The following is a 57,671-nucleotide window of genomic DNA, read 5'->3' as shown; positions in this document are numbered from 1 at the left end:
TTAATGCATTTGGCTGTGGATTTTCAGAAGGTTTTGGTAATGATTTTGATATCACAAAGCTTCGTTATAACAAGATTATTATCATGGCGGATGCGGACGTAGACGGTGCTCATATCTCTACGCTTCTTTTGACGCTGTTTTACCGGTTCATGCCGGAACTTATATTTGAGGGGCATGTTTATGTGGCAATGCCACCGCTTTATAAGGCTATGCCGGATAAGGGAGAAGAAGAATATCTGTATGACGATGCGGCACTGGAAAAGTATCGTAAAACGCATAAAGGCAAGTTTACTCTGCAAAGATATAAAGGATTAGGTGAGATGGATGCCAAGCAATTGTGGGAGACAACGCTTGATCCGGAGCGTCGACTCCTCAAAAAGATTGAGATTGAGGATGCACGTATGGCGTCAGATGTAACGGCAATGCTGATGGGAACGGAAGTTCCGCCGAGAAAGAAATTTATCTATGACCATGCACTTGATGCAGAGCTGGATATCTAGGAGGTTAGGACAAGATGAGTGAAGAACAGTTAATTCGTACAGAGTATTCGGACCTAATGCAAAAATCCTATATCGATTATGCTATGAGTGTCATTGTGTCAAGAGCGCTTCCGGATGTCAGAGACGGTCTAAAACCAGTTCAAAGAAGAACGCTTTACGATATGCAAGAACTTGGGATTCGTTACGACAAGCCATATCGTAAATGTGCTCGTATCGTTGGTGATACCATGGGTAAATATCACCCGCATGGCGATTCTTCCATCTATGATGCGCTGGTTGTTATGGCGCAGGAGTTTAAAAGAGGACTGCCGCTCGTAGACGGACACGGAAACTTTGGTTCCATAGAAGGTGACGGAGCAGCGGCAATGCGATATACCGAAGCGCGTCTTGAAAAAGTAACGCAGGAAGTGTATCTGGCAGATTTGGATAAGGATGTTGTGGACTTTGTTCCGAACTTTGATGAGACAGAAAAGGAGCCGGAGGTACTTCCTGTCAAAGTGCCAAATCTGCTAATCAACGGAGCAGAAGGTATTGCCGTTGGTATGGCAACCAATATTCCACCGCATAACCTTGCAGAAGTTATTGACGGTGTGAAAGCCTATATGAAAAATCCGTCCATTACGACGGAAGAGATGATGAAGTTTATTCCGGGACCGGATTTTCCGACCGGTGGAATTGTTGTCAATAAAGACGAGTTGCAAAATATCTATGAGACCGGAAGCGGTAAAGTAAAGATTCGCGGTAAGGTCGAAGTGGAAAAGGGAAAGGGAGGCAAGCAGCTGCTTGTCATTACCGAGATTCCATATACCATGGTGGGAGCCAATATCGGTAAATTCTTAAATGATGTCGGTTCTCTTGTGGAAAATAAAAAGACAGCAGATATTGTTGATATCTCGAATCAGTCTTCCAAAGAAGGAATTCGAATTGTCATCGAGTTAAAGCGCGGCGCGGATGTGGAAAATCTCAAGAACATGCTTTATAAAAAGACGAGACTTGAAGATACCTTTGGTGTAAATATGCTTGCAGTGGCAGACGGTAAGCCTGAGACAATGGGGATTGTCAGTGTGATTCGGCATCATGTGAATTTCCAATATGAGCTGGCAACACGTAAGTATACGAATCTGCTTGCTAAAGAACGTGATAAACAAGAAATACAAGAAGGTCTTATGAAGGCCTGCAATATCATTGATCTGATTATCGAAATTATTCGCGGATCAAAGACCGTTAAGATGGCGAAAAAATGTCTGATGACGGGAGAAAGCGAAGGGATTGATTTTAAGAGCGCAAGTTCGAGAATGATGGCAGAACAGCTTTGCTTTACCGAAAGACAGGCACAGGCAATCTTAGAACTTCGTTTATCCAAACTCGTTGGTCTTGAGATTGAAGCACTGATTAAGGAACATGATCAGACCATTGAGAATATCAATACGTATTCCGATATTTTAGAGCATCGTACATCTATGGCGAAGGTGATCATGAAAGAACTCGATCACGTTAAAAAAGAATACGGCACCGACCGTAAGACAAGCATTGAAAATGCAGCAGAAATCGTCTTTGAAGAAAAGAAGATTGAAGAGATGGATGTCGTTATGTTGATGGATCGATTTGGTTATGTCAGAACGGTTGATCAGGCAACTTACGAGCGAAATAAGGATGCTGCAGATGCAGAAAATAAACATATTGTTTCATGTAAGAATACAGACAAGATTTGTCTGTTTACCAATACAGGTCAGCTACATTTAATAAAAGTGCTAGACCTTCCGTTCGGAAAGTTCCGTGAAAAAGGAACACCAATTGATAATGTGAGTAAGTACGATTCAGAAAGTGAGAACATAGTGTCTGTCTTCGCATTGGAAGAAGTCAAAAAACACAAAGTCGTATTTGTCACACAAAGCGGTATGTCCAAGGTTGTAGAAGGAGAGCAGTTTGATGTTTCGAAAAAACAGACTGCAGCGACAAAACTTGGTGCAGAGGATTCGCTTGTCATGGCACAGATTGTTTATGGCGGAGAAACGCTCGTTTACCATACTGCGAAAAATATGCTTCTTCGTATCATGCTTTTAGAACTACCGGAGATGAAAAAAACGGCAGTCGGCGTGCATGGTATTAAATTAAATAATGGCGATTATGTTAAGGATTGCCATCTGTTATATGAAGGAGACTCCCCGATGCTTGAAATCGGAGGAAAACAAGTAGCGTTAAATCGCCTTAAGATTTCCTCTCGTGCAACGAAGGGAACCAAGCACTAAATAGGGGAAAGTAAAGGAAAATATCTTGACAGAACCACATAGTTTTGATAGGATATTTCGTGGACTATTAACGAACCAAAAATGAAAAGATTAGGGAGGAAGTTCAAATGTCTGGATTAGTATGGTTAATACCAATTATTGGTATTATCGCGTTGCTGGTCGCACTTGCACTGGCAGCAGCCGTGAAGAAGCAGGACGAAGGAAACAATCGTATGAAAGAAATTGCCGCTGCTATTCACGAAGGTGCTCAGGCTTTCTTAACAGCTGAGTACAAAATTTTAATTGTATTTATTATTATCTTGTTTGTATTGATTGGTCTCTTTATCGGATGGCCGACTGCAATCTGTTATGTAGTAGGATCGATTTTCTCTATTCTTGCAGGTTATGCAGGTATGAACGTTGCTACTAGAGCAAACGTTAGAACTGCAAGAGCTGCTGAGAATGGCGGAATGAGCAAGGCTCTTCCAATCGCATTCCGCGGTGGTGCAGTTATGGGTCTTTGCGTGGTAGGTCTTGGACTTGCCGGTGTCAGCGTTATTTATTTCCTGACAGGTAATGTATCAATCTTAACAGGTTTCTCACTCGGTGCTTCATCTGTTGCTTTATTTGCACGTGTTGGTGGTGGTATTTATACAAAAGCTGCTGACGTTGGAGCTGACCTTGTAGGTAAGGTAGAAGCAGGTATCCCGGAAGACGATCCTCGTAACCCGGCTGTTATCGCAGATAACGTAGGAGATAACGTAGGTGACGTTGCAGGTATGGGTGCTGACTTATTCGAGTCATATGTTGGATCTATTATCTCTGCTGTAACACTTGGTGTTGCTGCAGCAACAGGAGTAACGGATGTCGTTGGCGGAACAGTAGCAGGAGCATTATTCCCATTACTTCTTGCTGGTATCGGTATTCTTGCATCTATCCTTGGTATCGCATTTGTACGTGGTAAGGATGGAGTAAATCCACAAAAGTCTCTTGACCTTGGTACTAATATTGCGAATATTATCGTTGTAGTATTTGCTATTATCTTATCAAAAGTAATTCTTGGTTCATTCTCTTACTGTGGAGCTATCATTGCCGGCTTAATTGTTGGTGTGTTAATCGGTAAGATTACAGGTGTTTATACATCGGATGAACACAAGCATGTTAAGAAGATTGCAGACCAGTCTGAAACAGGATCTGCTACCAATATTATTTCAGGTCTTGCTGTAGGTATGGAATCTACTGTTATTCCAATTATCTTAATTGCAATCGGAATCTTTGTATCATACAAGTTCTCCGGACTTTACGGAATCGCTCTTGCAGCTGTAGGTATGCTTGCAACAACAGGTTCTACGGTAGCTGTCGATGCTTATGGTCCAATCGCTGACAATGCCGGTGGTATTGCAGAAATGTCTGAACTTGATGAAGGTGTTCGTGAGATTACAGATAAGCTTGACTCAGTTGGTAACACAACAGCTGCTATCGGTAAGGGATTCGCTATCGGATCTGCTGCTTTAACAGCTCTTGCTTTGTTCGTATCTTACGCACAGGTTGTGGAACTTGATTTGATCAATATCCTTCAGCCAACCGTTGTAGTTGGTCTGTTTATCGGTGGTATGCTTCCATTCCTGTTCTCATCTATTACAATGCAGGCTGTATCAAAAGCTGCATACAAGATGATTGAGGAAGTTAGAAGACAGTTCCGTGAAGATAAGGGTATCTTAGAGGGAACAAGCAAACCGGATTACAAGACTTGTGTATCAATTTCTACACAGGCTGCATTAAAAGAAATGCTTCTTCCGGGTATTATTGCAATCGTTGTTCCAATCGTAATCGGAATCTTCCTTGGTACTGATGCACTTGGCGGACTTTTAGCTGGTGCTCTTGTAACCGGTGTACTTATGGCTATCTTCATGGCTAATGCCGGTGGTGCTTGGGATAATGCTAAGAAGTTTATTGAATCCGGAAATCATGGTGGAAAAGGTAGTGAGCCTCATAAGGCTGCTGTAGTTGGTGATACTGTAGGTGATCCATTTAAGGATACTTCAGGACCTTCTATTAACATCTTGATTAAACTGATGACAATCGTATCATTGGTATTTGCACCGGTATTCCTTCTTTGTGCACAAGGACAGGGTATCCTTTCTATGTTCTTCTAAGAATTACATAAGAAATCTAAGTATGGGCAGAGAATTTCGTTCTCTGCTCATTTTTTTGTGTTATAATCATCCTTATGATGAATTACGAAGAAACAATGAAACTGATAGAAGAAGTGGCGAAACTTGGAAGTGTTCCGGGACTTGAAAGTATCAAAGAGCTTATGAAACAGCTTGATAACATACAGGATACCTTTCCGGTGCTTCATGTTGCGGGAACAAATGGCAAAGGAAGTACCTGTCATTATATGGCATCAATACTTAAAGAAGCCGGTTATACGGTTGGCTGCTTTATGACACCGGACGTCTATTGCTACGAGGATAAATTTATTATTGACGGCGATCGAATTACAAAAGAAGAACTGGCAAGATATTATTCTGTTGTGGAAGATGCCTGCCAAAAGATGACAGAGAAGAACATGGTACACCCAACGTTGTTTGAAATGGAAGTTGCCGTTGCGTTCCTGGCGTTTACAGCGCATCGCGTCGATCTTGTGATCCTAGAGTGTGGTATGGGCGGTGCATTGGATGCAACCAATATCCTTACGAGTCCGCTGCAGTGTATCTTCACTCCAATAGGGATGGATCATATGGCTTTTCTAGGAGAGGATATCGAGTCGATTGCGCTGGCAAAATCAGGTATTATCAAAGAGAAAACAACGGTAATTACGGCACCACAAAAACCACCGGTGCTTGAAATCCTGCAAAAACAAACTTCCGATAAGGAAGGAGATTTTTGCATGGTTGCAAGAGAAGAAATTAGGAATGTTCATAATACAAGAGATGGTCTGGTATTTGATTATAAGGATTATAAGAAGCTTGAGATTCGTGCGCAGGCGCTGTATCAGATTGAGAATGCTTCAACAGCTATACTTGCATGTGAACAATTGGCAAAGCATCTTTCTATTACGCAGGAGCACATTCGGCACGGATTGCTGATAAAACCTCCGTTTGGAAGGTTTGAACAGATTGCCCAAAAGCCACAGGTGTACTTGGACGGAGCGCATAATGAACCGGCGGCCTTGCGGCTTTCAAAAACCGTAGAAAATAAATTTACAAATAAGAGTATTGTCTATATAATAGGAATGTTAAAAGACAAAGCGTGTGAGCGCGTGCTTGAGATTATGTCGCAACATACACAAACGGTTGTATGTATGCCGACGGTTGGGGAGAGAGGATTAAGTGCTTTAGAACTTAGCGAGTATGCGAAGGCGTATTACAAACACATTGAGGTTGCGCGGGATTGCGAGCAGGCGGTTGATAGGGCGCTGCAACTTAAACCGGAAGTGATTATTTGCTTTGGATCACTTTCGCAGCTGAAGAATATTAAGGATTGTTTTAGAAAAAGAATAGAAGAGTAAGATGAAAAATTACGCGGAATTGTTATTAAAAAACGAAAGTTATAGAAAGTATGTAAGCTGCTTGGCGGAATTGGAGAAGGAACGTAAGTTTTGCCATCATGATAAGAAGCACTTTATTGAAGTAGCATCTTTGGCAAGCTGGGCGGCTTCAATATGCCGGGTTCCTCATGAACCGCAGCTGATTATGCTGGCAGCATTGCTTCATGACATTGGAAGAGTTCATGGGAGTGAACACCATGCCAAGGCAAGTATAGGCATTGCAAAAGAACTTATGCTGCAGCTTCGTGTGCCGGAAGATTTGCAGATAAGAGTGGTAGATTTAATCGAAGCACATACAATCAAGGATGACAGGAGAAATGCAATCAAAACATATGATCAGCTAAGGGACGCTTTGAAAGAACTTGATGAAGTGGATCGGTTGGTATATATTTTTGCATGGGCAGACAACCGCGTTCGCCAATGCTTTGCATGTGATGCAGCAGGGGAGTGCTATTGGGATGATAGGCGTAAAAATATGGAACCGATTAATTATGAGGTGTTTAAGATATGATTATTGGAAGGCAGACATTTGAAACAACAAATCATACTTATATAATGGGAATTTTGAATGTGACGCCGGATTCATTTTCAGATGGCGGCGAACATAATACAGTTGAAAAAGCCATTGCGCATGTGCAGAGAATGATAGAAGAAGGTGCTTCCATCATTGATGTTGGAGGAGAGTCTACAAGACCGGGGTACACGAAGATTGGCGAAGCAGAAGAAATCTATCGTGTGGTACCGGTGATTGAAGCAATCAAAAGACGTTTTGATATTCCGGTTTCTATCGATACCTATAAAAGTCAGGTGGCAGCAGCAGCTTTACAGGCGGGAGCAAATCTGGTCAATGATATCTGGGGACTTCAATATGATGATAAGATGGCCAGGGTTATTGCCGATGCCGATGCAGCATGTTGTCTTATGCATAATCGAACAAATACGGATTATCAGGATTTTATGGAAGATGTGAAAGCTGATCTTGCAAAATCTGTTGAAATAGCGGTAGCAGCAGGAATTAACCGTGAGAAAATCATTCTTGATCCGGGGGTTGGGTTTGCAAAAAATGTAGATCAAAATCTTGAAGTGATTGCAAGGCTGCATGAATTAAAGGAGTTAGGATGTCCGATTTTGCTTGGAACATCTAGAAAGTCGGTAATCGGAAAGACTCTCAATCTTCCTACGAATGAGAGACTTGAAGGGACATTGGCAACCGGCATTTACGGTGTTATGGAAGATGCGATGTTTTTAAGAGTTCATGATGTAAAAGAACATGTAAGAGCCGTGAAGATGGTTAGAGCAATTATGAATCACAGAGGGTAGATATGGATCAGATTAAGATTAAGAACTTAGAGGTGTTTGGTCATCATGGACTATTGCCGGAGGAAAATACACTTGGGCAGAAGTTTTTGATTAATGCAACGTTATATATACAAGCCGGTATTGCAGGTCAAAGTGATAAAATGTCGGATTCGATTCATTATGGAGACGTATGTCAGTTTATTACAAAATTCATGCACGATCATACATTTAAGTTGATTGAAACCGTTGCAGAACAGCTTTCGCGGCAGCTTTTGCTTACGTATCCGAGAATGAAAAAGATACGATTAGAGGTTTTGAAACCGTGGGCGCCTATCGGATTGCCGTTAGAGTCGGTGTCGGTAGAAGTGGTTCGCGGCTGGAAGTGCGCATATTTATCGCTGGGATCGAATATGGGAGATCGACAAAAATATCTGGATAATGCAATAGCGGCATTGAAAGAGAATCCTTTTGTTAAGGTGAACAAGGTGGCAGGTTATATTAATACACCGCCTTATGGCAAGACAGATCAAAGCGATTTTCTAAATACGGCCGTTGAGATTGAGACATTGCTAAATCCGGAGCAACTACTAGAATTGATTCATGATATTGAGAAAAAAAATAAGAGAGTGCGAAAGGAACATTGGGGAGAACGCACGTTGGATATTGATATTTTGTTGTTTGAAGATACAATCAATAGGAGTTTGCAACTTACAATACCGCATGCGGATATGCATAATCGACACTTTGTATTAGAACCTATGTGTGAGATTGCTCCGCAAGTGATGCATCCGATTTTTCATCTGACGATGTATCAGTTATTAGAAAGACTTAACAAATTGTCATAGGGTATGCAATTGACAATTGAAGCAAAGAGGATTACACTAAGAAACGATCAGGGGAGCCGAAAGGCTGAGAAAGGCATATAATGCTTTGACCCTTATTACCTGATCCGGATCATACCGGCGTAGGGAGATTGTGCAGATTCAATAGATTTTACATAATCACAGACCTATGCTATTGCAGCATAGGTTTTTCTTTATTTAAGGAATATTTCAGTCATAAGACAGAACGCCGATTGAGACAACTATTACAGAAGAAAGGAGGAGTCGTTTATGAACGCAAGCGTGGCTATTCAGGTACTTCCGGAAGCTTCGTCGCAAGAGGAATTGATTCGCGTGGTAGATGAGGTGATTGCATACATCAAGTCGACCGGACTTAATTGCTCAGTAGGTCCTTTTGAGACGACCATTGAGGGAGATTATGATGAATTAATGGACATTGTAAAGGAATGTCAGAAAATCGCCGTAAAGGCTGGGGCACCATATGTTGCCTCATATGTTAAGATCGTATACAGACCTGAGGGAGAAGTACTTTCCATTGAAAAGAAGATTACAAAACATCACAAGTAAGTTCATACCGCTAACTGCAATTGCTATTATCATTATCGCCTGGCAGGCGGTGGCAATGTTAGAAATCGTTCCGCATTATATGTTGCCGAGTCCGGTATCGGTTGTGCAAGCATTCATTGAAGATTTTCCGCTGCTTATGGGACATGCCAAAACAACAGTAGTGGAGGCGTTAATTGGGCTGGCAATAGGTACTGCACTAGGATTTTTATGTGCTGTGCTGATGAATCATTTTAAAGGATTCTATAAAGCCTTTTATCCGATTGTTGTGATTACACAAACGATTCCGACTGTAGCAATTGCACCGCTTTTGATTTTGTGGCTGGGTTATGCTATGGCACCGAAAATAGTACTGGTTATTATCACTGCATTCTTCCCAATTACGATTGGATTGCTAGAGGGATTTGCCAGTGTTGATAGGGAAGCCGTTTCGCTGTTTCGGGCGATGGGAGCAAAGCCGATGCAGATCTTTCGCTATATGAAGATGCCGGCAACGCTTGGAGAATTTTTTTCTGGACTTCGAATTTCGGCGGCATATTCGATTGTAGGAGCGGTTGTTGCGGAATGGCTGGGGGGATATAACGGTCTTGGCGTTTATATGATGCGCGTTAAAAAATCATATTCCTATGACAAGATGTTTGCGGTTATTGTTCTGATATCCGCAATTAGTTTGTTACTTATGTGGGGACTTGGAAGAGTACAAAAAGTATTGATGCCATGGGAAAAAACAAAGAAACATGAGGAGTAGAATTGATGAAAAAGAAGATTATAGCAGCATTATTGACAGGAGTTATGACTGCATCACTTGCAGCGTGTGGAACGACATCGACACAGACATCATCAAGTGATACAAGTCAGGATAAAGAGTTGACAAAAATTACATTTGCATTGGACTGGACACCGAATACGAATCATACGGGGCTTTATGTAGCGGATGCACTGGGATATTTTGAGGATGCCGGTATTGAAGTTGAATTTGTTCAAACGTCAAGTGGATATGGTTCGGAACTGGTAGGTGTAGGACAAGCAGAATTTGGAATTGATTTTCAAGATACTATGGCATATACCTATGCTTCAGAAGATCCGATTCCTGTAACGGCGATTGCTGCAGTTATTCAGCATAATACAAGTGGAATTATTACCCGTGCGGACAGTAATGTTACATCGCCGAAAGGATTAGAAGGTCTTCACTATGCAACCTGGGAAGATCCAATGGAGCAGACTTTGCTAGAGTATTGTGTAGAACAAGACGGTGGAGTTTGGGACAATGTTATCTTAGATCCGGTAACCGTAGATGATGCAGTGGCAGGACTTCAGTCCAATATTGATGCTGTCTGGATTTATTATGCATGGGATGGTATTCGGGCAGAACTATCAGACCTTGATACGAACTTTTTCTTCCTGAAAGATTATTGTTCGGATATGGATGAATACACACCGGTAATTATTGGAAATGATGAATACATGCAGGAGAATCCGGAAGTTACGAAAGCATTTGTGGCAGCTGTTCGAAAAGGTTATGAATATGCAATTGACAATCCGGATGAGGCGGCCAAAATATTATGCGAGGAAGTTCCGGAATTGGATGAGGAGCTTGTAACGGCTTCACAGGAATGGCTGGCTGATCAGTATAGCAAAGACGCACCATATTGGGGCTATATTGATGAAGAACGTTGGGACGGAGTTTATGACTGGATGTATGAAAACAAACTTGTAGAAAATGAAATTGCAGACGGAACCGGATTTACAAATGATTATAATCCGGAGTAGAAGGATTAGGATATGAGTGATACAGTGTTAACTGCAAAGCAGATTACGCATAGTTATGAAAAAGAAAATATTATAGAAGATGTATCGGTACATCTAAAAAAAGAAGAGATAGTTAGTCTGCTTGGCGTTAGTGGTGTCGGGAAGACAACGCTTTTTCAGATCCTGTCCGGTCTTGTGCGCCCAGACAGTGGGCAGGTTTACTTGCATGAGCAAGAGATCACAGGACAGGCGGGACATGTCAGTTATATGTTACAAAAGGATCTTTTGATGCCGTATCACACTATGGAGGACAACGTGGCAATGCCTTTAATCATACAAGGCATGAAAAAATCAGAGGCAAGAAAGAAAGCTTCTTCGTATTTTGCAGAATTTGGCATTGAAGGAACGCAGCGACAATACCCTTCTCAATTGTCCGGAGGTATGCGGCAAAGGGCAGCACTTCTTCGGACGTACCTGTTTGGAAAAGAGGTGGCGCTTTTGGATGAGCCATTTTCTGCCTTGGATGCGATTACAAAAAGTGAGATGCACAGATGGTATCTTGAGGTAATGCATCGGATTCGATTGTCAACTATTTTTGTAACCCATGATATCGAAGAAGCACTTTTTTTGTCGGATCGTATTTGGATTATGGCAGGGCATCCCGGTCGAATCGTAAAAGAGATCGTACTTCCAAAGAAAAAAGAAGATTTTTTGCTGACCAATGATAGTATTGAGATAAGACGAGAAATCTTAAGTGTGTTATAATTGTAGGAAAAAACGGAAGTGAGATAAGAATGAACGGGAAGATTCGAACGACTTTGCTTGGCGTGATACAAGTACTGATTTATATAATTCTTAACGGTATTATTTATCAAATATTGGCACTGATGTTTCAAAATACATCAGTGCCTTATAATTTATTGGCGATAATTTCACATCTTATTTGCCTGCCTTTGTTGCTGCGATGGAGAAGACTAGAACGGATGAAAATAATGATTGCACCGCGAAAACAAGCAACAGGTGGAGTTGTGGTGCTGGCACTTGTGATAGCGCCGCTACTTAATAATTTGATTTATCTAAGTAACATAATGAAGACTTCAGGTAATTATCAGAATGTGAATGAGAGCTTTGGGGAAGGGGCAGCAATCTGGCTGTTTTTGTATACTGTAATTATGACACCCATTGCAGAAGAATTATTATATCGCGGGATTTTGTACGAGAAGATAAAAGAATGCTACAGACCTGTGTGGGGGATTTTGATTAGTGCGATTGTGTTTGGGATCGTTCATGCGAATATACCACAATTTTTTTATGCAACAGGTGTCGGAGTTATATTGGCGCTGGTATATCGGCAGGGCGGATTGCGATGGTGTATTATGACACACGCAGCGGTGAATTTACTTGCATTAGTACGACGCTTTGATTGGATTGCATCCTGGGAAGGAGAGCGCGAACATATTCTTTATGAAAGCGCAATATTGGCGATAGCGGGAATTGTGATAGTGCTTTTGATGATACGAAAGATTCAAAAAATCAAGTATTGAAAAAAGATATTTCTTTGTTAAAATATATCTTGAATTTGTAAAAAAGAGGTATCGTTTTGTTATGAATAAAAAAGAAGTACTGGAAATCAGAAAGCAGTTTACACCGGCTAATTGTGCAATAGACAGAATATGTGGCTGTTATGTGGACTATGAAAAGAACAAGATCATGACATCAAAGGATGCATTTCTTAGTCTGCCGGAGGAAGAAGAGCATAAGTATTTTGATATATTCAAAAAAACGCTGGGCGGTACTGTTGGTAAGAATCTGACAACAATGGAATTCCTACTGGAACAAGAGCAGCCGGGTGGTAGTCAGGAGTTTTTACTTAGACTTCGTGACAGTAAGCTGCAAGATGACCAACTGTTAGAAGATTTTTATAATAAAATGATTGATGAATATTTTTATGAAGAAAATTATTATATTGTATTGATTCATGGAAATTATGATGTGCCGGGGAAGACGAGTGACGGGTTAGAGATGGAGGATGCGTCGGACAGTGTTTATGAATTTATTTTGTGTTCAATTTGTCCGGTAACGATGTCTAAGGCTGGATTGTCTTATGACTCGATGACCAATTCCATGGCAGAGCGAGTACGTGACTGGGTGGTTCAGCCGCCAATTAACGGGATGTTGTTTCCGGCATTTGAAGATCGCACGGCAGATATTCATAAGGTGTTATATTTTGCAAAGAATCCAGAAATCATGCAGGAGAATTTTATCTCGCAGATTTTAGGAAGCGTGCCAAGTCTTACACCGGGGGGCCAAAAGGATTCTTTTCATGAAGTTCTTACAATGACCCTTGAACAAAACGGAGATTTTGATACAATAAAGATGATTCACGAGAATATCTCAGAACTTGTTGAGGAAAGCAAGGATGAGGATGAACTTGTGATGCTGGGAAAAGAGCAGGTGTCACAGCTGTTATCGAACAGTGGAGTGGGACATGATGATCTTGAGTTCTTTGAAGAATTATATGACGAGAAGGTTGGAGAACGCGAAGAGCTGGTACTCAATAATATTGCAGAAACTAAGAAATTTCAGATTGAGACACCGGACGTTGTAATTAAAGTAGATCCGGAGCGGGCAATGATGATTGAAACAATGGATATTGATGGTCGTCATTGTATTGTGATTCCGGCAGAAGGAAATGTCGAAGTGAATGGGGTTAGTGTCAGTCTGCGGAAGGATAAAGGAGATAGTGAATAAGTATGAGTCATCTTACCTTGTCGCATAATATGATGGGATGTCGGTTTGACAACTGGATTAAGTTATTAAAAGAGAATAATGTCAGCAAGGAAAAGAAAGGGCAGGCGATGTTTATCACATTCGTATCGGCCATGTTGGCGATCCCTGCCGGACTGGAACGACTGCTGTTTGATGGGAGAATCCGAAGGACCAAGATTACAAAGGATCCTTTATATGTAATTGGTCACTGGAGAACCGGAACAACCTTTTTGCAGAATTTACTTAGCAAGGATAAGCAGTTTGGATGGTTTGATCCGATGAAGACGGTATCTTTTAATAATTGCATCTTATTAAAGGATGTTTTGCCTAAAGTTGAGAAAATCCTTTTAAAAGATGCAAGACCGATGGACAATCTTGATTATACAATTGATTTGCCTATGGAAGAGGTGTTTGCACAGGCGACAATTTCGACACAGGCGATTTCTCATATGCTTGTATTTCCCGATAAAGGAAAAGGCGTGAAATATATCGAGACGGCTTTTATTGATGAGCAAGATGAAAAAAAGCAAAAAGAATGGACGAAAGCTTATGATTATATTCTTAAGAAAGCGACATATCTTGAGCATGGAAAGCAATTAATGCTTAAGAGTCCGGAGAATACTTGCCGGATTCGAAAGCTTAAGAAGTGCTATCCGGGAGCAAAATTTATTAATATTTATCGCAATCCTTATGTGGTAGCAAGATCGACAAAGAATATGTTTTTAAAAGAAATGAATCTTCTTAGTCTTTCAGAGCCTCCATCCGAAGAATTTATTGAGGATACGATTGTAGAACTTATGGCTAGAATTTATCGCAAAGCTTTTCGGGATCTTTCCATGATGAATGAAGCAGATTATATTGAAATTCGATATGAGGATTTTGTAAAGAATCCGATGCCATATATGCGTAAGATTTATGAGCATCTGGGCCTTGGCGGATTTGATGACGCGAAAGACAGTTTCCAGAAATATTTGGATGATATGCAGGATTATAAGACGAATCAATATGAGTTTTCTTCGGAACTCATTCGCAAAGTCAATGAAAAGCTTGGGTTTTATTTTGAAAGATATGGATATCAGATGTTAGAACCGAATAAAGTGAATCAGGCATGATATAAAAGGTACTGCATAAACAGTACCTTTTTACTGTTTGTTGGATTTTGGATAGACAAATGTTTATCTATGCTCTAATATAAGTAGGTAGCAAAAAAAGCGTTTACAGGAGGACAAAAAAATGAAAAAGTTAATCAGTTCATTACTGATTGCAGGATTATCGGTAGCCATGCTGGCTGGATGCTCAAGCAGTGGTGCAGATTCGGATGCAACGTCGACAGCAGAAGGAACAACGCAGGTATCTGCAGCTGATATTAAGATTGGTGTAATCTATATCGGCGATGAGAACGAGGGATATACGGAGTCTCATATGAAGGGAATAGACCAGATGATGGAAGATCTTGGAATTTCAGAAGATCAGGTTATCGAAAAGACGACTATTCCGGAAAGTGAAGAATGCTATGATGCAGCTGTTGATCTTGCAGAACAGGGATGCGATATTATTTTCGGAACAAGCTTTGGACATGAGGACTATATTAAGCAGGCTGCAGAGGAATTTCCGGAGATTCAGTTCTGTCATGCAACAGGATATCAGGCAGCATCTTCAGGACTTTCTAACATGCACAATTACTTTGATAATATTTATGAAGCACGCTATGTAAGTGGTGTAGTTGCTGGTCTTAAATTAAATGAAATGATTGAAGCAGGCGAAGTGACAGAAGATGCTTGCAAGATTGGTTATGTTGGTGCATATCCATATGCAGAGGTGGTATCAGGATATACAGCGTTCTATCTTGGTGTTAAGAGCGTATGCGATAGCGCAACAATGGAAGTACAGTATACAAACAGCTGGGCAGATATCTCTAAGGAAAAAGAGACTGCAGATGCATTGATTGCAGATGGCTGTGTGTTAATATCTCAGCATGCAGATACAACCGGAGCACCTTCAGCATGTGAGGAAAAGGGCGTTCCTTGTGTTGGTTACAATGTTGATATGACATCAGTAGCAGCAACAACAGCACTGACATCATCGACGAATAACTGGGCAGTATATTATGATTATGCAGTTAGTTGCGTGTTAAATGGTGAAGCCATTGCAACTGATTGGTCAGAAGGATTTGCTTCAGATGCAGTAGCTCTTACAACACTTGGAGATGCTTGCGCAGAAAGAACACAGGATAAAGTAGATGAAGTAATTGCAGCAATCAAAGATGGAAGTCTTAAGGTATTTGATACATCAACATTTACAATTGGTGGTAAGTCAATTGAAGATTTGATTGCAGAAGGTGGAGATTATGCTTCCTATGAGCAGTATGTATCGGATGGAGTATTCCAGGAATCAACAGTTATTTCGGCACCGGCATTTGATCTAAGAATTGATGGCATTACAGAATTAACGACAGAATAATTTGCCGCAATAGGTAAAATACACGGTAGGGCGGGGCTTTGTTATACAAAGCTCCCGCTTTTTGCAGTTTTGCTTTATTTCAGAGTTTTTGCATTTTCATGGAAAAATTGTGAAAGGGAACAAAGCAGTTTAAGGAGGAACAAAGTGGAAGTGAAAAATGCCATTGAACTAAAAAATATAACCAAACGTTTTGGCGATGTGGTTGCAAATGACAATATTAATCTTTCTGTTAGAGAAGGCGAAATCTTAGCAATATTAGGAGAAAATGGAAGCGGAAAGACTACGCTTATGAATATGCTGTCCGGTATTTATTTTCCGGATGAGGGAAATATATTCGTAGATGGAAAAGAAGTTGTGATTCGCTCACCAAAGGATTCTTTTGATCTGGGAATCGGAATGATTCATCAACATTTTAAATTGGTGGATGTATTGACGGCCGGTGAAAATATTGTTCTTGGTCATAAGTGGAAAAGAGGCGTTAAGAGAGAGGATATCTATAAAGACGCCGAAGAACTTACAAATAAGTATGGATTTGAACTTGATCTGACACAAAAGATATATGACATGTCAGTTTCACAAAAGCAGACGGTTGAAATTGTTAAAGTGTTATATCGAGGAGCCAATGTACTGATTCTTGATGAGCCTACAGCTGTTTTGACACCACAGGAGACGGAAAAACTCTTTCAAGTTTTGCGTAATATGAAAAAGAGTGGGAAGTCAATTATCATTATTACGCATAAACTAAATGAGGTTCTTGAGATATCAGATCGAGTAACGATTCTTAGAAAAGGTAAATATATTGATACGATTGATACAAAAGATGCAGACACTTCAAAGCTCACGGAAATGATGGTGGGTGAGAAAGTAACACTTGATATTAATCGGAAGGATCCGGTAAATACGCAGAAGCGAATTGTTGTAGAAGATCTTGTCTGTAAAAATCTTGAGGGAAGAAATATTCTAGAACATATTTCTTTTACAGCCAATAGCGGGGAGATTCTTGGAATAGCCGGTATCTCCGGTAACGGTCAAAAAGAATTGTTAGAATCCATCGTTGGATTGCATACGATATCATCCGGAAGAATTTTGTATTATCCGCCATCCGGTGAAGAAATACAGATTTCGGGGATGAAGACAGCGAAAATCAGAGAATTAGGAATCAATATGGCATTTGTTCCGGAAGATCGTCTTGGTATGGGATTGGTAGCCGGAATGGACATGGTAGATAATATGATGATTCGCGGTTATAAAGACGGCGGTTTCTTTTTTGCGGATCGAAAGTCGCCGCGTAAGTTAGCAGAGCGAGTGGTAGATCGTTTGAACGTTGTAACTCCGGGAGTGGATTATCCGGTTGGAAGATTGTCCGGAGGAAATGTTCAAAAGGTTTTGGTTGGACGAGAAATTGCTTCTGATCCAATCGTTATGATGGTAGCATATCCGGTTAGAGGATTGGATATCAATTCTTCGTATACAATCTATAATCTTTTATGCGAAGAAAAAGAAAAAGGAACTGCTGTTATGTGTGTCGGTGAAGATTTGGATGTGCTGATGGATTTGTGTGATCGCATCATGGTTTTATGTGACGGAAAAATTAGCGGTATTGTAGATGCGAGAAAGACGACAAAAGAAGAAATCGGTCTGCTTATGATCGGAGGAAAGGAGGCAAGTAAATCATGAAAACATCGTATGCTTTAAATGATAAAGGCGTGTTCCGTCTGGCTAAGCGCGAAGATATGCCGAGGAAAAAAGCCTGGATGATTCGTGTGCTTGCCGTTGTATTTGCACTAATTGTATGCGCACTTGTGATTGTAGTAATAACAAAACAAAATCCGCTTCAGGTCTATGTTGGGCTTGTGGATGGAGCAGTTGGAAATGTTCGTCGTACCTGGCAGACGATTCGAGAGACGATGATTTTGTTAATTGTCGCAGTCGGATTGACGCCGGCATTTAAGATGCGTTTTTGGAATATCGGAGCAGAAGGTCAGATCTTGGTTGGCGGATGTGCATGTGCTGCTGTTATGATTTATTGCAGCGATAAGATGGCTGGTTGGCTTTTGATGATTGTTATGGTGATCGTTAGCTGCGGCGCAGGAATGATATGGGGATTAATTCCGGCATTTTTCAAGGCTAGACTTAATACGAATGAAACACTGTTTACATTGATGCTGAACTATGTCGCCACGCAGATTGTTACGTTTTGCATCGTATATTGGGAAAATCCGGTTGGATCTAATACGGTTGGAATTATCAATTCCGCGACTAAGAAAGGATGGCTTCCTCAGATTGGTACAAGTCAGGCCTATGTATTAATCGTAGTGATTGTCCTGGCACTTACGGCATTTATGTCCATCTATATGTCTAAGAGTAAGCAAGGATATGAAATAGCGGTTGTAGGTGCGAGTCAAAATACGGCACGTTATGCCGGTATTTCCGTGCGTAAAGTTATCCTTAGAACTATGGCAATTTCCGGAGCAATCTGTGGACTTGCGGGATTTTTAATGGTTAGCGGTTCTTCGCATACGATATCGACGGAGACAGCGGGCGGCCGAGGATTTACAGCAATTATTATTGCGTGGATGGCGCATTTTAATGCAGTATCTATGATTATAGTGTCACTTTTGATTGCGTTTTTACAACAAGGAGCAATTCAGATTGCATCCCAGTTTGGTCTGAATGATAATGCATCGGATGTTATCACCGGTATTTTGCTGTTTTTCTTAATTGGTAGTGAATTCTTTATTCAATATAAAATTGAATTTCATAGTGCGAAAAAGGAGGTAAAATAGTATGGGTATCATAGTTGTATTTATTCAAAAAGCTATTGGTCAGGGAATACCGATGCTATTTGGTGCTACCGGTGAGATTATGACGGAAAAGAGCGGTAACTTGAATCTTGGAATTCCGGGTATTATGTACATGGGTGGCGTTGCCGGTCTTATGGGCGCTTTTCATTATGAAAATGCAATAACTAATCCAAACGGATTTATAGGACTTATTATCGCATTGCTTTGCGGATTTGGATGCGCGGCATTAGGAGCATTTATATACAGTTTTCTTACCATTTCACTTCGAGCTAATCAGAATGTAGTTGGTCTTGCGCTTACTACTTTTGGTGTGGGATTTGGCAATTTCTTTGGAGGTTCTATGTCAAAGCTGGCAGGTGGTGTTGGACAGATTTCAGTTGCAACCACTGCAAAGGCCTTTCAGCAGAGTATACCGAAACTTTCAGAGATTCCGGTAATCGGACCGATTTTATTTTCTTATGGTTTTTTGACCTATGTTGCAGTGATACTTGCAATTTGTTTAACGCTTTTGCTTAAGAAGACAAGAGTTGGACTTAATCTTAGAGCAGTAGGTGAGAACCCGGCAACAGCAGATGCTGCCGGCATCAGTGTTACAAAGTATAAATACGTAACAACTGTTTTAGGAGGTGGAATTGCAGGATTAGGCGGAGTTTATTTCGTCATGGAATATCTAGGAGGAACCTGGACAAATAACGGATTTGGTGATAGAGGCTGGCTGGCAGTTGCACTTGTAATCTTTGCATTGTGGAATCCGGCTCATGCGATTTGGGGTTCATTCTTGTTTGGAGCATTATATATTTTATATTTATACATTCCGGGATTGGATCGTGCATCACAGGAAATCTTTAAGATGCTTCCATACGTGGTAACGATTATTGTATTAGTAATTACGAGTATTCGTAACAAGAGAGAGAATCAACCACCGGAAAGTCTTGGCCTTCCATATTATAGAGAAGAACGATAAAATCTTTAAAAGCATCGACATTAAAGTCGGTGCTTTTTTATGTTTTGTTAGAAAAACTCGCAAAATAGGATAAAAGTAATAGACAATTATGGGAGTTAAGTGTTATACTCACATTAGTGTTAGGAAAAATGTACGAGTTTTAAGTGTTTGATATTAAGGAGGAAAGCATTTTGCAGATTACAATCGGAAAATCTCAAAAAAAGGCAGCGAAAGAAGCTGTTGCTGAAGCTACGACGAAGATCAGTGCTCCGGCAGGTATTTATTTTCAATCATCTTATGAAAGTCTCGAAGAGATATCCGGCCTTTTAGCCGAAAAGTATCCGGATGTTCCACTTATTGGAACAAGTGCGACGTCTTATGTTGGAAAGGTTGTGTCAGATCAGATTCTGGTTGTAGTTGCATTTGGACAGGGAGCGCAGGTTAAGAGCGGCGTGCTTAGGTTTTTGTCAACTTCTCCTTTGTATGATATTGATGATTTAGATCAGGCATTAACGAGTCTTTCGGCAACTGCAGATAATACAGTGTGTCTTGAATATTGCACAAATGATGAGGAACAGCTCGTTTCATCGATGAATGTTGCCCTTGAGAAAAGAGGGATAACGCTTGCAGGTGGAACTGTTTTTGGTGTTCCAAATGGAAAGACTGCTTATGTCTGTGTGGACGGAGCAATTTATGAAGATGCATGTGCCTGGCTTGTTGTAAAGAATACTTCCGGTAAGATTCGAACTTATTCAGAAAATATCTATGGAATTCCGGTAGATGCCAAGAGACATGTTGCAACAGAAGTAAATACATCTAATAGAGAGTTGATTTCACTGGATCATCAAGCAGCGACTTCGGTTTATGAGCAAGAGACCGGCGTTGGTGGAAATGCAATCGTTGATAATGCATTACAAAATCCGCTTGGCCGAATCGTGGGAGATGATACTTATATTATTTCACCATACGAACTTGGCAAGAATGGAAGTATCATTTCATACAAACGGGTAAATGAAAATGATACGATTGCCATCTTGGAATTGCTTGATTATGATCAGATTAATGAACAGACCAGAGAGAAAATAGCTTCGGATGGTAAGGTGTCATTTGTATTTACGATTAATTGCATTTATCGACATATTTTGTTTGGTAATGAAAAATACATGGATCGATTCCTTTCCAATATGGAAGATTTAGGACCACATGTCGGTGTAGTTGGAGGCGGTGAACAATATAAGCTCCAGCATGTAAATCAGACTATGGTTGTAGTTGTGTTCGAATAGGAAAGGAGAACGAAGTCATGGGATTTTTTAACAGAAATAAACAAGAAGTTAAGATCGAACAAAAGGCGGAGCCGCAAGTTGTAAAAGCGACGATTAAGAAAAAGCCATTAAGAACGAAAGAAGAACAACTTGAACCAATTAAAGCAATTGGCGATTTTGCATTAATACAAAAGCGAAAATTACAAGATGAAGAGTATGTAACAATCAGTGGAATTGATACCATACACGATTCGTTTGGATTGGTGCAGGAAAGATATGAAAATATCATTGAAAGTGTTGAGAATTTTCAGATGGAATTTCAATCCATCAATACGGTGACGGAACATTTTGAAAATATTATCGATGAACTTATGACGGCGGCAGATGGCTCAAGTGAGGGAATGCAAAAGGTCGATGCCAGCTCTGATTCGGTTCTTGAAACAATCGAAGAGATGCAAAAAGTATTTGATGAATTCCAAAAGAGTTTTGATGATATTAAGCAAAAGGTGGAATTGATTAATGGATTTGCCACACAGACCAATCTGTTGGCGCTCAATGCATCCATCGAAGCTGCCAGAGCGGGAGAAGCAGGAAAAGGCTTTGCTGTGGTTGCTACAGAGGTAAATAAGCTGGCACAGGAAATCAAAGATGTAGTCAGTGATATTGATGAGAGTATGGATGAGCTTGGCGATAATAACAATCGCTTGTTTGATTCACTTGAGGATACCAAGAAAGCCATTGATGCATCACATGAAAGTATCAATGAGACAGAAGAAGTGATTAATTCTATTCGAAGCGTGGCGGATCGGGTACGCGAGGAAAGTGAACAAATGTCGGTTGTGATTCAAAATTGTGATAATGAAATCATATCGGTGGCACAGGATATTGAAGGATCGCAGGAATATTTTAGTGATGTGGCAGAAAATGTGAATGATCTAAAGAATAAAATTACCAAGAAGGGGTACATGTTTGAGGATATGACAAATGTTCTTGAGCAGATTAGACCTTTAGTCGACAGAATTGTAGAAACAAAGTAACCTGTTATAGGTAGATGACCGGAAGTATCAAATGATATTTCCGGTCTTTTTTGCTGTCAAGACAAAGCTGAGCTACATGTTGCCATGTAGCTCAGGGGGGATGAGATTATGAAAAAATTAACTGCTCAGAACAAACTTTTAGGGGCGTTTGTCTGAGAGTATCAAATGAGTTTCCCTCATCTGATGAATATAGTATATAATTGAATTGTGATTACTTCATGTGAGAAATGTGAACGTTATGTGAAGATATTATGGAAGGAGTATGGAATGCGTTATCCGAAATTTTTAGAAGAACATGGAACAATCGGATTTGTTGCACCTGCATTTGGCTGCAATATAGAACCTTATAAAAGTGGTTTTGAACATTCTATTGAAAAATGGAAAGAGATGGGGCATAGCGTTTGGCTTGGCCCAAATGTTTACGAAGGAAGTGGAATTGGAATTAGTAATACACCAAAAGCGTGTGCAGATGAGCTTATGATGGCATTTTGTGACGATCAAAGTGATGTGCTGATTTCATGCGGAGGCGGTGAGCTGATGTGTGAGATTTTGTCGCATATGGATTTTGAACGAATCAAGAATGCGGAGCCTAAGTGGTATATGGGCTATTCTGACAATACGAATTTTACTTTTTTGCTGACGACATTATGTAATGTGGCATCTATATATGGGCCATGCGCTGCAACATTTGGCATGGAGCCTTGGCATCGTGCGTTATATGATGCGTATGGAGTGCTGCGAGGAACCAATCTTACCGTTCATGGATATGATAAATGGGAGATGGAATCGCTTAAGTCTGAGGACAATCCGCTTGCACCGTATAATTGTACCAATGATAAGCATTTGATTTATGGTCAAAAAGAAGACCGGGTTCATATGGAAGGGCGAATGATAGGCGGGTGCCTCGATTGTTTGTCCAATCTGGTGGGGACCGGATATGATCAAGTGAAGCTATTTAACTCTTTATATGGAGAGGATGGAATTATCTGGTTTTTAGAATGCTGTGATCTTAATGTGATGTCCATCAGGCGTGCGTTATGGCAGTTGGATGAAGCCGGATGGTTTCGCGGTGCCAGCGGTTTTATAATTGGAAGGCCGATGCTGTATGATCAGCCGATGTTTGGCTTGGACCAATATGAGGCAGTAAAAGGGATTCTTGGCAAATATAATGTACCGATCGTGATGGATTGTGATTTTGGGCATCTGCCTCCATCCATGCCGCTGATTTGCGGAAGCTATGCAGTCATTGATGCTATAGGAGATGAAATTACGGTGGATATGAAAATAATCTAGTAAGGAAGGACAGGAGGAAAATAGATGACAAGAAGAGAACTAGAAATAACGGATCTAAATGAGATTGCAACGATTCTTAGTAAATGTAAGGTGTTGCATTTAGGGTTGGTAGATGATGGGATTCCTTATATAGTGCCAATGAATTTTGGATATACATTTGAAGAGGGGAAACTAGAGTTGTATCTGCACAGTGCTGTTAAGGGATATAAACTCGATGTGATAGAGAAAAATCCGGTATGCTGCTTTGAAATGGAATGTGATGTGGTACCATTTGAGGGTAAAGTGGCTTGTCAGTATGGGATGTCTTATTATTCACTGATGGGACGAGGAAAGGCGAAGATTGTTAATGACTCGCAGGAAAAGATTGCAATGATGAGTACATTTATGAAGTCGCAGACAGGGATGGATTTTGAATTCAATGAAAAGCTTGTTTCGATTGTAACCATGATTAAGATTGAGGTATCGGAATACACTGCAAAACACAGACCGATTCCGGAAGGACTTAGATAAAAGTAAAAGCAATGAGGCGATTGCTTCATTGCTTTTATAAGCTGCCAACGGGAATCGAACCCGTGAGTAAAAGCCTTAAAAACCCTTTGTTTTAGCGGAAAGGAGCGACTTGACCAATTTTAATTTAATCAGATATTTAATCAGTAGACCGAATAGGTCTTTTTTTTATGCAAAAAAATAAAGGCACATTTAGCAATTGCACCCGTGCAAGCATCGAGCCTTTTGTCTAAATCTACCTTTTCTAATACCTATTATATATACATAAACAATTATTGTCAAACATTTTGTAAAAAATGCAGAATTTTTTATTTTTTTTGATAAAAAAGTGCAGATTTTGCCAAAACCTTGCCCATAGATAAAGTGAAGGGAATTTTTAAGGTACTTATAGATTGATAAAAAATAATAAATCTTAAAAAAGGAGGAATTGTCTATGAGAAAGACAAATATGCTACTGAAAGAAGTTTTTGGTGCTCGCACATGGGGCACGCCCGAGTTGTCAGATGAAACAATCGAGGACCTGCTAAAAAGGGCTTCAGAATTGTGCTCATTTCTAAATCCTAGTGAAGAACTAGAAATGGCAATTCTTAGATTGTTCCTAGATAACAAGAAAGAGGAGTTTGGATTAAATTATAAAGTCCACAGACTTTCTCGAATTTATTTTGCCGTCTCGAACCTCATTCCAAGAGGTACTGAGGTGGTAATTGATAGATGCGTAATGAACGAAGCTCTCGTTACATTTTACGCATTATGTGATGAACTGTCACCGAAGACAGTATTACATCGCTATTACTTAGAGTGTCTTGAAACAGACGTCTCTAAGATTGCAGACGAGTTTCCTGCCCTTTTGGTGCAGAATCAACTTCGTCTGATTTTGAGAGAAGTTTCTCTCTTATTATCACTGTAAACAAAATTTTTTGTAGAAAGGAGTGATGTATATATGTCAAATTGGCAATATGTAGGAGATGTTAACCCACTTGAAGGTGGGTTGTTTTATAAAAAAGAGGACGATTTCGATATGATAATTGTTCTTCCAATTTGCGGAGAGGAAGATACATATCTCACCGCACACCTTTTTGCGTTCAAGGATGATGTAGATGACTTTGTTCGTAAAAAGATTAAAGAAAAATGGGGATTTGCCCCAAAGGTCGATGTTTCTTTTGAAAAGAACATAGGCTTTATCCTGCACGATATGGTGTGGGAGATGGGGGTGGAGAATTTTTCTCCGCACTATCCAAACGGAAATCTGTGGGATTGCTACGGTCCAATTAGGTTTTCCAATGAGGCAGATACGAAAAAATTCTGTCTTGATTATATCGGAAAGGAGGAACTGTATGAGATTCTACGAGATGGACAAGAAGACCATTATGGTTGTGCTTAACCCATATGAAACGGGGAGCACAAACCTTTCCGTGTTGATTTATTTTAATCAGCGTGATGATGCCGAATTTATTTCCGCTCATTACGTTGATGCCAAAAGCAAAATGCAAGCCTTTGGCAAAGAAGCAGAAGAAGAATTTAATTGTTTCTTCCCCGGCTGTTTTAAAATGGCTGTAGATGGATGGAAATCCCGAAAAGCCTCCAAGAAAAAAAGTACTTATAGTACAAAGAAAGGAGGGGTTGTATGACAGCCATTTGGAACAGCCTCGTTTCCCTTGCAAGTAGCATTAGTGATGTGATTTCGCCAAAATTACTTGCAGGTGGGAGCGGAGCATTTATTCTTTTGATATTGCTTATGGCGTTTTTGCCTGATATTAGAAGGATTTTGAGTAAACTGCTATTCGCTTTGGTGGCATTTTTTGTCATCAAAGCATTGATTGGTGGAGGAATGCTTGATAGCATCACTTCCGCTATTTCATAAGGAGGATTTGCAAAAATGGCAAACAAAAAATTAGCCCCAATGGAGCAGAAAATTATAGATAGATTCACAGATTTGTTCCTATGGGGGCGTATGCTTGGTTCGTCCAATGCAAGTGACGAAGCATGGGATAAATATGTCGCCATGATTGAGGAGTTTGCAGACGGTATGGTAGACGGCAAGAAGGTGCACAGCGTGTATCAAACAGCCGTAAAAAAAATGGCACTTGCCTGTGCAGAAATGGCAGACAGTGCAGAAAAAATGACTTTGAAAAAGGGGGCATAAGCCCTCTTTTTTTTGTGTACTTATATATCGTGGAATTATTTTTCCTTTCTGTTATTAGCCCTGCAAAGCATTTTTTTTGCTTTGTGGGGCTTTTTTTATTTCGTCAATGCATTGATGTACTTATCTAAAGAAAGGAGGAAAGCCCTATGAAAAAGAGAATTTTAGTTTTGGCTTTAATCGGAATTGTAGGAACTATGGCGGTTACTCCTGCTTTTGCAGACACCACTTATGACTTGTATCAGACAAATGCAGAAGCAGCGACTATTTCATCTGATGAAGCAATCATTGTGTCAAGTGATGAAACGCTAACAGAAGAAACCATCATGGAACAAGTCACGATTGAAACCGTTGGAAATGCAGAGGTGAAAGAAAGCGGAGTTGTAGGCGGTGAAGAAGCCTTAAATTCATGGCTTTCAAGCATGAGTAAGAACGGCGAGGCAACCATTATGGTGTATGCCACAACGACAGAGGGCATTACAACCTATGGATTTGTTCGTTTGCTACTTGTTGACACTTCTCCAATTGTTTCCTTAGACGCATCATCTGTTCGTTCTATTAGCGAAAAATATCTAAGCACTTTGGGAGATGATTCGCTTTGGTTAACAGATGAGGAGTATAGCAATGTTTTAGACTCCGCTCTTGCCAAAATGGAGCAAGTTGAAAGTAGCGAAACAGAGGAATCTGTTGAGTACAATGGACAGACTTATACCAAAATCGTTGCAGGAAGTGGCACGACTTCTTATGTCGAAACCTACAGTCTTGATGCAGATGATGTCGCCTTAATTCAAAGCGAACTTAAAAATCGTTCATCAGACAGTTATGAAGACGTAGCTTCTCGTTACACATCTGTTTTGTCAATCGCGCGAAATTAATGTCTACAAAAAATCCCAAAAACCATATTAACAAGTGGGTGCAAATTTCAAACGAAAGGAGATGAAAAAAATGAAGGTTATTTTTGGCGAATACGGAACAGCAATCACTCTAAGCATTATTGGGCTTATGTTCTTGGTATTTTTCGCTGTCATGGTTCGTTATTTAGCACTTTAAGGAAGGAGAAAGATTAAAAATGCAATGGACTCAAAAGCAACTCGAAACACTTTATATCGAGAAAAACTACTCAATGGAGTTAGTTGCAAAGGTTACAGGAATCCCGATTGCTCCGCTTTCAAGGTATTTTGCGGCAAAGAAGATTCCACAAAAAAAGATGAAATTTAACGGCGGGCGTTTCCCAGCTACAGAAGTTAGGCAAGTAAGTTCCCCAATTAAGAATATTCAAAAAAAAACGCAGAAGACGAGTTTTTTGCATCACTGCTTTAGGAGGGGAATCATGGAACAATTAACATTTGATTTTTTTAAGCACCAAAACGAAGAAACCTACTTTAGACTCAAAAACACTTTGCAAGATGAATACAACGTAAATAAACTGCATTGGGAAGTCAGGCGAAGTATTTTAAAGAACATGAAGAAAGTTTCTACGGAAAGAATCGAAAAATTAGTAGAGATTATTTACGATAAACGCTCTACAAAAGAGGAAGTTGATGATGCAAAAGTTGAACTTTTTTGTGCATTTTTTCCGCTTTACGAAACGACCGCAAAAAAACTTGGACTTTTTGACGAATCTCTTATTTATGGAGATTTCTTTTCAGAGTGTTATATCTATTCTTTTGAACACGCTCTTGAAAAATTCACAAGAAAAAAGGGAGCTTTCCCATCTTATTTAAAGATAACCGTGTCAAGAACAGCTCCAAAACTCGTGCGAAAGTTAAAAAGTGAAGACCTTGCACATTCCGCACAGGTCGAGAGAATTATCAATGTTTATCACAATATGTGTGACGAAGATAATTTATTTGCAAATTATCCGATTGAACTGCAAGCCATGCAATTAAGAGAACGCTTGAATATTAAGGTAAAGCCGTCACTTAAAATTTGCAGAGAAGTCGTAGAAGGAGAACTTAGACAGTCTTTTGTTTTTCTTGATGCACCAAATCAAGACAATACAGGCACAAATCAAGACATTCTTTCATCTAATGCAAGTTTGCAAGTTGCATCAGCGGAAGATGAGTGTCTTGGAAGTGAAGAGGCGGAATTAAAACAGCTCCAAGAAGAAATTCTTTCTTTGCTGTCAACAACGCAAACTAAGAAAGTCATTAACGTAATTTTTAGGATGCTGAAAAACGGAACACTTCCAAGCACAAAACAAGCAACCATGAATAGGGTGCAAAATAGACTTAATTACACAGACGAACAGATTGATGATTCTTGGCATGAAATGCAGACAACATACATTCTTTTGAAATGCACAGGAGAAGTAAACGGATGGTAATTTTGTTTGATGTACTTATATAAGAGAAAAGGAGGGATAAAATGCATAAATTAAAAATGGTTAAAGATAGACTTGTGAGCAAGGCATCTGTCACCTACTACTCCATCACAGGAGCAATGATAGGTGCTATGCACGGAAATACGTATTTTGCCGAGGAAGACCTTGAAGAAACTGTTTCAACAATCTCAGATAACATTCAGAGCTTTATCCGAGGAATTTCAACTGCATCAGCAGGTGTCGCAGCAGCAATTTGCATTTTCTTAATTTTCTTTAGCAAAAACGAAAGAACTGTAGATAGTTCTATTTCTTGGCTTAAGAGAATTATCGTTGCATATGTTGCAATCTTAGCATTGTCTATCATCATTGGCTGGATTTCAGGCTCAATGCTTGACGGAACAGGCATTGACGTTCCTGACTAAAAAGGATATAGGCGGACAAAACAATCCGCCTTTTTCTTTTTTCACTTTTTTAATACCTATTAGGAAGGAGAAACAAGTGAAATCACTACTAATTGCAGAAAAACCGTCTTTAATGAGACAGATTAAAGAGGTTTATACAAAACATAGAAATGAAATAAAAGATGAAATTATTTTTAGTGCCTTACATGGTCATATTCTAAGACTTGTAGAGCCACGAGAGATGACAGAGGATAATTTGTGGGATATTCATAATCTTCCGTTCAACCCAAAAGATTATGGTGGATGGAATTATCGTGTAGAGGATGTAAAGACTTATCGAAATATAAAGGAACTTATGAGCGGAGTCGATTACATTATCCATGCAGGAGATGCGGATAGAGAAGGGGAACTTCTTGTAAGAGAAGTCCTTGTTTATGCCAAAAACAAACTTCCTGTTAAGCGTTATTGGCTTAATTCCACCACGGATAAAGATATTTTAAATGCACTTTTAAATTTGAGAGATGATAGTGAAGATTTCTTTGAAAACTTGTATCACGAAGCCCTTATCAGACAAAGGCTTGACTATTTGTTTGGTATGAACGCAACAAATGCGATTACAAATCGGGCAGGTATGCTTGTCAAATCAGGTCGAGTAAAAAGTGCCATTGTCGCAATGGTTGTAAATCGGGAAAACGAAATCAATAATTTCGTTCCATCAAAGCACTATACCGTAAACGCCTTGCTAGATGATTTTGATGCAAGTAATTTGGCTGAATTTCAGACAAAAGAAAAGGCAGAGGATTTTGCAAAATCACTTGATAAAGTGATGGTCGTTACAGATTTTGAGAAAAAGGAAAAGAAAGTTTATCCACCAAAATTGTTTAAACTGTCTACCTTGCAAGCATTTATGGCAAAAGACGGAATCGAAGCGTCTATGACACTTGCCATTTTGCAAGAACTTTATGAAAAAGGCTATGTAACTTACCCAAGAACAGGCTGTGAATACCTTAGTGAATCCGAGGATTTGTCTGTAATTTTAAAAACAGCAAAAGAAGGAGTTATGACAGATGTTCCAACTCAGGTTGATATGCCTAAAGGAGTAAAGAAGTTTATCAATCAAAAAGAAGTCGATAAGGAAGGGCATACGGCACTTATCGTAACTTCTAAAAGACCGACAAGCCTTAGCGGAAATCACTTAAAGGTTTATGAAACAATCAAACGTAGATGCCTTATGATGTTTATGCCACCTGCTATTTTTGAAGAAACGATTGTCACTTTAGAGGTAAATGACGAAGAATTTACAGCCAAAGGGCTTACCGCAAAAGATAAGGGATATTTTAATTTTGACATTATGAACTTTCCAAAAGAAGTGCATATCCCATCTCTTATTATTGGACAAGAGTTAAATGTAATGGAATATAAACCTATCCCGCACGAGGCAAAAAAGCCGACAAGATTTACGGACGCCACAATGATTATGGCTCTTGAAAATCCGAGTAAATACTTAAATGATATTTCGCTTAAAAGCAAGGAGCTTTCTGTGGGAACACCTGCAACAAGAGCAGGAATTTTATCACAGCTTACCAAAAAAGACAAAAACGGAAATGTCTTTTTGACAAGAGAAAAAAATCGTAAGGTTTACCAATTTGCTCCAACGAAATACGCAATGGATATTGTGGCAAAATTCGGTCATTTAGGGCTTTTTAAGGTTGATATGACAGGCGAATGGGAAAATATGCTAGGGGATATTAGAAGTGGCAAATTAGACGCAAATGAAGCCCTTTTAAAAGGCGAAAAGGACGTTCAGGAAATGATTGAGGAAATCAAGAAAATCCCAAAATCAGGCATGGGAAAGGTTATTTGCGAGTGCCCGTTTTGTGGTGGTGACATTTTAGAAGGAAAGAAAGCCTATTTTTGCTCAAATTGGAAAGAAAAAGGTTGCTCGATTGGTATTTTTAAGGAATTTTGGGGAAAGCCAATTACGAAAGCGGAAGTAAAAGACCTTCTTACAAAAGGGTTTATCGTAAAGAGTTTTGAGTCGAAAAAAGGAAATCCCTATAAAAAAGCCCTTGATTACAACAAAAACGAAAGAAAAGTAACAGCTAGAGATGGCTTTATCTAAAAGGAGATTAAAGAATGATTAAGATTGCAGTAGATACAGGAAACAAACAGATGAAAACAAAACACGAAGTATTCCCTGCGGGAGTGGTGAAACTTGAATCCGCTCCCTCCACAATTCCGCAAAATGAATACATCAAATTTGAGGATTATTGGTATGCAATTTCCATGAAGCGAATGGAATACTTAGAAGACAAATCGAAAAGCGAAAGATATTTTATCTTAACCCTAATTGCCATTGCAAAGGAACTGCAAAGAATGAATCGGTATAATGGAGAAATTCGTCTCTTAGTCGGGCTTCCGCCTGCTCATATGTATGATGATACCTTAAAAAGAGCCTTTCAGAGGTATTTTAGAAGAGATGATATTGAATTTACCTATATGGGTAGGATGTTTCATATTTCTATCAAATCCGTATCTGTTTTTGCACAGTGCTATTCTGCAATGATGACAAAATTTGCACAGTTTCGAGGTTATCCAAGGGTCGTTGGAGTTGATATTGGAGGATTTACCTCTGATTACATGACGCTCAGAAAAGGAAAGATTGACATTGAAGATACGGACTCTATGGAGTTTGGAACTATTCATTTTTATCGCATGACACAAAAGGCGGTTTCAAAAAGAACGCATAGTCTTATTTCGGAAGATGAAATTGATGCTATTTTGTTAGGAGATGCAAGGTTTTACGAAAAAGCCATTGTGGAAACCGTAAGAGAATGTGCAGATGCTTATGTTGATAGGCTGATTGGAATGTTTAGAGAGTTTGGGATTGATTTAAAAACAGCCTATGTCGTGTTTATGGGCGGTGGAAGTCTACTTCTCAAAAAAGCTCTTGCTAAAAAAGTCGGAAAACACACTTTTATTGAAGATATGAAGGCAAACGCAATCGGCTATGAATTTTTGTCAGGATTAAAGAAAGAAGGGTAAATTATGGCAAAGAAAAGAAAAACGCAATTTACAATTCAGTTTACAGAAGGGAATGTTCTTCATGAAGCGGTCGCAAGCTATTTAAACTCTGTTGGTCGAGTAAAGGCTTACATTATTGCAGAAGCAATCAGTCAGTATGTTGGAGAGAAAAAGCTGTACGACCTTTATGAAAAAACGAAGAAGGAAGAAGTAAAAACCCAAGAGGAGGTAAAAAAGGAAGAAGTAAAAGAAGATAAGTCAAAAGAGATTGAAAATAATTTAGAAGAGGACTTTGCAGAAGAAGATTTTGCAGAAGACATTTTAGCATCACTTGACGCCTTTGGCGAGTAAGGAGAAAATTATGAAGTTAAAGAAGTGGCTTTATAACCATGTGACAATTTTTAGAAAAGATGCAAACAGAATTTTATTTAATGAGGAAAGCGAAGATAAAGTTACCTTAAAAATAAAAGAAAAGTTCCAAAAAGAGAAACAATTTATAAAAGAATCTGAATATAACGGTAGTGAAATGCCAATAAAGATGAAAAAGCAATTAGATATATTTATCCACGTTCTTCTTATTTTGAGTATTATTGCTATGGCAATTCATTTTGTGTTTGTTGGCAAGGTTTCAGGAATTTCAATGTCACCAACTTTTGAGGATAACCAAATTGTTTTAACTACGGCATACACCTCTCTTTCCTATGGAGATATTGTGGTTTATCAAGATGTAAATAATGATTTTAAATCATCAAGAGTTATAAAAAGAGTCATTGCTTTGGAAGGTGATACGATTTATTGCGAAGATGGAGTTGTTTATGTAAATGGCAAGGCAATAGAGGAAGACTATATTGTTGGCACGACCTCTGATTTTGATGAAGTTACCATAGAAGATGGAGAAGTCTTTTTAATGGGAGATAATCGGGAAAATTCTGTTGATAGTCGAAGTGTAGGCACTCTAAAGACTGCATATATTACAAAGAAGGTGGTGATGTAATGGTTTTTTATGTTTTTTGTATTTTCGCTTTGCTTTATGTTTTTCAAAAAGATAAGTTTTCTAAAACCGCTCTTTTTGCCCTTAGTATTACCTATGCAATGATGGCAGCTTGCATAATGGTTTTTGTGTATAAACTTGTCACGAATTTTGAGTTTGCCCCTCTTTCATTTACGGCAAATCTAGCAATTACGCTCCCAATTTTAATCACTTGCATCATTTGGAAGAAGAAGGCAAACGCCGATAGCCCTTTCAACGAAAAAAAATATGAAAATGGCAAAGTCAAGATAAAATTAAACTAATAAGATGCGTCAAAAGATGAATCCATTTCAAAAGAAGGCAAAGTAAATGCCTTCTTTTTTTATGTACTTATAAATTGATAAAAAATAGAAGCCTTAAAAATGGAAGGAGTGATGTTATGGCTTCATTATTCACTATCGTCAAGGAGATTGAAGAAACGCTGAGTAAGTGTTTCGATGCTGAAACAGGCGAAATCCTAGACGAAAATGCATTGTCGAGATTAGATGAACTCGACCTTGTAAAAGATGAGAAGGTAGAAAATTGCCTTCTTTACATCAAAAACTTGCTTGCCGAGGCAAAAGCGGTTGGTGAGCAGAAAAAGATTTATGCACAGCGAGAGAAGGCACTGTGCAATAAAGCAGATTCGATGACAAGATACGTCACAAATCTGCTTGACGGAGAAAAATTTTCTTCCGACAAGGTAACACTTAGTTACCGCAAGTCGCAGTCTGTAAAGATTGTGGATGAGGAGAAGATTCCTTCAGAATTCCTGAAAATGTCTTTTTCTGTTGATAAGACAGAGGTAAAAAAGGCATTGAAAGAAGGAAAAGACGTGGATGGGGCAGTCTTAGAGACAAACCTCAATCCGCAGATTAAATAATAAGGAGGATTCGCAAAAATGGCAAGAGAATTAAAATTCCGTCCGTTAAAAGCGGACGAAGTAGAAACGAGAGTCGCAATGGTAAAAGACAATGGCGTTATGCTGTTGCTTTACAAGAACGCAAGAGTAGATATGTTACTTCTTGATGAGGTTGTCGGTCCGCTTAATTGGACACGCTCTCACGAGTTAATTGATGGACACCTCTTTTGCAAGGTCGGCGTTCGCTTAGACGAGTCATCGGACTTCGTGTATAAGTCTGATGTTGGAGTGGAGTCTAATACCGAAGCCACTAAAGGAGAAGCAAGCGACTCATTTAAGAGAGCCTGCTCCAATTGGGGTATCGGTAGGGAACTTTACTCGGCTCCGTTCATTTGGATTTCCGCAAAAGATGCGGGAGTTTCAAATGGAAAGTGCTACACGCAGTTTAGCGTAGCAGATATGAAGGTAGTAAAGGGCAAGATTACTGCTCTTTCCATCCGAAATGAGAAGACAAAGAAGATTGTCTATACATTCGGAACACCTTCCACAAAGGCAAAAGCAGAGCCTGAGCAAAAAAAGGAAACAAAAGCTGAAAAACCAAAAGCAGAAGTTTCCAAAAAGACAGGCGAGCAGGTTCTCCCCGAAGCGGTTCGCAAGATGCATCTTTGCATCAAAGCAGAACTTGACCGCACGGGGCTGACTTTAGAAAGCATCAAGTATTCGGGTTCACTTGAATCCATTGATGCACAGAACGGGGCTAAGATTTATACCTATCTGAAATCTCAGCCGTCTAAATAGTAGTTAAAGGGGGAACGTGAAAGCGTTCTCTCTTTTTGTAAGCAAATATTTTTTAGCCCAAAAGGGGCAGAAAGGAGTTCTCATGAAGAACGTAAATAAAATCATTTCCTTAGCAACTTCCAATAAAATCACTCCAAATGTAGGTGTTGATTTTACTTCCAATAAGATATACGCATCAAACGGAGCGTTATATCTTGAAGCTATTTGCCCGTTCGATATGAAGGGCAAGGGTGAAACTTTTCTCCCTGCAAAGGCGATGGGAGCAGTCGCAAAGATGAGGAATGTAAAGTCTTTCTCGCTTACCAAAACAGGCGTATCTGTAAAAGGCGACTTAGGTACGACTAAGTTAAACTTGACAGACAAGCCCGTGCCGAAAAGAGCAGTAGGTGAGGAAGTCGCAAAAATGCCTTTTGAGGCATTACAGACTGTCCTAAAAGGGGCAGTTGATACGACAGAGGAAGGTTCGGTATCCTCTACTGCTTTGACAAGCGGAGTATTCGTGTCTGTTAAAGATGGCTTATTAAAGGCTATTTCGACAGACGGGAAGAGAATGAGTCGAGTGCAAATGAAAAACGAGGAATTAAAAGACTGTGATGTTCTTACATTCCCTGTAGCTTTTGCACAACTGCTCACTTCCCTTAATGGAATTGGAGAAGCGGTGCTCTCTAGGACAAAAGAGGGAGTACTTTGCGTCACTTGCGAAAATGTTATGGCAAGTTGTGCAAAGCAGGACATTGAGGCAAAGGCACTTAAAAACGTCATTTCGTCAATGGACTCCCTTGTGGATAAGGCGAATATCCGTCTTTCCATTGATGGAGAGGAGCTTTTAGAAGCCGTTCAGTCCGTCATGAACTTTGACGGAAAGATGGTTATTTTGTCTGAAAAAGACAAGATGTTAAAGGTTTCTTCCGATTCTCAATTGTCTGAGATTGACTTAAATGTTAATATCTCGACAAGAAAGGGAGATAAAGAAGTACCAAAGGTCGCATATTCCGCAGAGTATCTTGCAAGGACACTGAAAAATGTTCTTGCTTTGCAGGAAGGCGGCGATGTAATACTTCGTCTTTCTGAGTATTACAAAAATTCTTTTGTTGCCAATTTTGAAACGGTAACAGGGGGAGATGTAAAAGGAGAGTACCTAGTACTCCCAATTAACACCAAGTAATTTTTTCAAGACCTGTCAGTATTTTTGCTGATAGGTCTTTTTTTTATTCCCCGAAAAATACATTGGTGTACTTATATATAGAAAGGCAAATACGCCAAAAAAATAAAAAAAAGAAGGAGGATAAAAATATGGGCTGGCTAATGGGTAAGTTAGTTACATGGCTTTTGCAAACGCTAGTAGAGCTTTTTGGTTTCTTTTTTGACATCATGGACAGTCAACTCGGATTTGATAACGAGGCGTTTATAAATGCTCTATCCGCATATAGTACATCAGGAGATGAGATGGATATATATACTTTATTGCTCGATGATGTTTTTAAACCGCTTGGAGTTGCTCTAATTACAGCAAGTTTAGGCTATCATTTATACATCAGTATGTTCTCGAAAAACGACAATGAAGTAGATAAACCGTTTGAACTTTTGGTGAGGGCAGGCATTGGATTTGCATTAATTTTCTTAATTCAAGACATTCTAGAATATGTCACAAATTTTGGAGATGATTTATTAACGGCAATATCAGATAAACTCTTCTCCACAGTGAGCACAACAGGATTAGGTACAGGAAGTGGAAATGCATCGGAGTCATTTAGTATCGTGGACCTCTCCAAATCAGATGATATTACAACAACATGGTCAGAACTTGCAAATGGTATTACACTAGCAATTTCGGGAGTGGCAGTGTCGATTATCATGATAGCAATTTTCCTTGTTATGGCAATTAGAATGTTTAAATTGTTTTATGCATATGCGGTTCGATATGTGCAATATCATGCTCTCGTATGGTTTTCACCAATCGCCATGAGTGCTTTTGCATCTGTTAGAACAAAGGATATAACAAAACAGTACTTACGAGCTATTTTGTCAGGAGCATTTTCGCTATTTTTAACTACTATATACGTCAAGATATTCTTGATTGCACTTGGAAACGCAATGGTGTTTGAAACGACGGATAATCCGTATATATCTTATGCCGTTAAAGTATTTATTGCGTGTGCAATTTATGAGGGCGGAAAAGAAATAGACGAATTTTTATCAAAAATTGGTCTGACAAATACCGTAAACAGACTTGATAATGGCATTGGTGTTGGAGCAGGACTTTCTATGATGGCATCAGGCGTTAAGAAACTGACAGGAAAGAGCGTAGAAGGACAAAATGGCTATATTGGAAGAGCGGTGCAAGGAGCAAAATTAACAGGAAAAGCGATGAAAGCAGGAAAAGAAGCAATAAAAACGGGTATTTCAAAATTGAAAAGTGGAAAACCTGAAGGTCGAGGCGAAAAATTTGCAGGAAAGAGCCTTAAAAATGATGGAAAAGGCACAGAAACGCAAATGGGCAAGATGGAAAAAGCCAATATGCTTAAAGATGCAAATGCAAATGCGAAAAACGGCGTTGGCGTAAACGCTCACCCAAGCAAAAACAAATCGCAAATGGCTGAAAATATGCGAAATCTTGCAAATGCGGCACAAGTTGGAGGACAGAAAAAAGGAAGTCCACTAAATGGAGTTACAGGACTATCTCCTATTGGAACAACATTAAATGATGATGGACAAGAGGTAATGGCTTTTGTTGGAGAAGATGCGAATGGTTACCCTGAACTCTTTGAAGCAACAAAAGTCGGAGCTGATTATCAGGCTCAAGAAGGTGAATATGTTCAGTCCATGACTACATCAAATGTAGACGGAACAGAATCGACTACAAATTATTGTTTTAAAAAGGCAGGCAAAGAAGTAAGAAACGCAAGATATTCAGATGGATATGGCGGAACTTATAGTGCAAAAGATATGAAATTTAATGAATCAGGATATGCATATCCTCCGAACTCAAAATACAATTCAAAGGATATGAAATAACAAAGAGGGGGGAGGAAATTTTTCTTCCCCTTGTTTTTTTTGGAGGTGGTAAAGTGTCAGAACAAAAAAACGACAACAAGGCAAAAGACCTTGCAAAGGGAGCGATGAAAAAAGGGGCAAAGCACTTAATGAAAAAAGCCGTCAAAGCAGCAGGAGCGAAGGTAGGGGGAGTCGCTTTGCTTTCTAACCCTGTAGGATGGGTAATTTTAGCCGTTATCGTTGCCATTTTAATCGTGATATTTGTCGCAATGGGAATCAATGTCGTAATGTACGAACTAGGTTTTGATAGTGCAACAGATTTTCAAAATGAACTAGATTCCGCAACAGAAGAAAAGGTCATCACGTATATTGATACAATTTTAGATAATGAAGAAAATTTAAGCGAAATGAAAGACGCCGTCGGGCATTATCAAAGGGCAGGAGGACTCGTGTCAGATGCGTACCTCGGAGATGAAGAATCTTACAAAAACGTAGGCTTTTTAAGCAGTGTTTATGGGGATATTTCCTCTGAATATAATGATTATATGCAGGAGATTTATGAAGAATATGGGATTTACACAATTGAAGAAACCAATGATACAGGCGGTACGACAACGAAAAACATTTCAGGATTTAAAATAGACGATACTGAAATAGATACTCTTTGGGAAAAACAAGAAGATGAGCATTACTTAGCCTCTACTTATTTTTCCCCAATTGTGTTATCTGAATGTACGAGTAGTCAGTATGCAAGTATTGCAGATGGTGATGTTGATTCACTAATTGCCGTGCTTGATGAGTATTATGAAAGCAATTCTATTGCGGATTATTCAAGAAAACTTACAAAGAAGAAAAATTCTTCTAAAACATCGACGGAGACGATTAAACGCCCGTATTATGCATACGTCGGTACGGGTAGTGACTTAGAACTGTTTGGAGATGTATCAGAAGACGAAGCCATTACAAAAGATACGAAAATATATGTAGACCAAATTGATTCAGAATACACTATTTTGCTACAAGGAAGTTCTTCATGGGAATTAAGATATGAAACGGTTACTGCTACAAATGAAGAAGCGGATTATTGCTTAAAATATACCTTAAATTTAGCGGATACTACATTAACTTCAAATGAAGACGAAGCCGAATACGCTTATGTGCTAGATGAAGACACAATGGGGGCGTTAGAAGACTTAGTTGATTCTATTGAAGATGGCTCTATTTTCGGAACACTAGGAAACGGCATTAAAGCAGGATTTTTCTATTTGAGAAGTAAAATAAAAGATGCTTTAAATTGGGATAAGATAGAGAGCATTTTGAGTAAAGCCAATATTTCTCTTACAAGTTCATCTTCTTCTCTTATATCAGGAGATGGAGGAGTTGGTTCAGCAACAGGAGAAGATGCGGCGGCATGGGCTTTAAAGGCTTATAAAAACAATTGGCAATACTCAAATAGCAAAAGAATGAGTAAAGGATATGTAGACTGTTCTTCTCTTTGTGCAAGAGCCTATGCTGCCGCAGGTCTTGATGCGTTAATGAGTGGCAGTAGTGCAATGGTGGCATCTACGCAAGCTGAGTATTGTCTTAAAAACGGCACAATTATTGCAAAAGGACGGTCAGCGTGTAAAAAACTAAAAGCAAGTTCACTAAGCGTTGGAGATTTGATTTTTTATGAAAGAGCGGGAGCGGGAGCAGATAGAATGGTTAGCGAGCTTGGAGTAAAAATCGGTCACGTTGCTATGTATATCGGTGATGGGAAAATTATAGAAGCGAAAAGCCCAAGTCTTGGTATTCAAGTAGGCGAGCTTGACCTTACCACAGATAGTGCCTATCTCGTTGCTAGACCATATCAAAGCGGAGATTATTCTTCTTTGAAAAGCGGGAAAAGTCAATATAAAGAATTGTATGAAATTCTTACTTCCAAAAACGGGCTTGGCTTGTCAAGTGCGGGAGCGTGTGGTGTTTTAGGAAATCTTTATGCAGAAACTACTACACTTAATGCTACGTCGGGTTCTGAAAGTACTCATTTTGGTCTTTGCCAATGGGGTGGAGTCCGAATGTCTAACTTAAAAAAATACTGTAAGAAAAAGGGTTATGATTACAAATCTCTGGAAGGTCAAGTTCATTTCATGGAATATGAAATGAAGAAAAATTACCCTTCTCTTGTGAAGTATTTAAAAAAGACAACAAATGCCACAAAAGCGGCACAAGAATTTTGTGCGGTATTTGAAAGACCGACAAAAAACTCAGGCTCGTCAGCGGATTATTACAAAGGTAAATATTATCAAAACCTGTCAGGTAGAGTAGCATGGGCGAAAAAATTTTATGAGAAATGGGGTAAATAAATTGAAAAAAGCAGTAATTTTAGGGCTTTTGGCAACAGTTTTTGTTGCCATGCCCGTATATGCAGATGAAACAAATATTGAAATCACTTATGACGTAGACAGTATTTTAGGTGGACAGACCGTTTCTTTATATCTTGTAAATGAAACAACCGCCGAAATCGAGGAAGTTGAAGCCAATTTAAAAGACGGCAGGAGTGAATCTTTTTGCCTGCCCGAAGGAAGTTATTCTTTTGGCGGTGTTTGGCAAGGCGATACTCAGCTTATAAATTACAAATTTGAAATGGACGATTTTGTGATAGAGGACGGAAAGGTGGCAAAAGTTTCATTTGATGGAAGTTCTCATCAAATCACATTGCAGTCCGTAAATATCCCTATCACGATAGAGGGAAGTAGTAATGTGAGCACCCTTCAAATTGAACTTGAAGGAAAATCTGACACTTATTATTCCGCAGAGGATAACTATTTGATTCCTTATTATTACATTCGGGAGCTTTCGTCTTATCCACTTAGCATTAATATAAATGCAGGAAAATATCATATTACAGATGTAAAAGCCTATGACGCTGATTTAAACCCGATTGAGGTTTATTATGACGAAAGTGATTTTTATGCAACAAGAACGAAAAGCAATGATGCAATTAAGCTGTATACCGAAAATCCACCAAGCGATTATGTAAAAGCAAAAACAAATGCTTATTTGTTAGAAACCGATAGAACCATCTCTCTTACATTAGACGAGTGTAAATCAGGCATTACTTTTGAAGAGTATTTGGAAGAGGAAGACTTTTCGGACGAAGAAGGTGAGGTCGCCTATGATGACAACGGAGATGTTGTAGGAGATGAGGCAGATGTAAAGGAGACTACAAGCAATTACAAAAAGCCGATTATCATTTTAATTGTGTGCGTAGGACTTGCCATTTTATTTGCACTTAGAAAGAAAATTTACAATGCCTATATCCGCTATCAGATAGGAAAAAGGTAAAAATAGCACTTTGTGTACTTATATATAGAAAGGAGGGAATAACTTATGAAAAACTGCATAATTCCATCAAATTTTGCACAAGAAGGAACGATTGGTGGCTTTTTAAAAGTACGAAATGTTATAGAAAGCGGAGTCATTGGAATTTTTATGGCAATCTTAATTTTTAAAGTATTGCCACTTCCCGCACAAGGGAAGATTTATATGGGAATTTTAATTTTACTTCCACTTGTAGTCCTTGCCCTTATCGGAATAAATGGATTATCCTTATCTTCCTTTATCATTGATGTGATTTCATCAAAGCAGGCAGGACGAGTTTTTAAAGCCCCAACACCAAAAGATAGAATTTACCGAGAGCAAGTATTGCAGCGTAAAAAATATCAAAAAATAAAACAATTCAAAAAAAATGAAAGGAAACGAAAGAGCATTGAGCAGAAAGACAGAAAGAGAAGCGAGAAAGGAAATCGCAAAAAGACGAAAAGAGATTCCTAAAGCCCCTGAGAGAGTCGAGGAAAAATCAAATGATATTGCGGATATGACACCCTTAGAGCGAATTTCCGCAATTAAAGAACAAAGGGCAATGCAAAAAGAGCAAGAAATAGAGATTGATGTTACGCAAAAAGACCATGATATTTTCATTCAATCTCCACTTCCGACAACGCTTGCGGTTGATTTAATTCCCATTGAGAAAATTGAAAGAGGAATTGTATATACAGAAGACAACCGCAGAGTAAAGATTTTAGAAATTTTACCAATTAACTTCTTGCTTAAAAGTGATGAAGAACAAGAAAGCGTTGTAGAAGATTTTGCAAAATGGTTAAAGATTGCTCCGTCAGGGATTCAAATTAAGTCTTTGTCAAAAAGAGCAGACGTTTCTTCGTATATCGACAAAATGCGTAAAGAGATTGCGAATGAAAAAGACGAAAAATGCAAAGAGCTGATGATTGACCAATTAAATTTAATTACGCAAGTGTCCGCAACAGAATCGGTTTCAAGACGATTTTTCATTGTTTTGGAAAAAAAGATTGCAATGGGACAGATGATTTCTGATGAAGAAATTGAAAACGAACTTAATATTGCGGCGAATCGAGCTAAAACTTATCTTGCATCTTGCGGAAACAAAATGGTTACACTTGGGCTTACCACGCAAGAAACGGCAAAGATTTACTTTGACATTTTAAACCGAACAAAAAATGCAGAAGTAGATTTTGAACAGCAGTATCAAGACGTGCATTATTTTTATGAATGCACCTATGGAGAAGAGTCTTTAAACCATATTCCTGTTACGGAGTTTATTTCTCCGAGTGAGATTGACCTTACCCACCGAGATTACACAAGAATAGACGATACTTATTATTCTTTTGTTTATATAAAACAGAATCATATTCCAAATTATATGCCAAAAGGCTGGCTTTCGATACTGACAAATGCAGGTGTTGGTATTGATGTGGACTTATTTTTGAAAAAGGAAGATAAAAGAAAAAGTTTAGACAGAATTGGACGGCACATGAGATGGAATATGTCAAAAATGAATGACATTAGTGCATCAAATTCCGCATATGATGATACCCTTGATACTCTTGATGCAGGAAATTATTTGAAACAAGGGCTTTCAGGCGGTGGACAGGATTTGTATTATTTTGCAATCTTGTTGACAATTACATCTAATAACCTTAGTACACTTAGAGCGAAGAAAAGAGAATTTCTTGATTACCTCCGCTCTATTGAGATTGATTGTGGAAATACGGATTATGAACAAAAAAGAGCACTTACAAGTTATATTCCACTCGGACAGATGGATAAGAAGATTTTTGCAAGAGCAAAGAGAAATGTATTAACCTCTGACCTTGCTTGTTTTTATCCATTTACCAACTATGAAATGTTTGATGAAGATGGAATTTTCCTCGGTATTAACGAGATGAATAATTCCATTTGTGCGACAGATATTTTTGATTCAAAAAATTACATGAATGCGAATATTTCTATTTTGGGTACGTCAGGAGCAGGAAAGACGTATTTGTTACAGCTTTTGGCTCAAAGATTCCGTAAAAAAGGTATTCAGACATTTATTATTGCACCTGATAAAGGACACGAATTTGCAAGAGCGTGTCAAGCAATCGGCGGGGAGTTTGCGCAGATTTCTCCTGCGTCAGAACATTGTATTAACGTGCTTGACATCCGAAAGCCAAATGATACCGCCTCAAAAGCTCTTGATGGAGATTACTATGAATCGTCTCTTTTGTCAGACAAGATTAATGGCACAATTGAAACTTTCTTTTCCCTTTTAATTCCTGATATGGACGGTCTTGAAGAAGAACTTTTAGACGAAGCTATTTTAAGAGCGTATGAAAGAAAAGGAATTACAATGGACAATACCTCACTTTATAAGGAAGACGGCTCAATGAAAGAGATGCCGATTTTAAGTGATGTGTACGAAGAACTTTTAAAAGACGATAGGACTTACCGTCTTGCTATGATTTTAAAGAAACTTGTAAACGGTTCAGCAAAGAGTTTTAACGGACAGACAAATGTAGACTTAAATAATCTTTACACTGTTATTGATATTTCAAAATTAACAGGAAAGATGCTTACTATTGGAATGTTTGTCGCACTTGATGCGGTACGGGGGATTTCAAAGGAAGATAGAACAAAGAAAAAGGCTATTATTTTGGACGAGGCATGGGAACTTATCGGAGCGAAGTCGAATAAAAAAGCGGCAGAATATACGCTTGAAATTTTCAAAATTATTCGTGGCTATGGCGGTAGTGCTATTTGTGCAACGCAAAATCTTACCGACTTCTTCTCACTTGATGGCGGTGCGTTTGGTGAGGGTATTATTAACAACTCCAAAACAAAAATTTTATTAAAACTTGAAAATCGAGATGCGAAAGCGGTGCAGGAGCTTCTTGATTTATCAGATGAAGAATACAAAAAGATTATTAAATTTGAACGAGGACACGGACTTTTGGCAACAAATGGAAACAATGTTCCTATCCACTTCTTAGGAAGTCCGAAAGAAAATGACCTTATTACAACAGACAGAAAACAATTAGAACAATTGGCAAAGGAGAAAGAATATGGCAATGCAACAGGAAATTAAAACAATTAGCGATGGTGCGGCTAAGAAGTATGAATTTGGTCGAAAAATCTTAACAATGGTACAGAAAAATAAGATTATGCACATTAGACAGCTTGCAGAATGTGTAGAAGAGGACATTTCGACAGTCAAAAAGGAAGTTAAAGAATTTGTCTTTGATGAACGGCTGTTTTACGCAGTCGAAGGTGGCGAGGAAAATCAGGACATTATCGTGTCGTGTGAGGAGTTGAAAGAGAAGTTCCATGAATTAGATGGACATTATAAAGCCTTTTGGATTTATCTTGATTTTAAAGCAAAAGCAAATCATGTGGATTTTCTTACTTATGATGGCTTAAATTACAGCAACCTTTTCTGTGCAGCGTTATCGGTGAACGGAGAGTTTATTGAAATTTTATATGTTCCAAAGACGAAAGAGACAGACCTTAGCGTTCTTCATAATATGGAGCGGTATTTAACAGAAGAAGACAGAGAAAATTTACATCGAATTATTGTTATTGACGAAGAAAGTCAGATTGAAAAGATGAAACGCTTTGAAGTGATTGGAGTTGATTCCTATGTACTTGTGGAAAGCGGTGGAGCAACAAAATATATTCAGGCATAAGAAACGCAATTATCCCACCACCTATTAAGGTGGGGGGTCTTACTTACGGTGTGTAAAAAAATCTACCAAGGATTACGATATAATTTTTGGTTTCTGTCAATATGAGTCCACAATGAGCTAATGTTGTTTTGTCTACAATAATTTGCTACTTCTGTGCCGAAATAAAATTCTGTTTTATCGAAGTTGTGTGCTGTGTTACCGTCTTTTACATGGTTATTCCAACCTTTAAAGTATATTTTTTCAGACTCTTCAACTTTTCGGCATTTAGTATACTGCCTCATTGTTTCATAAGTTATTTTTATTCCACTTGAAACCCGCGGGATATGAGAAGAAAGGAGGCTTAGGAGAGTGTTAGAAGTAAAGCCATCTCCACAATACGAAAGGTTCAATACACGACAAAATTCGTTATAAATGTCGTCTGTTATTTCTGCAATATAAGAACCACTTTTACTTTGATATATAGTTACGACAAAGCCATAATTTAACGCATGAACCCCAACAAGCAATTCATATCTATTATTACTAAAACTAAAAATGCAATCCAATGTTTGTTGAGAATAATTAAAGGCAAAATGTTCTTTATAGATTCCTTTATTTGACATGTCGGGAATTAAAGTATCAAGATGTGGAAATGTTAGTTTACTCATAATTTTTCTCCTATTATTTTTATTTATGAATGATTTTTTTAGAATTGCACGAGAGGGAAACCTTGTGCAAATAACAACAACAAAGGGGGATGTTTTTACAGGAACTTTACTGCCTATGTATTTTGTAATTCAAGATAATAATGAAATAAGTGTTGAATTTTACTTAAGCCAACACGAATCTCATAAAGGACTTCCATTTGGAACGGTCGGTCTTACTGTTCGAGATGTAAAAAGTATTATCCCTTGTTAATAATTCTTTACAATTAAATATAACATAAGTGCTTAGAAAATGACCATACTTCGTATGGGGTGTGGTCGTTTCTCTTTGCATTTATTAATTCACTCATTTTAAAGGCATCATAAGATGTCTTTTTTTATGTACTTATATTGCAACAAGAAGAAATAGAAAAAAATAAAAGTTTTTCGCCCTTAAAACAGGGCAGAAAGGAGAATTTGTATGGGTAATGCAAATCTTGAAATGGATATGAGCGTTATTAACTACGCTCAAAATGTAGCTAGAGTTTTTTGCCGTCAGAACAAAGTTTTGTCGGCAGATTTTGAGGACTACGAGCAAGAATCTTACCTTGCTCTAGTCAAAGCATCTAAAGGCTTCAACCCTGAAAAAGGTGATTGGAAGTCTTATGTTGCGACTTGTGTGAGAAACCACCTTGTTGCAATTAACAAAAAGAAGTGTACGGAAAGCGGAAGTACCGTGCACTATGATGCAAGCGAAGAAGCCCTCGCCTATGTCGAGGCAAATGCCTTAGCATTTGGCGGGGGGGCAAGTGAAATTTCTAATGATTTTTCCGAAACGGAGTTGTTAGAAACACTTAAGGGAACTTTCTCAAAGGCAAGAAGAAAGCTTCCAAAAGAAGCTGTCAATGCTCTTGCGGAGTACTTTGAAAAAGGGATTATTCCTTTTAAAGACGACGAGAGCAAGGCGGCAGGCTACAAGCGTTTAGAGAGAGCACTTCGCTCTCTTAAGTTCTTCTATGAAGAAGAGCAGAAAGCGTTTGAAGCATTATAGAAATTGCGGAGGGGTTTTCTCCTCCGCTCTTTTCATAGGAGTACTTATTTAAAAGAAAGGAGAGGTCCTCATGAATTTAAAAAGAAAAAAAGAGACTATAAAAAAATTCGAGCAAACAGAGGAGCTGAAACGAAACTACGCTTCGGTTTGCGAAGAAAGAAATATTTTAAGGGAGAAACTTTTTGCTCTTGAAAAGGAGCATAAAAACGCCCTTATGGAAATAGCACGGCTGAATCGTGCACTTCAAAGAAAGGAGGGGTAAGAGTATGAGTTTTACCCAAAACGAGATTTACGGAGCATTTGAAATCGCAAAGGAGAATGGAATGAAAATCCTTAGCGAAAATAATGACTCCATCAGCATTTCTTGCCCCGAATGTCAGACGGAGAAACGGGGTAAATGCAACGTGAATCGAAACGGTCTTTGTCATTGTTTTCGTTGTAATTACAGCGGAAACATTGTAACGCTTGTTTCTGATTTTGCAAATATTTCTACCAAAGAGGCTTATCGGAAAATCATGAGAGCCTCTGAGGGAGAAATAAAGCCCTTGGTATTTTCAAAACCCGCATTTAAAAGTGCGGTAAAAGAGTCAAGTCCATACATTGATAAGGCTCTTAGAAAATACCTAGATAAACTCACTCTTAAGAGTGAGCATAAAGCGGATTTGCTCCGTAGAGGTTTGAATGAGGAGCAAATAAAGGTGTTTAAATCTGTTCCGACAAAGGAAGAATTTGATGCCTTAAAACTTCCGCTTTGGGAGTTTATTGGTGTTCCACCTTTTTTTGAAGAAGATGGCAGACTAGCACTTGGAGCAATCCATGATGGCTATTATTGCCCTGCTTTTGATGAAGAAGGAAGAATTGTCGGGATGCAGATAAAAATCATTAACGGCAAATACATTTGGGCTTCGTCTAAAGGAAAACCAAATGGAACACCGAGCGGTGCACCAATGACTGTTCTTGGAAAGGGCAAGGAGCTTATCGTTACAGAAGGTATTTTAAAAGCCTATGTAACTTATGCTCTTTTAACGGATGAGGAGCGAAAGCGGTTCACAATTGCAGGAATTGCAGGCGTAACTAACCTTGCTCCATTATCAAGACACCTTGCACATCATTCTTATGATGCATGCTTTGAGGCTCTTGATATGGACAAATTGGGGAATGATGTTGTTCCCAAAAAGGAAACAGTAGCTAAGGCAACAGATATCTTTTATGATGTCTTTTCAAGACTTGGCTATAAATTCGTTCCGCTTAAATGGAACGGAGCAAAAGGGATTGACGACCTTTTGTGTATAAAAAGGAGGAAATAATGACAAAACAAATAGATTCCACCTTTTATGGGTGGAAGTTTTCTTCTGAGGTATATCAAATTGCCACAGAAGTAACGAATAATAATTTTTTCACAGCGAAGGGGCAAAATATCCCTTCGCAACTTTCCACGCTTTGCGGAGATTGGAAAGAAGACGCTCACTACGGAAAATATTTTGAAGTAGCGAGTGCTAAAATCCGTCTTCCGCAAGGAGCAGATGAGGTTCGGGCGTTTTTAATGAACATGAAACTCCCGAACATGAAAGACAAGAGAATCAGCGAATTTGTTCGCAAGTTTCCTTGTCTTTCCGCAATGGAAGACGTGAAAAAGATTGCCTCGATAAGGGGAATTACCCTTGACAAGGCAGAGGGTATCAAAAACGCTTATCTTAACAAGATGGAACGCTATAAGTTTCATAATGCGTTTTCTTGTTATTTTGAATTATCAAAAAAGCAGGAGAAAGAAGCGTTTAAGAGATTCTCAGGAAACGTGGAATCTCTTAGCAAGAACCCATACTTGTTATTGTGGGCGGATTCCATTAACTTCCGTCAGATAGATGAAAAAGTCAAAAAAACTTCTATTTGGCAGGAAGATAGTCCTATTCGCATTACGGCTGGACTTCATCAAGCCTTTAAAAATGCGGAAAGGCAGGGGCAGGTTTGTTTGCAAAAGCAGACTTCGCTTAAAAAGTCCTATGACATTCTTTTTGGGAGTCATAAAAAGAGCTTAAATATGCAAAAACTCGATACCTTGAAAAACAAGGTGCGAGAAAGCCTCTTAGAAGAAGAAATTGCCGAATACAACGGCTTTTTCTATCGAAAAGATTTGTATGAGGCAGAGAAGAAATCGGCAATTAAAATTGCTGCCCTGCTTCGAAGACAAAAGACTTTTTGTAATGTTAAAGAGTCTATTAGAGAGGCTGAAAAAGAGAAGAAAATTTCTCTTGCCCCGTCACAAAAAGAAGCGATAAAAAAGGGCATAGAAAATAACTTCTCGATTATTACAGGAGGTCCGGGAACAGGAAAAACCACTACACTAAATACACTCTTGTGTGCGTATTTAAAGGTTTTTACGCAAACCAAAATTTGTCTTTGTGCTCCAACAGGGCGAGCATCAAGACGAATGACCGAGAATACCAAAATGGATGCGAGAACGATTCATTCACTTCTTGGTATTCATTCCGACTACGAAGAACCGCAAAATAAAATTGATGCGGATTTGGTGGTTGTGGATGAAGCGTCTATGTGTTCGCAGATGTTATTTGCCTCTTTAATGAGTGCAATTTCTGTAAACACTACCGTGATTTTGGTCGGAGACAAAAATCAGCTCCCTAGTGTTTCCGCAGGAAATGTTTTAGAAGAACTGATTTTATCAGGCACAGTTCCTACAACCACCTTGACTGTCACTTTCAGACAAAAGGAAGGCTCTGCCATTATCTCTAATGCCTCAAAGATTTTGGAGTATAAGGGAAAAGGCGAGCTTCGTCTTGATGAGGCGTCAGACTTTGCCATTCGCTTTGTCGAAAGTGAAGAAGAAGGAATGAGCGTGCTGTTTGAGGAACTTTCAAAATCGAAGGTTTCCTTTGACAATAGACAAGTCCTTACACCAATGAAAAAGGTTCAGCTTGGTACGCAAAACCTGAACGGAAGGCTGCAAAATGCGTTCAACCCGTCAAAGGCGGGAAAGCCTGAAATTCGTTATGGAAAAAGCACTTTTCGTCTTGGAGATAGAGTTATTTATCTTAATAACGATAAAGACGTTTCCAACGGAGATATGGGTGTCATTACACAGATAAATGATGCACAAGGCTTTATTTTCGTAAAGTTTTCAACAAAGATTTTGCGAAAATTTGAAAGACATGAGCTGGACGCTCTAACCCTTGCCTATGCGATGACTGTCCATAAATCGCAAGGAAGTGAGTTTTCAGAGGTCTACATTCCGTGGACAAAGGAATTTAAGGGAATGAGACTAAAAAGGCTTTTGTATACGGCAGTAACAAGAGCTACCAAAAAAGTAGTGCTGATTTGCGATAAGGAATCCTTGTCATACATTGGTACGCCGAGTGCAGAAATCGTAAGATTTTCAAATCTTGGGAAACTTTTAAAAGAGGCTACTAGGTAGTCTCTTTTTTTAATTGTCCTTTGTGTACTTATATCAAAAGGAGGTTTTATGTACAAATTAACGTTAAAAGGCAGAACTTATGCAAAAAAAGAGGAAATTCATCGGCGTGGTTTCAAATGGGATGGCAAAAATTGGAAAAAGGAAACTGCTGATTTAGATGAAGTCTATGCAATGCGAGGTTTTGCAAAAAAACTTCACCTTCGACTTGAAATTGAAGAACCAAAGTTTGATAGAGGAACGCATTACAGGCAAGATTATTTTGATGCTCACCCGCCCGATGTAAAAAATCGGTACTTTTGTATTTATTGTGGAAGGCTTTTAAAAAAAGAAAAAGTAGAAGTTGACCACATTATTCCTGTTTATCGGGCAAGAAAGAGCAAAAGGGTGCAAAGACGATTAAAACGAAAGGGTTTTGATGGGGTAAATGATGTTAGAAATCTTGGGGCATCATGCAAAAGATGCAATCGCACAAAATCCGCTAACATGGGGCTTTGGGTTGTTCGAGGATATTTAGGACAGCATTATAAATTTCAAGTAACAAGATGGATTGTAAGACTGATTTTAACCATCATTATGATTTGTTCATTTTGTCGATTTTTTATGTAAAAAACGCTATGTAACAGAAAGGAGGATATTTTATGTTTGCTCATTTACATTCACATACTGAATATTCGATTGCAGATGCTTGCAACCGAATTGATGATTACATTAAGCGAGTAAAGCAGCTCGGACAAACAGCGTGTGCGATAACTGACCACGGTGTTATGTACGGAGTTATTGATTTTTATAAAAAAGCAAGAGAGCAAGGCATTAAACCCATTATTGGGTGCGAGGTATATATTGCCCCGACTTCACGTTTTGAAGGGGCTGTAAAAGAATACCTTGATGGAAGTGAAAAACCAAAGAATACTAGGTATTATCACTTGATTTTGCTTGCTAAAAATATGACAGGTTATGAGAACCTGATTTATCTTTGTTCTTATGGATATAAAGAAGGATTTAATTACCGTCCTAGAATTGATAAGGAGCTTTTGGAAGAACATTCCAAAGGTCTGATTTGCTTGTCCGCTTGTATTGGCGGTGAAATTCCAATGCTAATTCGTCAAAGCAGAATCCAAGAAGCAAAGGAAGTGGCTCTTTGGTATCAGGACATCTTTAAGGATGACTTTTACCTTGAAGTACAAGACCACGGACTTGATGAGGAGCTTTTGGTAAACAAAGTATTAAAAGAAATTTCAAAAGAAACAAATATCCCGCTTGTTGCTACAAATGATGTGCATTACACCTTAAAAGAAGATGTGCTAACACATGATATTTTAATTGGAAATGCAAGAAAACAAAATTTTTTGGAAACAGGCGAACACGCTTACGGAACAAACGAGTTTTATGTCAAATCAGAAGAAGAAATGAAAGAATTATTTGATGACGACATTGTAGAAAGAACGCAAGAAATTGCAGATAAATGCAATCTTACGTTTACTTTCCACGAAACCAAGATGCCAAAGTTTGATGTGCCAAGTGGATATACCGTTAGAAGTTATTTGGAAAAGATTTGCGAGGAAGGTCTTTCTAAGTTTAGATTTGAAGATTTAAAAAGAGCTAAAAAGCAACTTCGTTATGAAATTGATGTTATTGAGAACATGGGGTATTTAGAATACTTCCTTATTGTTTGGGATTTTATCAATTGGTCAAGAAAAAATGGGGTATCTGTTGGACTTGGTAGAGGAAGTGCGGCAGGAAGTGTCGTTTCTTATTGCATGGATATTACGGATGTAAACCCATTTGACTACAATTTGATTTTTGAAAGATTCTTAAACCCTGACAGAAAAACAATGCCCGATATTGACATTGATTTTGCAATGGAAAACAGATACAAAACCATTGAATATGTCAAGGAAAAATACGGAGAAGATAATGTTGTACAGATTGTAACTTTTGGACAGCTTAAAGCGAAACAATCCATTAAAGATACTGCAAGAAACCTTGGAGTCAGCTTTGCTCTTGCGAATTTAATCTGTTCATGGATTCCAAAAGATGCAAAAAATCTTAAAAAGGCAATCGAAGAATCCCCTCAGCTTTCAAAAGCCTATGAGGAAAGAAGTGATATTAAGCAGATTTTAGACTATGCAATGTTAATTGAAGGACTTCCGAGACAAACGGGGGTTCATGCGGCGGGAGTTGTTATTTGCGACAAACCTGTTCATGAATATATGCCACTTGCATTTAATGCCGATAAAACGGGATATGTAACGCAATATACCATGACAACGGTAGAAGAACTTGGATTTTTGAAGATGGATTTCTTAGGACTTCGTACATTAACCGCAATTGACTACGCTCTTTATGACATTGAGCGAAATTATAACAAAAAAATCAACTTAAAAGAGATTGATTATGCGGACGAAAATGTCTTTCGAATGATACGAACAGGAAAAACGACAGGCATTTTTCAGCTTGAAAGCGAAGGGATGCAAAAATGCATGAAAGATTCCATTAAACCGACTTGCATTGATGATTTGATTGCAGGAATCGCACTTTTTCGCCCCGGTCCTATGGATTTTATTCCAACCTATGCAAAAAACAAGCAAAACCCAAAAGAGATTACTTATATTTGCGATAAGTTAGAGCCAATTTTAAAATCCACCTATGGCGTTATTGTGTATCAGGAACAAGTTATGCAGATTGTACGTGACCTTGCAGGATATTCGATGGGGCGAAGTGATTCTGTCCGCAAAATGATGTCAAAAAAGAAAGAGGAGGAGCTGAAAAAAGAAAGAGAAGTCTTTTTAAATGGACTGATTGAATTTCAGATGGATAACAAAGGGAATTTTGTCATTGATAAAAACGGGGATAAAATTGTGAAAAACAAAATTGACGGTTGTATCAAACGAGGAATCTCAAAAGAGATTGCCAATCAGATTTTTGACGATATGATTGATTTTGCGAAATATGCATTTAATAAATCTCATGCGGCGGCATATGCGATTTTAGCTTATCAGACCGCATATTTGAAATACTATTATCCAAATGAATATATGTCAGCCCTTATGACAAGCGTAATTGACAATAACGACAAAAAGAAGGTTTATTTAAACGAAACAAAAAGACTTGGAATTACCTTGTTTTCCCCTAGACTCGACAAAGCAAAGGACAGATTTTATCCAACAAAAAGCGGAATTTATTATGCACTTGGTGGAGTCAGCGATATATCTCGTGATAAAGCAAAGATGATTGAAAAATTGCCGACAGGCGAAACACCCGCCTTTATTATTAAATGGTTATTTGGCAATCGTTTTTCGCTTGCACAAATACAATCTCTCGCAAAGGCAGGGGCTTTTGATTATCTTGGAGTGTCAAGAAGCGGTGTATATGAATACGCTGCGTACCATAGTGAACACAAGAAAAAGAAAAATTACAACATTGCTCAAATGACCTTGTTTGACGGAGAAGAAGAAAAAATGACTCCACTTGGCAAAAAAGAGTGGATACTTTCTAAAAAAATTGAACAAGAAGAAGATGCTCTTGGGCTTTGTCTTTCAGGAAGTTTGATTGATGAATACGCCTTTTTGAAAAACACTATGAGGACGGCTCACAGCGGTAATTTCTTATCAAAAAAAGGCTATCAGATTATTGTAGGAACGGTAGTTACCAAAAAGGAAATTATCACAAAAAAGGGGCAAGCAATGGCATTTCTTGACTTAAAAGATGATTTTGGAACATTTTCTGTTACCGTTTTCCCTAATTTATATGACAATGTAGCTACTTGTTTTAGTAAAAACCGTGCTCTTATCATTCGAGGGAAAGCGGATAAAGACAGAGGATGCGTGATTGCAGATGAAATTTATCCAATTACGGATATTCCGTGTGATGTGTATATTGAAGGAAGTGATTTAACAAAAGACGAAAAAAGAGCGATTAAAGAAGCCCGAAAAGAAGGAAAGAAGGGAGCAGGTCATGGTGGACTTTTCTTTTATGACGCAAAAATGAAAAAGAGTTATCCCATTGAACGAAGCGGGCTTTATGCAAAAACGACAATTTTAACTGATTTAGAAAAGGTTTTTGGAGAATCGAAGATTCATATAACTGTGAATCCTAGATTTAAGAAAAACCATCGAAATTTATTTATGAAAGGATAGAAAAAAAGCATGAAGAAAAGAGAGACAGTATTTAACAAGAGAGTAAAGAATTTTTTAGCCCTGACACGGCTTACAAGAGCAGTAGATGATATTCCAATTCCATCTCCTGACGAGGCGAAAAGCATTGTAAATGCCAAAAAGCCTGTCACTTGTTGTAAGAGTTGCTATAAAGTCTTTGATGACGAATATAACTTCTGTCCGTGGTGTGGCTCAAAGAAGGAACTCACAAGAAATGTTTTTGAAGAAGATGTGGTAGATGATGATTTTGATGAGTTTTTAGCATCTTTGGATAAAACCGAAAAGGGATACTCTGATGAAATGAAAAAACAAACGGCTATTGAATTTTTGCAGGAGAGAGAAAATGAGTCGTAATTTTTGATGTACTTATGAGATGTAAATAATAACAAGCCTCAAAACAGAGGCATTATAAGGAGGAAAATAGTATGAATAAAGTAATTCTCATGGGAAGATTAACGAACGATGCTGAGTCAAGATGGACACAGGACGAGAAGCAAATGTGTATCGCTAGATATACTCTAGCAATTGACCGTCGTTTCAAGAGAGACGGCGAACAGACCGCCGATTTTATCAAATGCATTGCGTTTGGCAAGGCAGGAGAATTTGCGGAGAAATATCTTCGCAAGGGCATGAAAATCGCCGTAGTCGGAAGAATCCAAACGGGTTCTTACGAGAACAAGGAAGGGCAGCGAGTTTATACAACTGATGTTGTCGTAGAGGAGCAGGAATTTGCAGAAAGCAAGAAAAGTTCTGATTCTTCTACTAAGGCAGAAGCCCCTGCCGAAAGTCAGGCAGAAGTACCTGACACCGAGGAAGAAACCCTTCCTTGGGAAATGTAATTTTTAAAAGGGAGTCGAAGATATTTTCTTCGGCTCTTTTTTTTATGTACTTAGAAAATGAAAGAAATAATTAGTCTAAAAAAAGGAGGCTTTTATATGTTTGAAGAAATTATCAAAGAAGCTGAAAAAAGAATGTATTATTCCGCTTCAAAGAACAAAATTCTACTCTCTAGGTTAAAAGAGAGAGAAAAAGAAGTAGGCGAGGCGTGTTATCTTATGAAGCTCATGGGGTACGCAAGAAAAGAGCCTTTCGAACTGAAAAATGCAAGAGAAGATGCTTTTTCTTTTGCAGAACGGGTAACAAACCCATTTCATAGTACGACATCTGTTGTGCTTGAAATATCACCTGCCATCGTCTTTGAAGATGGAAAATTGATGATAAAGACTTCCCAAAACACTGCTTTTGAGCAAGAACAGATGGAGCAGTTTTTGAAAAAATGGGAATCTTTCACAAAAGTTCTATTAGAAACTGCTACAAAGGATTTAGGGGGGGTGATGAAGAATGTACGAACAATTAGTGTTTAATTTTTCGGATTTTGCAGAAACTTCATCATCATCTGAGCCATGCTCTTTTGAGAAACTACAGGAGCTTTTTAAAGAGAGTAAAGAAATGTGCGAGCCGTTTGCGTTTCCTTTTGAAGAAATTGCAGATGAAGTTGGCATTGAGGAAATGTCGGGGTGGGCAGTATGCCATCACCATAGACATAATGGCATTTTTTCGAATAAGATAAGCGTTTCAAAAAGACTTTTGTATTGCGATGAAAGAATCATCATTGAAACGCTACTTCATGAGTTGTGTCACGCAACAGAAGGGTGTCATAATCATGGTGAGGTGTGGAAAGCAAGAGCAAATTTGTTAAATCAAAAATATGGCTTTCACATCACAACTCGGTCTAGTTACAAAGACAAAGGACTGACCGAGAAAGAAGCCTTTGCAGGTTACAAATATCTCTTTCGATGTAAAGAGTGTAAAAATGCAATAGGCTATAAAAGGAAAACGAATTTCGTGAAAAACCCATCTCGCTACAAATGTGCAAGATGTGGTGGGAAATTCGAGCAAATCTCGCAAGATGACTTAAAGGAGGTTTGATAAGAGTCAATGTCATTAAGTTGAGACATTGAAAAATCCACCCAAACCATGAGCTTATTGCTCAAAATGGCAAGGGTGGATTTTATTTTTTTATCATTTTGTCATAAAAATGACAACGTTTATGTAGAATTTATGACAAGATAAGAGTATAATATAAGTACAAAAAACAAAGAAAGGAGAAACAATTTATGAATAAAAAGGTTGATTTCAAGCTTTTGGGAAGTAACTTAAAAAAAATCCGTGAATTTGAGAATATGACTCAAAGTGATGTTGCAAGGTTTTTAGGAATCGACCAAAGTATGGTATCAAAATACGAGTCGGGCGAACGAATAATAAGTTCAGATTCACTTGAAAAACTTGCAAGACTTTTCTGTTGCCCTGTAAAGGATTTATTAACATCAAACGATGTGTCGCCTAAAGGTAAGCTCGCATTTAGAACTGATGGATTAACATTTGAGGATAACTGCATTCTTGCTGATATAAATGCTATTATCTTAAACCAAATTGAAATGGATGAGGTGTTGTATGGCAAAAATTGATAAATTTGAATTAGCACATAAGGCATTAACATTAAGACATCTTCTAGGGGAAGATGCCTATTCACCTATTGATATTTTTGCTATGGTTCAACAGATGGATAACATTACGTTAATAATGCATCCAATGAGTGAACATATGTCAGGCTATTGCAGAAAATGCCCATACACCAACATTATTGTTATAAATTCAGCTATGACTATAGGAAGGCAAAGATATTCACTTGCACACGAACTATATCATGTGTATTTCGATGACGGAATGAAATCATTTGTATGCACTAATTTTACAAGTAAAGAATTAAATGAACAGAAAGCTGATTTGTTTGCATCATATTTCCTTATGCCACAGACTGCATTAGATAATATAAAAGTTCCAATAACTATAAACGATATTGTGAAATTAGAACAATACTATAAGGTAAGTCGCAAAGCGTTGTTATATCGACTATTGTCTGAAAAAAAAATAAACACAGATGAATTGGAGCTGTTTTCACGTAATGTAAAACAGTCGGCTAGATTGGCTGGATTTAACGAAGCATTATACAATCCATTGCCTGAAAATGAACGGTATTATGTATATGGAAAATATATTATAAATGCTGAAAAAATGCTAAATGAAAACAAAATTTCATACGGCAAATATGAAGAGTACTTACTTACTGCTTATCGAGAGGATATAGTATACGGAACATCAGATGGAGGAGAAATAATTGACTGATAACACATTATTTTTCGATACTGATTGCATTTCGGCATTTCTTTGGATAAACGACACAAGTATAATTACCTCATTATATAAGCATAGAATTGCAATTTCAAAACAAGTATATAATGAACTTTCGCAAGGAAAAGGACAAGCGTCTGTTTTAAAAGAACGAATTGATATAATGATAAAGCAGGGTGATGCACTTCTTATTGATATGGAAGTGGATAGCGAAGAATATTCTTTATATATGGAATTAGCAATAAATCCCCCTGATGGAGAGCCGATAATCGGAAAAGGAGAGGCTTCATGTATAGCTTTTGCCAAAGAATACAACGGTATTTTAGCAAGCAACAACTTTAAAGATACTCTTAAATATATAAAGAAATATGGTTTGAAGTATACAACAACGGCTGACATTATGGTAGAAGCGTACAGCAAAAAACTTATAACAAAAGAAGATGCTGAAAATATGTGGCAGTCTATGTTAGCCAAACGTAGACGACTTGGGGATGTTACATTTAAACATTATTTGAGTACTCATCAATAGAGAACGTAACCGGTAAACCACCGGTACCTCCTTTTAATTAAGTCACGCCCGTAGTCGTGACATTTACTTCATTGGTTTTCTGCACTCAGCTGGTAATTCATCTGACCAAGGAAGAAGTTCTTCTAGGAAGCTTCGATCCGTATCATCCATGTGATCAGGAATTACTGTGAGTAAGTGTTTGAAATACTCATAAGGCTTCAAGTGGTTTGCCTTTGCTGTTTCAGCAATACTGTAAGCGATTGCACTGGACTTAGCGCCTGCAACAGTATCAATCATCACCCAGTTCTTCTTGCCTATGCAGAAGCCACGGAT

The 57,671-nt window shown here is 38.5% G+C and carries 60 protein-coding genes and 1 riboswitch (1 of these 61 running past the window's edge); of the genes, 58 read left to right on the top strand and 2 right to left on the bottom strand.

All coding sequences use genetic code 11. The annotated features are described in order from the left end of the window. From BLS20_RS10310 to BLS20_RS10095, 44 genes are all read left to right on the top strand, one after another. Positions 1-500, top strand: the final stretch of a protein-coding gene (locus BLS20_RS10310) for a DNA gyrase/topoisomerase IV subunit B (RefSeq protein ID WP_090174294.1). Its footprint begins 1,423 nt before the window's first position; 500 of the gene's 1,923 nt are visible here — the last part of the coding sequence; the start codon falls outside the window, past its left edge; it ends in the stop codon at positions 498-500. Positions 501-514: 14 nt separating this feature from the next. Continuing rightward, entirely contained in the window at positions 515-2,749 is a 2,235-nt protein-coding gene (locus BLS20_RS10305) for a DNA gyrase/topoisomerase IV subunit A (RefSeq protein ID WP_090174293.1), read from the top strand. A gap of 107 nt (positions 2,750-2,856) precedes the next feature. Further along, a complete protein-coding gene (locus BLS20_RS10300) occupies positions 2,857-4,884 on the top strand; it encodes a sodium-translocating pyrophosphatase (RefSeq protein WP_090174292.1) in 2,028 nt (675 codons plus the stop codon). Positions 4,885-4,958: 74 nt separating this feature from the next. Next, positions 4,959-6,242, top strand: coding sequence for a bifunctional folylpolyglutamate synthase/dihydrofolate synthase (locus BLS20_RS10295; protein ID WP_090174291.1), 1,284 nt, complete (start codon positions 4,959-4,961; stop codon positions 6,240-6,242). Between the two features lies 1 nt (position 6,243). Further along, positions 6,244-6,792 carry an HD domain-containing protein gene (locus tag BLS20_RS10290; protein WP_090174290.1) on the top strand — a complete coding sequence of 183 codons (549 nt, stop codon included), beginning with the start codon at positions 6,244-6,246 and terminating at the stop codon, positions 6,790-6,792. Then, complete coding sequence (folP, locus tag BLS20_RS10285; RefSeq protein ID WP_090174289.1) at positions 6,789-7,601, top strand: dihydropteroate synthase; 813 nt, start codon at positions 6,789-6,791, stop codon at positions 7,599-7,601. Before BLS20_RS10290 ends, folP begins: the two co-directional genes overlap by 4 nt. Before the next feature lie 2 nt (positions 7,602-7,603). Continuing rightward, on the top strand, positions 7,604-8,425 hold the full coding sequence (gene folK / locus BLS20_RS10280) for a 2-amino-4-hydroxy-6-hydroxymethyldihydropteridine diphosphokinase (RefSeq protein WP_090174288.1): 822 nt from the start codon (positions 7,604-7,606) through the stop codon (positions 8,423-8,425). A gap of 39 nt (positions 8,426-8,464) precedes the next feature. Continuing rightward, positions 8,465-8,568: riboswitch (TPP riboswitch) on the top strand. 124 nt (positions 8,569-8,692) lie between these two features. After that, positions 8,693-8,989: a thiamine-binding protein gene (locus BLS20_RS10275; RefSeq protein WP_090174287.1), complete on the top strand. Its 297-nt coding sequence runs from the start codon at positions 8,693-8,695 to the stop codon at positions 8,987-8,989. After that, entirely contained in the window at positions 8,958-9,734 is a 777-nt protein-coding gene (locus tag BLS20_RS10270) for an ABC transporter permease (protein ID WP_090174286.1), read from the top strand. Before BLS20_RS10275 ends, BLS20_RS10270 begins: the two co-directional genes overlap by 32 nt. A 5-nt stretch (positions 9,735-9,739) precedes the next feature. Beyond that, positions 9,740-10,756, top strand: a complete 1,017-nt coding sequence (locus BLS20_RS10265) for an ABC transporter substrate-binding protein (protein WP_090174285.1) — start codon at positions 9,740-9,742, stop codon at positions 10,754-10,756. Between the two features lie 12 nt (positions 10,757-10,768). Continuing rightward, entirely contained in the window at positions 10,769-11,500 is a 732-nt protein-coding gene (locus BLS20_RS10260) for an ABC transporter ATP-binding protein (RefSeq protein ID WP_090174284.1), read from the top strand. 29 nt (positions 11,501-11,529) lie between these two features. Beyond that, positions 11,530-12,279: a CPBP family intramembrane glutamic endopeptidase gene (locus tag BLS20_RS10255; protein WP_090174283.1), complete on the top strand. Its 750-nt coding sequence runs from the start codon at positions 11,530-11,532 to the stop codon at positions 12,277-12,279. Between the two features lie 61 nt (positions 12,280-12,340). Beyond that, positions 12,341-13,486 (top strand): DUF4317 domain-containing protein, encoded by a 1,146-nt coding sequence (locus BLS20_RS10250; RefSeq protein WP_090174282.1) that lies wholly within the window; start codon positions 12,341-12,343, stop codon positions 13,484-13,486. A gap of 2 nt (positions 13,487-13,488) precedes the next feature. Continuing rightward, positions 13,489-14,616, top strand: coding sequence for a sulfotransferase family protein (locus BLS20_RS10245; RefSeq protein ID WP_090174281.1), 1,128 nt, complete (start codon positions 13,489-13,491; stop codon positions 14,614-14,616). Between the two features lie 121 nt (positions 14,617-14,737). Continuing rightward, positions 14,738-15,964 (top strand): BMP family ABC transporter substrate-binding protein, encoded by a 1,227-nt coding sequence (locus tag BLS20_RS10240; protein ID WP_090174280.1) that lies wholly within the window; start codon positions 14,738-14,740, stop codon positions 15,962-15,964. Positions 15,965-16,108: 144 nt separating this feature from the next. After that, positions 16,109-17,641, top strand: coding sequence for an ABC transporter ATP-binding protein (locus BLS20_RS10235; protein ID WP_090174279.1), 1,533 nt, complete (start codon positions 16,109-16,111; stop codon positions 17,639-17,641). Continuing rightward, entirely contained in the window at positions 17,638-18,750 is a 1,113-nt protein-coding gene (locus BLS20_RS10230; RefSeq protein WP_090174278.1) for an ABC transporter permease, read from the top strand. The genes BLS20_RS10235 and BLS20_RS10230 overlap by 4 nt, the downstream gene beginning before the upstream one ends. Position 18,751: 1 nt before the next feature. Then, a complete protein-coding gene (locus tag BLS20_RS10225) occupies positions 18,752-19,732 on the top strand; it encodes an ABC transporter permease (protein ID WP_090174277.1) in 981 nt (326 codons plus the stop codon). Positions 19,733-19,902: 170 nt separating this feature from the next. Next, the gene (locus BLS20_RS10220) at positions 19,903-20,994 is read left to right on the top strand and encodes an FIST N-terminal domain-containing protein (RefSeq protein ID WP_176762371.1); all 1,092 of its coding nucleotides are present in this window, start codon (positions 19,903-19,905) and stop codon (positions 20,992-20,994) included. Between the two features lie 17 nt (positions 20,995-21,011). Continuing rightward, positions 21,012-22,010 (top strand): methyl-accepting chemotaxis protein, encoded by a 999-nt coding sequence (locus BLS20_RS10215; RefSeq protein WP_090174275.1) that lies wholly within the window; start codon positions 21,012-21,014, stop codon positions 22,008-22,010. Positions 22,011-22,277: 267 nt separating this feature from the next. Then, positions 22,278-23,303: a S66 family peptidase gene (locus tag BLS20_RS10210; protein ID WP_090174274.1), complete on the top strand. Its 1,026-nt coding sequence runs from the start codon at positions 22,278-22,280 to the stop codon at positions 23,301-23,303. Between the two features lie 24 nt (positions 23,304-23,327). Then, the gene (locus tag BLS20_RS10205) at positions 23,328-23,813 is read left to right on the top strand and encodes a pyridoxamine 5'-phosphate oxidase family protein (protein WP_090174273.1); all 486 of its coding nucleotides are present in this window, start codon (positions 23,328-23,330) and stop codon (positions 23,811-23,813) included. A gap of 430 nt (positions 23,814-24,243) precedes the next feature. Continuing rightward, positions 24,244-24,717 carry a hypothetical protein gene (locus tag BLS20_RS10200; RefSeq protein ID WP_090174272.1) on the top strand — a complete coding sequence of 158 codons (474 nt, stop codon included), beginning with the start codon at positions 24,244-24,246 and terminating at the stop codon, positions 24,715-24,717. 33 nt (positions 24,718-24,750) lie between these two features. Further along, positions 24,751-25,191: a hypothetical protein gene (locus BLS20_RS10195; RefSeq protein ID WP_090174271.1), complete on the top strand. Its 441-nt coding sequence runs from the start codon at positions 24,751-24,753 to the stop codon at positions 25,189-25,191. Further along, entirely contained in the window at positions 25,160-25,438 is a 279-nt protein-coding gene (locus BLS20_RS10190; RefSeq protein ID WP_090174270.1) for a hypothetical protein, read from the top strand. Before BLS20_RS10195 ends, BLS20_RS10190 begins: the two co-directional genes overlap by 32 nt. Next, positions 25,435-25,671, top strand: coding sequence for a hypothetical protein (locus BLS20_RS10185; protein ID WP_090174269.1), 237 nt, complete (start codon positions 25,435-25,437; stop codon positions 25,669-25,671). Before BLS20_RS10190 ends, BLS20_RS10185 begins: the two co-directional genes overlap by 4 nt. 15 nt (positions 25,672-25,686) lie before the next feature. Beyond that, complete coding sequence (locus BLS20_RS10180; RefSeq protein ID WP_090174268.1) at positions 25,687-25,953, top strand: hypothetical protein; 267 nt, start codon at positions 25,687-25,689, stop codon at positions 25,951-25,953. 146 nt (positions 25,954-26,099) lie between these two features. Further along, positions 26,100-26,825, top strand: coding sequence for a hypothetical protein (locus tag BLS20_RS10175; RefSeq protein ID WP_090174267.1), 726 nt, complete (start codon positions 26,100-26,102; stop codon positions 26,823-26,825). A 455-nt stretch (positions 26,826-27,280) separates the two neighbouring features. Then, on the top strand, positions 27,281-28,276 hold the full coding sequence (locus BLS20_RS10170; protein ID WP_143010256.1) for a hypothetical protein: 996 nt from the start codon (positions 27,281-27,283) through the stop codon (positions 28,274-28,276). Positions 28,277-28,317: 41 nt separating this feature from the next. Beyond that, on the top strand, positions 28,318-28,695 hold the full coding sequence (locus tag BLS20_RS10165) for a hypothetical protein (protein ID WP_090174265.1): 378 nt from the start codon (positions 28,318-28,320) through the stop codon (positions 28,693-28,695). A 76-nt stretch (positions 28,696-28,771) separates the two neighbouring features. Next, positions 28,772-30,796 carry a type IA DNA topoisomerase gene (locus BLS20_RS10160; RefSeq protein WP_090174264.1) on the top strand — a complete coding sequence of 675 codons (2,025 nt, stop codon included), beginning with the start codon at positions 28,772-28,774 and terminating at the stop codon, positions 30,794-30,796. Between the two features lie 14 nt (positions 30,797-30,810). Further along, a complete protein-coding gene (locus BLS20_RS10155; protein ID WP_090174263.1) occupies positions 30,811-31,719 on the top strand; it encodes a ParM/StbA family protein in 909 nt (302 codons plus the stop codon). 3 nt (positions 31,720-31,722) lie between these two features. After that, positions 31,723-32,049: a hypothetical protein gene (locus tag BLS20_RS10150; protein WP_090174262.1), complete on the top strand. Its 327-nt coding sequence runs from the start codon at positions 31,723-31,725 to the stop codon at positions 32,047-32,049. 10 nt (positions 32,050-32,059) lie between these two features. Next, on the top strand, positions 32,060-32,692 hold the full coding sequence (gene lepB / locus BLS20_RS10145; protein ID WP_090174261.1) for a signal peptidase I: 633 nt from the start codon (positions 32,060-32,062) through the stop codon (positions 32,690-32,692). After that, the gene (locus BLS20_RS10140; protein ID WP_090174260.1) at positions 32,692-32,991 is read left to right on the top strand and encodes a hypothetical protein; all 300 of its coding nucleotides are present in this window, start codon (positions 32,692-32,694) and stop codon (positions 32,989-32,991) included. The genes lepB and BLS20_RS10140 overlap by 1 nt, the downstream gene beginning before the upstream one ends. Positions 32,992-33,107: 116 nt before the next feature. Next, positions 33,108-33,590: a siphovirus Gp157 family protein gene (locus BLS20_RS10135; RefSeq protein ID WP_090174259.1), complete on the top strand. Its 483-nt coding sequence runs from the start codon at positions 33,108-33,110 to the stop codon at positions 33,588-33,590. Between the two features lie 18 nt (positions 33,591-33,608). Beyond that, entirely contained in the window at positions 33,609-34,367 is a 759-nt protein-coding gene (locus BLS20_RS13785) for a hypothetical protein (protein WP_176762370.1), read from the top strand. A gap of 82 nt (positions 34,368-34,449) precedes the next feature. Then, positions 34,450-35,532 carry a beta clamp domain-containing protein gene (locus BLS20_RS10125; RefSeq protein WP_090174258.1) on the top strand — a complete coding sequence of 361 codons (1,083 nt, stop codon included), beginning with the start codon at positions 34,450-34,452 and terminating at the stop codon, positions 35,530-35,532. A gap of 128 nt (positions 35,533-35,660) precedes the next feature. Further along, the gene (locus BLS20_RS10120; RefSeq protein ID WP_090174257.1) at positions 35,661-37,382 is read left to right on the top strand and encodes a hypothetical protein; all 1,722 of its coding nucleotides are present in this window, start codon (positions 35,661-35,663) and stop codon (positions 37,380-37,382) included. Positions 37,383-37,435: 53 nt separating this feature from the next. Then, entirely contained in the window at positions 37,436-39,706 is a 2,271-nt protein-coding gene (locus BLS20_RS10115; RefSeq protein ID WP_090174256.1) for a phage tail tip lysozyme, read from the top strand. A 1-nt stretch (position 39,707) separates the two neighbouring features. Further along, positions 39,708-40,688, top strand: coding sequence for a hypothetical protein (locus tag BLS20_RS10110; RefSeq protein ID WP_143010255.1), 981 nt, complete (start codon positions 39,708-39,710; stop codon positions 40,686-40,688). A gap of 45 nt (positions 40,689-40,733) precedes the next feature. Next, complete coding sequence (locus BLS20_RS10105) at positions 40,734-41,177, top strand: hypothetical protein (RefSeq protein WP_090174254.1); 444 nt, start codon at positions 40,734-40,736, stop codon at positions 41,175-41,177. Beyond that, positions 41,092-43,785 carry a VirB4 family type IV secretion system protein gene (locus BLS20_RS10100; protein ID WP_143010254.1) on the top strand — a complete coding sequence of 898 codons (2,694 nt, stop codon included), beginning with the start codon at positions 41,092-41,094 and terminating at the stop codon, positions 43,783-43,785. Before BLS20_RS10105 ends, BLS20_RS10100 begins: the two co-directional genes overlap by 86 nt. After that, positions 43,763-44,383 carry a DUF5697 family protein gene (locus tag BLS20_RS10095; RefSeq protein ID WP_090174252.1) on the top strand — a complete coding sequence of 207 codons (621 nt, stop codon included), beginning with the start codon at positions 43,763-43,765 and terminating at the stop codon, positions 44,381-44,383. Before BLS20_RS10100 ends, BLS20_RS10095 begins: the two co-directional genes overlap by 23 nt. A 62-nt stretch (positions 44,384-44,445) precedes the next feature. On the opposite strand, the gene BLS20_RS10090 is transcribed toward BLS20_RS10095, so the two are convergent. Continuing rightward, complete coding sequence (locus BLS20_RS10090; protein WP_090174251.1) at positions 44,446-45,030, bottom strand: DUF6037 family protein; 585 nt, start codon at positions 45,028-45,030, stop codon at positions 44,446-44,448. A 25-nt stretch (positions 45,031-45,055) separates the two neighbouring features. Between BLS20_RS10090 and BLS20_RS10085 the strand changes: the two genes are divergently transcribed. The 14 genes from BLS20_RS10085 (at position 45,056) to BLS20_RS10020 (ending at position 57,359) form a co-directional block, all read left to right on the top strand. Beyond that, entirely contained in the window at positions 45,056-45,280 is a 225-nt protein-coding gene (locus BLS20_RS10085; RefSeq protein WP_176762369.1) for a hypothetical protein, read from the top strand. Positions 45,281-45,487: 207 nt separating this feature from the next. Beyond that, a complete protein-coding gene (locus BLS20_RS10080; protein WP_090174249.1) occupies positions 45,488-46,057 on the top strand; it encodes a sigma factor in 570 nt (189 codons plus the stop codon). 70 nt (positions 46,058-46,127) lie between these two features. Further along, the gene (locus BLS20_RS10075) at positions 46,128-46,319 is read left to right on the top strand and encodes a hypothetical protein (RefSeq protein WP_090174248.1); all 192 of its coding nucleotides are present in this window, start codon (positions 46,128-46,130) and stop codon (positions 46,317-46,319) included. Between the two features lie 4 nt (positions 46,320-46,323). Further along, positions 46,324-47,364 (top strand): hypothetical protein, encoded by a 1,041-nt coding sequence (locus BLS20_RS10070; RefSeq protein WP_090174247.1) that lies wholly within the window; start codon positions 46,324-46,326, stop codon positions 47,362-47,364. Beyond that, on the top strand, positions 47,364-49,484 hold the full coding sequence (recD2, locus tag BLS20_RS10065) for an SF1B family DNA helicase RecD2 (RefSeq protein WP_090174246.1): 2,121 nt from the start codon (positions 47,364-47,366) through the stop codon (positions 49,482-49,484). The genes BLS20_RS10070 and recD2 overlap by 1 nt, the downstream gene beginning before the upstream one ends. 48 nt (positions 49,485-49,532) lie before the next feature. Further along, positions 49,533-50,090 (top strand): HNH endonuclease, encoded by a 558-nt coding sequence (locus tag BLS20_RS10060; RefSeq protein WP_090174245.1) that lies wholly within the window; start codon positions 49,533-49,535, stop codon positions 50,088-50,090. 32 nt (positions 50,091-50,122) lie between these two features. Further along, complete coding sequence (locus BLS20_RS10055; protein WP_090174244.1) at positions 50,123-53,620, top strand: DNA polymerase III subunit alpha; 3,498 nt, start codon at positions 50,123-50,125, stop codon at positions 53,618-53,620. Between the two features lie 9 nt (positions 53,621-53,629). Next, positions 53,630-53,992 (top strand): hypothetical protein, encoded by a 363-nt coding sequence (locus tag BLS20_RS10050; RefSeq protein ID WP_090174243.1) that lies wholly within the window; start codon positions 53,630-53,632, stop codon positions 53,990-53,992. A gap of 71 nt (positions 53,993-54,063) precedes the next feature. Next, positions 54,064-54,477, top strand: a complete 414-nt coding sequence (locus BLS20_RS10045) for a single-stranded DNA-binding protein (RefSeq protein WP_090174242.1) — start codon at positions 54,064-54,066, stop codon at positions 54,475-54,477. Positions 54,478-54,573: 96 nt separating this feature from the next. Next, a complete protein-coding gene (locus BLS20_RS10040; RefSeq protein WP_090174241.1) occupies positions 54,574-55,002 on the top strand; it encodes a hypothetical protein in 429 nt (142 codons plus the stop codon). Beyond that, entirely contained in the window at positions 54,980-55,567 is a 588-nt protein-coding gene (locus BLS20_RS10035) for a SprT-like domain-containing protein (protein ID WP_090174240.1), read from the top strand. The genes BLS20_RS10040 and BLS20_RS10035 overlap by 23 nt, the downstream gene beginning before the upstream one ends. Positions 55,568-55,755: 188 nt before the next feature. Further along, positions 55,756-56,106, top strand: a complete 351-nt coding sequence (locus BLS20_RS10030) for a helix-turn-helix domain-containing protein (protein WP_090174239.1) — start codon at positions 55,756-55,758, stop codon at positions 56,104-56,106. Further along, entirely contained in the window at positions 56,093-56,824 is a 732-nt protein-coding gene (locus BLS20_RS10025; RefSeq protein ID WP_242870575.1) for an ImmA/IrrE family metallo-endopeptidase, read from the top strand. The genes BLS20_RS10030 and BLS20_RS10025 overlap by 14 nt, the downstream gene beginning before the upstream one ends. Continuing rightward, on the top strand, positions 56,817-57,359 hold the full coding sequence (locus BLS20_RS10020) for a PIN domain-containing protein (protein WP_090174238.1): 543 nt from the start codon (positions 56,817-56,819) through the stop codon (positions 57,357-57,359). Before BLS20_RS10025 ends, BLS20_RS10020 begins: the two co-directional genes overlap by 8 nt. 63 nt (positions 57,360-57,422) lie before the next feature. On the opposite strand, the gene BLS20_RS10015 is transcribed toward BLS20_RS10020, so the two are convergent. Beyond that, positions 57,423-57,671, bottom strand: a 249-nt coding sequence (locus BLS20_RS10015) for a transposase domain-containing protein (RefSeq protein ID WP_143010235.1), incomplete at its 5' end; no start/stop codon positions are given.

It is taken from the genome of Eubacterium oxidoreducens, assembly GCF_900104415.1.
GTDB lineage: Bacteria > Bacillota > Clostridia > Lachnospirales > Lachnospiraceae > Eubacterium_C > Eubacterium_C oxidoreducens.
This window is presented reverse-complemented; position numbering and strand designations above follow the sequence as displayed.

Coding starts and splice junctions, on each gene's coding strand:
- BLS20_RS10305 (WP_090174293.1), top strand. CDS start 515: ATGAGTGAAGAACAGTTAATTCGTACAGAGTATTCGGACCTAATGCAA.
- BLS20_RS10300 (WP_090174292.1), top strand. CDS start 2,857: ATGTCTGGATTAGTATGGTTAATACCAATTATTGGTATTATCGCGTTG.
- BLS20_RS10295 (WP_090174291.1), top strand. CDS start 4,959: ATGATGAATTACGAAGAAACAATGAAACTGATAGAAGAAGTGGCGAAA.
- BLS20_RS10290 (WP_090174290.1), top strand. CDS start 6,244: ATGAAAAATTACGCGGAATTGTTATTAAAAAACGAAAGTTATAGAAAG.
- folP (WP_090174289.1), top strand. CDS start 6,789: ATGATTATTGGAAGGCAGACATTTGAAACAACAAATCATACTTATATA.
- folK (WP_090174288.1), top strand. CDS start 7,604: ATGGATCAGATTAAGATTAAGAACTTAGAGGTGTTTGGTCATCATGGA.
- BLS20_RS10275 (WP_090174287.1), top strand. CDS start 8,693: ATGAACGCAAGCGTGGCTATTCAGGTACTTCCGGAAGCTTCGTCGCAA.
- BLS20_RS10265 (WP_090174285.1), top strand. CDS start 9,740: ATGAAAAAGAAGATTATAGCAGCATTATTGACAGGAGTTATGACTGCA.
- BLS20_RS10260 (WP_090174284.1), top strand. CDS start 10,769: ATGAGTGATACAGTGTTAACTGCAAAGCAGATTACGCATAGTTATGAA.
- BLS20_RS10255 (WP_090174283.1), top strand. CDS start 11,530: ATGAACGGGAAGATTCGAACGACTTTGCTTGGCGTGATACAAGTACTG.
- BLS20_RS10250 (WP_090174282.1), top strand. CDS start 12,341: ATGAATAAAAAAGAAGTACTGGAAATCAGAAAGCAGTTTACACCGGCT.
- BLS20_RS10245 (WP_090174281.1), top strand. CDS start 13,489: ATGAGTCATCTTACCTTGTCGCATAATATGATGGGATGTCGGTTTGAC.
- BLS20_RS10240 (WP_090174280.1), top strand. CDS start 14,738: ATGAAAAAGTTAATCAGTTCATTACTGATTGCAGGATTATCGGTAGCC.
- BLS20_RS10230 (WP_090174278.1), top strand. CDS start 17,638: ATGAAAACATCGTATGCTTTAAATGATAAAGGCGTGTTCCGTCTGGCT.
- BLS20_RS10225 (WP_090174277.1), top strand. CDS start 18,752: ATGGGTATCATAGTTGTATTTATTCAAAAAGCTATTGGTCAGGGAATA.
- BLS20_RS10215 (WP_090174275.1), top strand. CDS start 21,012: ATGGGATTTTTTAACAGAAATAAACAAGAAGTTAAGATCGAACAAAAG.
- BLS20_RS10210 (WP_090174274.1), top strand. CDS start 22,278: ATGCGTTATCCGAAATTTTTAGAAGAACATGGAACAATCGGATTTGTT.
- BLS20_RS10205 (WP_090174273.1), top strand. CDS start 23,328: ATGACAAGAAGAGAACTAGAAATAACGGATCTAAATGAGATTGCAACG.
- BLS20_RS10200 (WP_090174272.1), top strand. CDS start 24,244: ATGAGAAAGACAAATATGCTACTGAAAGAAGTTTTTGGTGCTCGCACA.
- BLS20_RS10195 (WP_090174271.1), top strand. CDS start 24,751: ATGTCAAATTGGCAATATGTAGGAGATGTTAACCCACTTGAAGGTGGG.
- BLS20_RS10190 (WP_090174270.1), top strand. CDS start 25,160: ATGGACAAGAAGACCATTATGGTTGTGCTTAACCCATATGAAACGGGG.
- BLS20_RS10185 (WP_090174269.1), top strand. CDS start 25,435: ATGACAGCCATTTGGAACAGCCTCGTTTCCCTTGCAAGTAGCATTAGT.
- BLS20_RS10180 (WP_090174268.1), top strand. CDS start 25,687: ATGGCAAACAAAAAATTAGCCCCAATGGAGCAGAAAATTATAGATAGA.
- BLS20_RS10175 (WP_090174267.1), top strand. CDS start 26,100: ATGAAAAAGAGAATTTTAGTTTTGGCTTTAATCGGAATTGTAGGAACT.
- BLS20_RS10170 (WP_143010256.1), top strand. CDS start 27,281: ATGGAACAATTAACATTTGATTTTTTTAAGCACCAAAACGAAGAAACC.
- BLS20_RS10165 (WP_090174265.1), top strand. CDS start 28,318: ATGCATAAATTAAAAATGGTTAAAGATAGACTTGTGAGCAAGGCATCT.
- BLS20_RS10155 (WP_090174263.1), top strand. CDS start 30,811: ATGATTAAGATTGCAGTAGATACAGGAAACAAACAGATGAAAACAAAA.
- BLS20_RS10150 (WP_090174262.1), top strand. CDS start 31,723: ATGGCAAAGAAAAGAAAAACGCAATTTACAATTCAGTTTACAGAAGGG.
- lepB (WP_090174261.1), top strand. CDS start 32,060: ATGAAGTTAAAGAAGTGGCTTTATAACCATGTGACAATTTTTAGAAAA.
- BLS20_RS10140 (WP_090174260.1), top strand. CDS start 32,692: ATGGTTTTTTATGTTTTTTGTATTTTCGCTTTGCTTTATGTTTTTCAA.
- BLS20_RS10135 (WP_090174259.1), top strand. CDS start 33,108: ATGGCTTCATTATTCACTATCGTCAAGGAGATTGAAGAAACGCTGAGT.
- BLS20_RS13785 (WP_176762370.1), top strand. CDS start 33,609: ATGGCAAGAGAATTAAAATTCCGTCCGTTAAAAGCGGACGAAGTAGAA.
- BLS20_RS10125 (WP_090174258.1), top strand. CDS start 34,450: ATGAAGAACGTAAATAAAATCATTTCCTTAGCAACTTCCAATAAAATC.
- BLS20_RS10120 (WP_090174257.1), top strand. CDS start 35,661: ATGGGCTGGCTAATGGGTAAGTTAGTTACATGGCTTTTGCAAACGCTA.
- BLS20_RS10105 (WP_090174254.1), top strand. CDS start 40,734: ATGAAAAACTGCATAATTCCATCAAATTTTGCACAAGAAGGAACGATT.
- BLS20_RS10100 (WP_143010254.1), top strand. CDS start 41,092: ATGAAAGGAAACGAAAGAGCATTGAGCAGAAAGACAGAAAGAGAAGCG.
- BLS20_RS10095 (WP_090174252.1), top strand. CDS start 43,763: ATGGCAATGCAACAGGAAATTAAAACAATTAGCGATGGTGCGGCTAAG.
- BLS20_RS10090 (WP_090174251.1), bottom strand. CDS start 45,030: ATGAGTAAACTAACATTTCCACATCTTGATACTTTAATTCCCGACATG.
- BLS20_RS10085 (WP_176762369.1), top strand. CDS start 45,056: ATGAATGATTTTTTTAGAATTGCACGAGAGGGAAACCTTGTGCAAATA.
- BLS20_RS10080 (WP_090174249.1), top strand. CDS start 45,488: ATGGGTAATGCAAATCTTGAAATGGATATGAGCGTTATTAACTACGCT.
- BLS20_RS10075 (WP_090174248.1), top strand. CDS start 46,128: ATGAATTTAAAAAGAAAAAAAGAGACTATAAAAAAATTCGAGCAAACA.
- BLS20_RS10070 (WP_090174247.1), top strand. CDS start 46,324: ATGAGTTTTACCCAAAACGAGATTTACGGAGCATTTGAAATCGCAAAG.
- recD2 (WP_090174246.1), top strand. CDS start 47,364: ATGACAAAACAAATAGATTCCACCTTTTATGGGTGGAAGTTTTCTTCT.
- BLS20_RS10060 (WP_090174245.1), top strand. CDS start 49,533: ATGTACAAATTAACGTTAAAAGGCAGAACTTATGCAAAAAAAGAGGAA.
- BLS20_RS10055 (WP_090174244.1), top strand. CDS start 50,123: ATGTTTGCTCATTTACATTCACATACTGAATATTCGATTGCAGATGCT.
- BLS20_RS10050 (WP_090174243.1), top strand. CDS start 53,630: ATGAAGAAAAGAGAGACAGTATTTAACAAGAGAGTAAAGAATTTTTTA.
- BLS20_RS10045 (WP_090174242.1), top strand. CDS start 54,064: ATGAATAAAGTAATTCTCATGGGAAGATTAACGAACGATGCTGAGTCA.
- BLS20_RS10040 (WP_090174241.1), top strand. CDS start 54,574: ATGTTTGAAGAAATTATCAAAGAAGCTGAAAAAAGAATGTATTATTCC.
- BLS20_RS10035 (WP_090174240.1), top strand. CDS start 54,980: ATGTACGAACAATTAGTGTTTAATTTTTCGGATTTTGCAGAAACTTCA.
- BLS20_RS10030 (WP_090174239.1), top strand. CDS start 55,756: ATGAATAAAAAGGTTGATTTCAAGCTTTTGGGAAGTAACTTAAAAAAA.
- BLS20_RS10025 (WP_242870575.1), top strand. CDS start 56,093: ATGGCAAAAATTGATAAATTTGAATTAGCACATAAGGCATTAACATTA.